At 56.8% G+C, this 57,671-nt stretch carries 46 protein-coding genes and 4 pseudogenes (1 of these 50 running past the window's edge); 24 read left to right on the top strand and 26 right to left on the bottom strand.

Annotated elements, in window-relative coordinates; translation table 11 throughout:
• On the top strand, positions 1-389 hold the 3' end of the coding sequence (locus CTATCC11996_RS06910; protein WP_236024180.1) for a serine hydrolase domain-containing protein. The gene continues 796 nt to the left of window position 1, outside the view; the window shows 389 of its 1,185 coding nt (coding positions 797-1,185); its start codon lies beyond the left edge, outside the window; it ends in the stop codon at positions 387-389.
• Between the two features lie 310 nt (positions 390-699).
• Positions 700-2,559: an ATP-dependent nuclease gene (locus CTATCC11996_RS06905; protein WP_003074470.1), complete on the top strand. Its 1,860-nt coding sequence runs from the start codon at positions 700-702 to the stop codon at positions 2,557-2,559.
• 88 nt (positions 2,560-2,647) lie between these two features.
• On the opposite strand, the gene CTATCC11996_RS06900 is transcribed toward CTATCC11996_RS06905, so the two are convergent.
• From CTATCC11996_RS06900 to CTATCC11996_RS26130, 3 genes and pseudogenes are all read right to left on the bottom strand, one after another.
• Positions 2,648-4,945: an nSTAND3 domain-containing NTPase gene (locus CTATCC11996_RS06900; protein ID WP_115597211.1), complete on the bottom strand. Its 2,298-nt coding sequence runs from the start codon at positions 4,943-4,945 to the stop codon at positions 2,648-2,650.
• 121 nt (positions 4,946-5,066) lie between these two features.
• The gene (locus CTATCC11996_RS06895; protein ID WP_003074466.1) at positions 5,067-5,648 is read right to left on the bottom strand and encodes a hypothetical protein; all 582 of its coding nucleotides are present in this window, start codon (positions 5,646-5,648) and stop codon (positions 5,067-5,069) included.
• Between the two features lie 326 nt (positions 5,649-5,974).
• Positions 5,975-6,205: pseudogene (locus tag CTATCC11996_RS26130) on the bottom strand (transposase); the annotation flags it as partial.
• Positions 6,206-6,368: 163 nt separating this feature from the next.
• Here CTATCC11996_RS26130 and CTATCC11996_RS06885 point away from each other — a divergent pair.
• The gene (locus CTATCC11996_RS06885) at positions 6,369-7,061 is read left to right on the top strand and encodes a hypothetical protein (protein ID WP_003074462.1); all 693 of its coding nucleotides are present in this window, start codon (positions 6,369-6,371) and stop codon (positions 7,059-7,061) included.
• A 10-nt stretch (positions 7,062-7,071) separates the two neighbouring features.
• On the top strand, positions 7,072-7,629 hold the full coding sequence (locus CTATCC11996_RS06880; protein WP_003074459.1) for a hypothetical protein: 558 nt from the start codon (positions 7,072-7,074) through the stop codon (positions 7,627-7,629).
• Between the two features lie 528 nt (positions 7,630-8,157).
• On the opposite strand, the gene CTATCC11996_RS06875 is transcribed toward CTATCC11996_RS06880, so the two are convergent.
• A complete protein-coding gene (locus CTATCC11996_RS06875; RefSeq protein WP_003074457.1) occupies positions 8,158-8,475 on the bottom strand; it encodes a DUF1153 domain-containing protein in 318 nt (105 codons plus the stop codon).
• Positions 8,476-8,939: 464 nt separating this feature from the next.
• On the opposite strand from CTATCC11996_RS06875, the gene CTATCC11996_RS06870 reads away from it, so the two are divergent.
• From CTATCC11996_RS06870 to CTATCC11996_RS06845, 6 genes are read left to right on the top strand one after another with little or no spacing between them, the layout of a single operon-like run.
• Positions 8,940-9,902, top strand: coding sequence for a chromate resistance protein ChrB domain-containing protein (locus CTATCC11996_RS06870; RefSeq protein WP_003074454.1), 963 nt, complete (start codon positions 8,940-8,942; stop codon positions 9,900-9,902).
• A gap of 24 nt (positions 9,903-9,926) precedes the next feature.
• Positions 9,927-11,129: a chromate transporter gene (locus CTATCC11996_RS06865; RefSeq protein WP_003074452.1), complete on the top strand. Its 1,203-nt coding sequence runs from the start codon at positions 9,927-9,929 to the stop codon at positions 11,127-11,129.
• Between the two features lie 12 nt (positions 11,130-11,141).
• Positions 11,142-11,762 carry a hypothetical protein gene (locus CTATCC11996_RS06860; RefSeq protein WP_003074450.1) on the top strand — a complete coding sequence of 207 codons (621 nt, stop codon included), beginning with the start codon at positions 11,142-11,144 and terminating at the stop codon, positions 11,760-11,762.
• Between the two features lie 25 nt (positions 11,763-11,787).
• Positions 11,788-12,696 carry a Fe-Mn family superoxide dismutase gene (locus tag CTATCC11996_RS06855; protein WP_003074448.1) on the top strand — a complete coding sequence of 303 codons (909 nt, stop codon included), beginning with the start codon at positions 11,788-11,790 and terminating at the stop codon, positions 12,694-12,696.
• A gap of 3 nt (positions 12,697-12,699) precedes the next feature.
• Positions 12,700-13,158, top strand: a complete 459-nt coding sequence (locus tag CTATCC11996_RS06850) for a chromate resistance protein ChrB domain-containing protein (RefSeq protein WP_003074445.1) — start codon at positions 12,700-12,702, stop codon at positions 13,156-13,158.
• A gap of 23 nt (positions 13,159-13,181) precedes the next feature.
• Positions 13,182-13,598 (top strand): hypothetical protein, encoded by a 417-nt coding sequence (locus CTATCC11996_RS06845; protein ID WP_003074443.1) that lies wholly within the window; start codon positions 13,182-13,184, stop codon positions 13,596-13,598.
• 662 nt (positions 13,599-14,260) lie between these two features.
• Here the strand turns inward: CTATCC11996_RS06845 and CTATCC11996_RS24840 are convergent.
• The 3 genes and pseudogenes from CTATCC11996_RS24840 to CTATCC11996_RS25460 all read right to left on the bottom strand — a co-directional run.
• Positions 14,261-14,785, bottom strand: a pseudogene (locus CTATCC11996_RS24840) (IS5 family transposase); the annotation flags it as partial.
• Between the two features lie 276 nt (positions 14,786-15,061).
• Positions 15,062-15,667, bottom strand: a complete 606-nt coding sequence (locus CTATCC11996_RS25465; protein ID WP_138983842.1) for a hypothetical protein — start codon at positions 15,665-15,667, stop codon at positions 15,062-15,064.
• 594 nt (positions 15,668-16,261) lie between these two features.
• A complete protein-coding gene (locus CTATCC11996_RS25460; protein WP_138983841.1) occupies positions 16,262-16,768 on the bottom strand; it encodes a hypothetical protein in 507 nt (168 codons plus the stop codon).
• Positions 16,769-16,862: 94 nt separating this feature from the next.
• Here CTATCC11996_RS25460 and CTATCC11996_RS25690 point away from each other — a divergent pair, with 94 nt between their 5' ends.
• Positions 16,863-17,039, top strand: coding sequence for a hypothetical protein (locus tag CTATCC11996_RS25690; RefSeq protein ID WP_003074437.1), 177 nt, complete (start codon positions 16,863-16,865; stop codon positions 17,037-17,039).
• 399 nt (positions 17,040-17,438) lie between these two features.
• On the opposite strand, the gene CTATCC11996_RS06825 is transcribed toward CTATCC11996_RS25690, so the two are convergent.
• The 11 genes and pseudogenes from CTATCC11996_RS06825 to CTATCC11996_RS06800 all read right to left on the bottom strand — a co-directional run bounded on the left by CTATCC11996_RS06825 (position 17,439) and on the right by CTATCC11996_RS06800 (position 37,901).
• A complete protein-coding gene (locus CTATCC11996_RS06825; protein ID WP_003074435.1) occupies positions 17,439-17,810 on the bottom strand; it encodes a hypothetical protein in 372 nt (123 codons plus the stop codon).
• A 48-nt stretch (positions 17,811-17,858) separates the two neighbouring features.
• Positions 17,859-18,128: a hypothetical protein gene (locus tag CTATCC11996_RS25455; RefSeq protein ID WP_138983840.1), complete on the bottom strand. Its 270-nt coding sequence runs from the start codon at positions 18,126-18,128 to the stop codon at positions 17,859-17,861.
• The gene (locus CTATCC11996_RS26125) at positions 18,128-18,871 is read right to left on the bottom strand and encodes a hypothetical protein (RefSeq protein WP_236597833.1); all 744 of its coding nucleotides are present in this window, start codon (positions 18,869-18,871) and stop codon (positions 18,128-18,130) included. Before CTATCC11996_RS26125 ends, CTATCC11996_RS25455 begins: the two co-directional genes overlap by 1 nt.
• 165 nt (positions 18,872-19,036) lie before the next feature.
• Positions 19,037-19,936, bottom strand: a complete 900-nt coding sequence (locus tag CTATCC11996_RS06815) for a hypothetical protein (protein ID WP_042438385.1) — start codon at positions 19,934-19,936, stop codon at positions 19,037-19,039.
• Positions 19,933-22,899, bottom strand: coding sequence for a hemagglutinin repeat-containing protein (locus tag CTATCC11996_RS24835; RefSeq protein ID WP_080569835.1), 2,967 nt, complete (start codon positions 22,897-22,899; stop codon positions 19,933-19,935). Before CTATCC11996_RS24835 ends, CTATCC11996_RS06815 begins: the two co-directional genes overlap by 4 nt.
• Positions 22,900-22,909: 10 nt before the next feature.
• Positions 22,910-23,113 (bottom strand): annotated as a pseudogene (locus tag CTATCC11996_RS25450) (transposase); the annotation flags it as partial.
• Positions 23,114-23,184: 71 nt separating this feature from the next.
• The gene (locus CTATCC11996_RS25445) at positions 23,185-23,592 is read right to left on the bottom strand and encodes a hypothetical protein (RefSeq protein ID WP_138983839.1); all 408 of its coding nucleotides are present in this window, start codon (positions 23,590-23,592) and stop codon (positions 23,185-23,187) included.
• Between the two features lie 16 nt (positions 23,593-23,608).
• Positions 23,609-24,532, bottom strand: a pseudogene (locus CTATCC11996_RS24825) (IS5 family transposase).
• A 50-nt stretch (positions 24,533-24,582) separates the two neighbouring features.
• Complete coding sequence (locus CTATCC11996_RS24820; protein ID WP_003074422.1) at positions 24,583-24,858, bottom strand: colicin immunity domain-containing protein; 276 nt, start codon at positions 24,856-24,858, stop codon at positions 24,583-24,585.
• A complete protein-coding gene (locus CTATCC11996_RS06805; RefSeq protein WP_003074420.1) occupies positions 24,855-36,170 on the bottom strand; it encodes a hemagglutinin repeat-containing protein in 11,316 nt (3,771 codons plus the stop codon). Before CTATCC11996_RS06805 ends, CTATCC11996_RS24820 begins: the two co-directional genes overlap by 4 nt.
• 9 nt (positions 36,171-36,179) lie before the next feature.
• A complete protein-coding gene (locus tag CTATCC11996_RS06800) occupies positions 36,180-37,901 on the bottom strand; it encodes a ShlB/FhaC/HecB family hemolysin secretion/activation protein (RefSeq protein ID WP_003074418.1) in 1,722 nt (573 codons plus the stop codon).
• A gap of 871 nt (positions 37,902-38,772) precedes the next feature.
• Here CTATCC11996_RS06800 and CTATCC11996_RS06795 point away from each other — a divergent pair.
• Positions 38,773-39,255 carry a methyltransferase family protein gene (locus CTATCC11996_RS06795; protein ID WP_050878826.1) on the top strand — a complete coding sequence of 161 codons (483 nt, stop codon included), beginning with the start codon at positions 38,773-38,775 and terminating at the stop codon, positions 39,253-39,255.
• A 726-nt stretch (positions 39,256-39,981) separates the two neighbouring features.
• Here the strand turns inward: CTATCC11996_RS06795 and CTATCC11996_RS06785 are convergent.
• The gene (locus tag CTATCC11996_RS06785; protein WP_003074408.1) at positions 39,982-40,200 is read right to left on the bottom strand and encodes a DUF7661 family protein; all 219 of its coding nucleotides are present in this window, start codon (positions 40,198-40,200) and stop codon (positions 39,982-39,984) included.
• Between the two features lie 285 nt (positions 40,201-40,485).
• Between CTATCC11996_RS06785 and CTATCC11996_RS06780 the strand changes: the two genes are divergently transcribed.
• Entirely contained in the window at positions 40,486-40,668 is a 183-nt protein-coding gene (locus CTATCC11996_RS06780) for a hypothetical protein (protein ID WP_003074406.1), read from the top strand.
• 201 nt (positions 40,669-40,869) lie between these two features.
• Positions 40,870-41,622, top strand: coding sequence for an SDR family oxidoreductase (locus CTATCC11996_RS06775; protein ID WP_003074403.1), 753 nt, complete (start codon positions 40,870-40,872; stop codon positions 41,620-41,622).
• Positions 41,623-41,914: 292 nt separating this feature from the next.
• On the opposite strand, the gene CTATCC11996_RS06770 is transcribed toward CTATCC11996_RS06775, so the two are convergent.
• The 3 genes from CTATCC11996_RS06770 to CTATCC11996_RS06760 all read right to left on the bottom strand — a co-directional run bounded on the left by CTATCC11996_RS06770 (position 41,915) and on the right by CTATCC11996_RS06760 (position 43,968).
• Positions 41,915-42,094 carry a hypothetical protein gene (locus CTATCC11996_RS06770; protein WP_003074401.1) on the bottom strand — a complete coding sequence of 60 codons (180 nt, stop codon included), beginning with the start codon at positions 42,092-42,094 and terminating at the stop codon, positions 41,915-41,917.
• Positions 42,095-42,567: 473 nt separating this feature from the next.
• On the bottom strand, positions 42,568-42,876 hold the full coding sequence (locus tag CTATCC11996_RS25685; RefSeq protein ID WP_155278090.1) for a hypothetical protein: 309 nt from the start codon (positions 42,874-42,876) through the stop codon (positions 42,568-42,570).
• A gap of 228 nt (positions 42,877-43,104) precedes the next feature.
• On the bottom strand, positions 43,105-43,968 hold the full coding sequence (locus CTATCC11996_RS06760; protein ID WP_003074397.1) for a DMT family transporter: 864 nt from the start codon (positions 43,966-43,968) through the stop codon (positions 43,105-43,107).
• Positions 43,969-44,364: 396 nt separating this feature from the next.
• On the opposite strand from CTATCC11996_RS06760, the gene CTATCC11996_RS06750 reads away from it, so the two are divergent.
• The 4 genes from CTATCC11996_RS06750 to CTATCC11996_RS06730 all read left to right on the top strand — a co-directional run bounded on the left by CTATCC11996_RS06750 (position 44,365) and on the right by CTATCC11996_RS06730 (position 47,381).
• Positions 44,365-44,616 (top strand): hypothetical protein, encoded by a 252-nt coding sequence (locus CTATCC11996_RS06750; RefSeq protein ID WP_034348338.1) that lies wholly within the window; start codon positions 44,365-44,367, stop codon positions 44,614-44,616.
• Positions 44,617-44,955: 339 nt separating this feature from the next.
• Positions 44,956-46,158, top strand: a complete 1,203-nt coding sequence (locus CTATCC11996_RS06745; RefSeq protein WP_003074388.1) for a GGDEF domain-containing protein — start codon at positions 44,956-44,958, stop codon at positions 46,156-46,158.
• A 218-nt stretch (positions 46,159-46,376) separates the two neighbouring features.
• Positions 46,377-46,907, top strand: coding sequence for an NUDIX hydrolase (locus CTATCC11996_RS24815; protein ID WP_080569834.1), 531 nt, complete (start codon positions 46,377-46,379; stop codon positions 46,905-46,907).
• A 60-nt stretch (positions 46,908-46,967) separates the two neighbouring features.
• Positions 46,968-47,381, top strand: a complete 414-nt coding sequence (locus tag CTATCC11996_RS06730; protein ID WP_003074381.1) for a GNAT family N-acetyltransferase — start codon at positions 46,968-46,970, stop codon at positions 47,379-47,381.
• A gap of 163 nt (positions 47,382-47,544) precedes the next feature.
• On the opposite strand, the gene CTATCC11996_RS06725 is transcribed toward CTATCC11996_RS06730, so the two are convergent.
• Entirely contained in the window at positions 47,545-48,282 is a 738-nt protein-coding gene (locus tag CTATCC11996_RS06725; RefSeq protein ID WP_003074378.1) for a siderophore-interacting protein, read from the bottom strand.
• Positions 48,283-48,669: 387 nt separating this feature from the next.
• Between CTATCC11996_RS06725 and CTATCC11996_RS06720 the strand changes: the two genes are divergently transcribed.
• Positions 48,670-49,230 carry a TetR/AcrR family transcriptional regulator gene (locus CTATCC11996_RS06720; protein ID WP_003074371.1) on the top strand — a complete coding sequence of 187 codons (561 nt, stop codon included), beginning with the start codon at positions 48,670-48,672 and terminating at the stop codon, positions 49,228-49,230.
• On the top strand, positions 49,230-49,655 hold the full coding sequence (locus CTATCC11996_RS06715) for an NUDIX hydrolase (protein ID WP_003074368.1): 426 nt from the start codon (positions 49,230-49,232) through the stop codon (positions 49,653-49,655). The genes CTATCC11996_RS06720 and CTATCC11996_RS06715 overlap by 1 nt, the downstream gene beginning before the upstream one ends.
• Before the next feature lie 190 nt (positions 49,656-49,845).
• Here CTATCC11996_RS06715 and CTATCC11996_RS06710 read toward each other — a convergent pair whose 3' ends face one another.
• The 3 genes from CTATCC11996_RS06710 to CTATCC11996_RS24810 form a co-directional block, all read right to left on the bottom strand.
• Entirely contained in the window at positions 49,846-51,363 is a 1,518-nt protein-coding gene (locus CTATCC11996_RS06710; protein WP_003074365.1) for a PepSY domain-containing protein, read from the bottom strand.
• Positions 51,364-51,374: 11 nt separating this feature from the next.
• On the bottom strand, positions 51,375-53,561 hold the full coding sequence (locus tag CTATCC11996_RS06705) for a TonB-dependent receptor (RefSeq protein ID WP_236597830.1): 2,187 nt from the start codon (positions 53,559-53,561) through the stop codon (positions 51,375-51,377).
• Between the two features lie 90 nt (positions 53,562-53,651).
• Entirely contained in the window at positions 53,652-54,011 is a 360-nt protein-coding gene (locus CTATCC11996_RS24810) for a DUF2946 family protein (RefSeq protein ID WP_080569833.1), read from the bottom strand.
• 954 nt (positions 54,012-54,965) lie between these two features.
• Here CTATCC11996_RS24810 and CTATCC11996_RS06700 point away from each other — a divergent pair.
• The 4 genes from CTATCC11996_RS06700 (at position 54,966) to CTATCC11996_RS06695 (ending at position 57,618) form a co-directional block, all read left to right on the top strand.
• A complete protein-coding gene (locus tag CTATCC11996_RS06700) occupies positions 54,966-55,412 on the top strand; it encodes a type II toxin-antitoxin system RatA family toxin (protein WP_034348347.1) in 447 nt (148 codons plus the stop codon).
• A 236-nt stretch (positions 55,413-55,648) separates the two neighbouring features.
• A complete protein-coding gene (locus CTATCC11996_RS24805) occupies positions 55,649-56,035 on the top strand; it encodes a VOC family protein (RefSeq protein WP_003074348.1) in 387 nt (128 codons plus the stop codon).
• 162 nt (positions 56,036-56,197) lie between these two features.
• The gene (locus tag CTATCC11996_RS24800) at positions 56,198-56,614 is read left to right on the top strand and encodes a GNAT family N-acetyltransferase (protein ID WP_080569832.1); all 417 of its coding nucleotides are present in this window, start codon (positions 56,198-56,200) and stop codon (positions 56,612-56,614) included.
• A gap of 92 nt (positions 56,615-56,706) precedes the next feature.
• Entirely contained in the window at positions 56,707-57,618 is a 912-nt protein-coding gene (locus CTATCC11996_RS06695) for a polysaccharide deacetylase family protein (protein ID WP_034348332.1), read from the top strand.
• Positions 57,619-57,671 lie beyond the last annotated feature (53 nt).

Below are 57,671 nucleotides of genomic sequence, written 5' to 3'. Positions count from 1 at the left end.
TCTACGTCCAAGATCGGGCGCAGAACGGTCTTGCAGATTCCGGCATGCGCTTGCGCCTTGAAGACTGGATGCGCTTTGCGGTGTGGGTCAAAGAATCATCCAAGCAGCAAGACTGCTTTGGTGACTTCGTGCGCACAGCCATGAGCAAGCAAATCGCCAATGGCACAACACCGGCCACGCGCAAGAACGGCAAGCTGTTTGCCAGCTACGGCTACCTCACTTGGACCGACAACGACATTGCGCCGAACACGGCATGGGCTGTCGGTTGGGGTGGTCAGCGTATCGGTTGGAACAAGGGTAACGATCGCATGGTGCTGGTTTTTTCCAACGAGGAAGCTTGGCTGGGCGATGCTTATGTACTGGCTAAGAACTGGGGGCAGTTGCAATAAACAATCGTTGCTCTTAGTTGCCGACGCTGCTCATCCTTGACCAGCATTCCGCTCTCACTTGGCTAGTTTGCTTGAGTGGACCGCCGACAGCAGACGAGCCAGTGCCGTTGTTCATCCTCTGGCTGTTGAAGTCTAGTTTGCAGCGGTTGCAGTCTGTCGAAACCTGGTATCGAACGGCGGCGTTGCTTCGTATAGCCGCCGCGCCGGTCCAGTCTTGGAACCTTAAAGTCGATTCTGATTGCAAATGGTTACATCCATGGCAAAGTAGCGACTCCATCAAATGCAGCCCAACCTAAAGCTAGGAAAAAGCATGCGCCTGCGCCGGTTTGAAATCCACAATTTCAAGTGCATAGAGCACGTGACCCTGGAATGGGAAGACCTGCTTGTCCTCATCGGGGAAAACAATGCGGGCAAATCTTCCGTGCTGTCCGCTATTGCCGTGTTCCTCAGTGGCAGTTCTATCAAGGACTCGTCGCTTTTTCGCAGGCACCAGACCGATGACGGAAACGCCATAGAGCTGATCGGGCACTTCGACTGCCTCACGGACGACGAGAAAGCCCAGGTCGCTGTTCGTGGTCGCATGGACGGCGACCGGTGGGTGCTTAAGAAGCGCTACTGGTTCGAACCAGGTGAGGACGGCGAGGCGGGCGGTTGGAAGGAACAGCTGTTCTCCTTCTCTGGCCTTGAGCAGTTCGTAGGCTGGCCTGACCCAGACACAACCTGGGCTGCGTTCCCGGCAGACTATCAGCCGATTATTGACGCGCTGCCCAATAAGGGCGCGCGCCCCAACGTCGGCTCAAGGGAGTCGCTCAAGGCTGTCGTGCGCGAGCAGCGCCCCGATTTGGTCGCGCTTGGTGAGGCTGCCTGGCTCCCCAACCCCGGTGGTGGCGGCAACTGGAAGAGCAACGCAAACTCCATCCTGCCTCGTCCCATTTTCGTGAGGGCAGTCCAGGAGGCAAGCGACGAGACCAATGCGAAGGACGCATCGACGTACGGCAAATTGGTCAACCTCATCGTTGAGCGCAGCTTGGCACGGCGTCCCGAAATGGCAGCGCTCCAAGCCGCCCTGGATGACGTTTTGGCGCTTTTCCGTCCTGACCCCGCCAACCCGCAGCGGCAGGCTCAAGAAGTTCGAGACCTGCAGGACCGCATTAATCAGAGCCTGAACGAGGTCGTCGGAGGCCAAGCGCTGATTCGTACTGAGGCACCGGAGCTGCGGACTATGGTTCTGCCGTCGACCTCGCTCGTCATCCGCGATGCCCAGGCAGGCATCGACACAGAAGTTGGCCATCAGGGCCATGGTCTGCAACGCACGCTGGTCATCACGCTACTCCAGCTTCTCGCTGACGCGCAAGCTCAAGGTTCTCAAGCCGCCGGCGCCGGTCTTCAGCGCGGCACCATCCTGCTGATCGAGGAGCCCGAGCTCTATCTACATCCCCAGATGGAGCGCTTGATGCGGGACGTGCTGCACCGGCTTGCTGCGCAGCCCAATACGCAGGTTGCCTGCTGTACGCACTCGCCGGTCTTCCTAGACATCGCAAACAGGTACCGTGCCATCGTACGGATGTTCAAGACAGCGCAAGGCGATGCTGCCTGCTATCAGGTCACTAAGGACTTGTTTCCCGGGATGGCCCATCAAATAGACAAGCAGCGCCTGCAAACGGTGGCGAGATTTCACCCAACCGTTAACGAACTCTTCTTCGCCAAGAGTGTCGTGCTGCTTGAGGAGGGCAGCGCGATTGCGGCCTTCGAGCGGGGCGCTGACCTGATGGGCCTTTTCCAAAGGCACGTCCGTCTGCGTCGGGAGGTTGCGTTGGTTGACTGCAATGGCAAGAAGAACATTCCGGCCTTCCAGCGCGTGCTAAACGCATTCAGCATTCCCTACCGCGTGGTGCACGACGGAGACACCAACAACCCGCAGGCCTTTGCGGACAACACTCCGATTGCTGCAGCACTTCCTGCGGGGGGGGCCCACCTGATCCACCAAGTGCTGCCCGACGATCTTGAAGGACTGCTGGGCTATACGGCCGCCAAGGGAAGCAGCAAGCCCTACGTCGCTGTTTGTACCGTGGAAAATCTGCACGCTCAGGCGCAGTTGCCTGCAGCTTTCCAACAAGCCGTGTGCATGACTTACTTTGGCCAGCTCGCTGAACCGCAGCCTGTGCCCTGAAGGCCCTTGAGCGAGTCACTCGCCTCAAGAGTATCTGCGCGTGTCCAGGACCAACCGCGCGGTCCAGCATGCATGCTGGACCGCGATGTCATTCGTCGACGTCGCTGAAGATTGAGCGACCACCCTGCTGTTCGCGTTGCGCGGCCGCCCGGGGGACGCTGCTGAAGAAACTGGTTTCCTCTTCGTCGTCGGACTTCTTGGCCTCAACGTCTTTCTTAGCCTGATCTAGGTTGGCGGTCAGCTTGTCGTGCTTCTCTTGGAAGACTGAATTCGCTTCCACCAGGTATCGGATGCTGTCGAGGAAGTCAGCAACCTCCTCGAATTGGCTGTCGATGTCACCGTCTGGGTCCGCCTCCTCCCGACAGGTGGAAATCTTCTCCTGAACTTCCGAGTCCAGTTTGGCCAGCAGGCCGGCGGTCAACTGCATCAGCTCTGAGGGGCGAAACACTGCCAGGATGCTGTCATCCTGGACAAATGAAGCGTCGAAAGAACTGAGGGCGCCTTCTTCGAGCATGGATGTCGTCGCTAAGCGAACTTCATCATCGAGTAGCCCCATTTCATGAGCTGTGGCACGAAGACGAACTACTTGCCGCCAGCGGAGACGGCGCCAAGACAAGCGCTCGCCCTGGCGGCCAAGAAGCTCGGGAGCCCGCCGCAAGACCTTCTGCACCAAATCCCTGGGGAGTCGGCGGTTCAGGAACTCGAACAGCTGTTCGTTCGCGCCTTCCTCATCAGGCGTTTCTAGCAGTCGTACGACGAGCGCATCACTGCTGCTGAGTGGAACCACGACGGCATCGCGAACCGGAGCCGCGCCTTCACAAACCACCTCTGTCAGAAGGGTGTCGAGCCCGGCACCCCGGACATAGACGTCGATCAGGTCCGGGCGCTTACTCAGAATCGCACTGATGGCATCGGCAAATGTCGGGTGCCAGAACGCCCAGTATTCCTTGTCACCGTCACTTCGACGGACGACGAAGGAGCCTGCAAGTTGCATCAATGCCTGAGCCATGTTGGCTTTCGTCACGCCGTAGCTCGTTGCCACCAATGCCGCTTCGGCGTCGGGGAACAGGTGAACCGGCAGTCGGGACCGCGTGAGGAACACCAACGTAAGCGCAGCTTGTTGCTCTGGCGTCAATTCCTTGAACGTCTGAACCAGGAACTCCTGTGGTTGAGCGATGAAACGCAGCAGGTCGTCAGGAAGCTTGGTGACGTTCCCGGTGTAATCCTTGTCTCCTAAGCGCCGCGCGAGCTCAGGCAGCAAACTGCTCTCTTTCGACAATTGAGACAAGTGATCCTTGATCTTCGCTTTCCAGACTGGGGGTTGAGTGCCTGCCTTCAAGTGGTTGTAGAGAATCTGTTCACGCTCCGATTGCGTTAAACCACCGACATTAACCACTGCCGTTCCTGATTCCAGAAGAGGATGGTTCCTAGAGCCCAGGCGCGGCGCGGCATCGTTCCAGATGTGAGTGCGGGACGTGAGGATGAAGTGACAGCCATGGTCAAGTGCCGTCTTGAGCTTCGGCATGAACTCGATCCAGGCATTCACATAATCCGGCATCAGCAGGTTCGCGCCAAAAGCATCATCGATCCAAAACAGCCGCTTGTTGTCGTTAGGATTCCAGTGCTGCTTCAGTTCTATAGGCCCGTCGCACTTGAATACCTGCACGTCGTTCTTGTCGACGGCCATCATGGCAAGGATGGCTGCCAACGTGGACTTTCCTGTTGCCGGAGCTCCAAGAAGTAGTACCAGCTTGTGCTGCGCCAGGATGTCAACTGCATTTCGGTGCGGAGCTGTCGGCACGTACACGTTGAGGGCCTTGCGATGCTCACCCAATAGTGCGAGGGTCTGGGCGGCGCATCGCTCGTCTAGGATGGTTGAGAGATCACCCAGCCCATAGACGCGAGGAACCAGTGCTCGGAGGCGAGGGCTTGCCTTGATCTTGCAAAGCAACCATTCCTTTCCGACGACATGGGGTTCTACAACCCCCTGCGCCAATAGTCGCTCGCGGACTTCTCGCGCGACATCCGCATCCACGCCCATACTGGTGACAAAGTAGTAGACCCTTGCCATTTGCTTGGCAACGAGCTGTTCAACATGCTCAATTTCGCCAGTGATGTCGGACGGCCGCAGGCGTTGGTCGGGCTTGCTGGAGAACTTGCACTGCACTGTGCCCACTGCGGTGAGCCCATCAGGACTTTTCGTAAGGAACACAGCATCCTGCCCACCGTCTTGCGCTTCGCGATAGACCGAGACCGTAGTCTGAAGCTCTTCCTCCATGACCTGTGCACACAAGTCCTGGAAGGCCTTCCAGCCAAGCGTATGCAGAGCGAAATCGGCGTGGTATGCCTGCGTTTCAATGGTGGTCATCTGCGCGGTGTATTTCATTGGCGACTCGCAGATTTTCGTCAGCGCGCAGACGAATTCGGGGGCCAACAGGACTACGAGCTGCGCTCATATGTGCCTGCCAAGCTAAAAGATGCAGCATGGATCCTCGTGCCAGGTAGATTCAGCCGATTCTTCTAACGAACTCGGCGGCCTCGCGCGTTGCAGAGAACTTTCTGGAGCCCTTGCTGGCGAGCTCAACGCGTAACAGCCCAGCGACGACTAGGGAATCAAGATCCTCGTTCATGAACTGCGGCTCATCGTACCGAATCTCGCCGGAAGCAGGACCACCGATGAACAGGAACTCGGGGGGCTGGCCAGTGCTGAGTTTGTGCTCCAGCGCATATTGCGCGCGGGATTCAACAATCTGCCGCAGGATTGATCGGGCCTGCCTTGAGAGTTTGGGCGTGGCATCAAGCACGTCTACAAGCCCCCCAAACCCTTCGATGCTGCTGGCAATCGAAGCGATCTGGTCCTGCAGCGCGTTGAGCCTCGAAACCAGATCTTGGTGGTTGACTGATAGCAGTTTGGCCAACTCGTCGGAGAGCGCCTTATTCCGGACTATGGTCTCCGCAAGGCCAGTGTGATGGCTCTCACGCAACCATTCGATAAATGCGTCCAAGCTCGCAGATGAGCGCTCTGCCTTGAAATTGGACAGCAAGCCAACAACCGTAGCTAACGTACCGGCAAGGGTAAGCGGCTCCAAAATGCATCTCCTTTAAGGCGGCTGAATAGCTCGGAAGCGAAAGCTTAGCAGTCGTTCGGAACTCTAGGTTGAACAGCTGCTTCCAGCCTAGAACCGCCGCTCATAGTGCGGCGCTTGAGTACCGCTTCTGGCCGAGAGCACCATTTCGGTCAAGTCCCCGAAAGCAGTCCATGGTTGGTTTGCTGCGGCCAGTGATTGACAGCTTTGGTGAATTACGACGATCGCGTGCTTCCGGCCAGAAGCAGTCCTTGCAGGCTTTCCCACAGTCGGCTGAGTCAGGCTGGTTGCCTGACGCCGCTGTCGCTCCAGTCAGGGAGTCGCGATTAGCAGGACCTGCCACTGCCGTAGCCGAGAGACTGTGGCAAGTCTTCCTATGAAATGCCGGTGTGCAGCACAAACAAGATGCGATTGAGTGCGGTTTTATTGCTCACGCCGAGCTTGCGTGAGCCGCCTTTGGCGGAAGGAGTGAAGGGCGAAATCAGGGGCTGCAGTTGTCGCCACAGCTCTTTGCCAACGGTTTGTTTGCCATGAGGGAGCGATGCATAAATGCTTCGCATCGGTCTCAAAGGAAAGTGGTGTTAGGTTCTGAAAACATCGCTTTTGCGGCTAACACCATGCGATGGTCAATAAATTTTAATTTTTTATTCTTTTTTGAGGCCGATTTCCTGGACAAATGGACAAGCCAACTTTGAGAATCATGGGCACAGAAAGAGTCCTTTGATGGCCGCATATTATTTTTCCACTCAGCCATCCGAAACTATTGCCGTGCTACTGGCCAGTCCCCGCGCGCAAGCCGCCATGGCAGTGCGTGGTATACAGCTTGCTGCCCAGCAAGCACCTGCCGTTTTCCTGCGCCCTTGCGTCCGCGATGGCGTTGTGGTCTGCGAAAGCATACAAACGCCGCGCACGGCTTACGACCTCCCTGCTCTGGCCCAGCTAACCACCAATTGGCTGCTGTTGACCGACCAACACACCGAGGTGCCGCTGTCTGGGCAAGCGGTAAAAACGGTGCACATCGATGGGATTGCCGATGCCGATATCGCGCAATTTATCGATTTTTTGCTGCGCCACTACAACTTTGACGTGCAGTCCGTGCTGACCGAAGCCGATCTGGACGACTTCTTTGCGCAGTCGCGCATACGCTACGGCTCTGCCGCGATTCGCTGCGACAGCCCTGAGCAGTTCCAGGCCGATATCGACCAGGCTTTTGCAACCATGGCCCCGCTGTTGCGGACGGCAACGAAATATGCCCATATCGTTTTGGAAGGCGAAAAAGCAAAGTTACGACTTTCCATGGGTAGGTATATTCAACAACGGCTGAAGGACTACCCTATCAGCTCCCCCGCATTTTCCAGCACCTACAGCGAACATACGGCTCCCGCCATCCACTGCCATTTTTTACTGTCCCACTGAAACTGCCCCAATGTCTGTCATCACTCCTGCCCACACGGTTCTAGATATTCTGCAGCCTTGGTTTGCACAGAAATCCCACACCTTGCATGCGTTCAGTGCCAGCACGGCATCGTATGAAGAATGGCTGAACTGGGAGCTGTTTGCTGCTTTTCTGCAGCATGGATACCACTGCGAAGGCCGCCCCAGTTACCAACAACTGGGCGATCACTGTCTGAAATCCTTGAAAGGGGATTTGCTCGCCACCCGCCCAGACACACAAGATAAATATCTGATCGAAGTGGCGTTGGTGGGCGCTGGCACGCAAAACAAATGGCGCGAAAAAATACAGCGCGATCATGAAAAATTGCAGCAACTGCAATTGCGCGATGCCAGCCAAAAACTCCACCGCATTCAGCTGGTGTTCCTGGCCTCTTGCGAAGAGCAGGATTTGGTGCACAGCTGGGATGAATGGCTTCAAGGCATCACGTTTTACCGAGACCACCGCGCCCACTGCGCTGCAACCATTGCCCTGAACCACCCCGGTATGGCAACGCAAGGCGAAGCAGCACTGCTGCTGTGGAATGTATAGCGGCTTAAACAGAGAAAACAGCGGTCCTGACCTAACCACCGCGCCTTAGAGACGACTCTAAACCGCTCACGCGGTAGTCCGGTAAGAAGGCCATGAGCGGCAATATACATCGTGCCTCGCCGGACATGGCCATCGTTGAATATCTGCGCAGCTTCCAGCTCTACTTGGTGGATGCTGGCACCTCCCCGATGCCCCAGGGGGGCTATCTCAAGCTGAGGACAGCCATATGGTGTCCAAGATTTATGCCACATCTCTGGTGTGGGGCAGTTTTGCGTGGAAATCAACAGTGCAAAGAGCGCGTGGAATGTATGCAAGCAACCATCAGCACAACCGCGCTGATGGCCGTCCGCTACTCAACGCGGCCTTTACCTGTTGGCAGAAAACTCAAGCCAGGCTTGGGCCAAAGCATCCATCACCGCCTCCGATACCCACTTGCTTTCCAAGTAGCTGCGCGTTTGTCGCAGTGAAGCCTCTATCGGGAAGCCTTTGTCATGTGTGATTGTATTGACCCAGCGGTTTCTGCACAGGTCATTTCTCGTCCTCGTTGCCCAGCAGGGACGCCAGCTTTTTTCTGGCACGCAGCTCCAACATGGCTTCGCCATAGGCCTGCTGAAGTTCGCGCAGTTGCTTCTCGTACTGCTCTTTGACTTCCAAGGGCTTGGTGCGCAGGGCGTTCTCCATGCCACGCTTGCCTTCATCGACCCATTGCTCAACCTCCGAGGGGTTGAGGTCGAAGGCCCGGCTGGCCTCCGAGATCGTGGTCTTGCCCTGGATGATGTCCAGGACAAGGGCCGTCTTACGCTTGGCTGTCCAGCGCTTGATGTCGTCTTCCATCAGGGTGCTCATCGTCGTTTCCTTCAACGTTAACACCTGAGCAGGAATTCACTGGGTCAATACATGATGTCATAGGCCAAATCACCCACAGGGTCATCACGGCTGGCCTGCTTTTCCAGCCAGCGATAAAAGCGGCTGCGGCTTGCTGCACTTGCTTTTTGCTCTGCCACCAGTGCGGCCAGCTCGGCGGCAAATAGGTTGTGTGCACTACGGGGCGGTAACTGCGTCGTGCCGTATCAGCGGGCCACTTGGCATACGCCTGCAGCTTTATTTGTAGCTGCTCGGCGTGGTTGCGTCGCAAAGTGGTCTGGGCTGGCAAAAATATCGCACATTGAGCAGTAGTACAGCGTGCGGTCTTCTTCATAGCAGTCGCCATGCGCATACCATCGTACTGACTTGTTTGATGAAGTTTGGAATGATTTTGTAGAGATCGCTACAGCATTGCAGCATTCATGACGGTGCTCTAAGCTGCTGCCATGACTCTCACTTCGGACTCCTGGCTGGCTCTGATCATCAGCCTCCCCGCCTCAAGCGCTACGCCACGCATGCGGATTTGGCGCGCCGTGAAGGCATTAGGCTGTGCTGCCTTGCGCGACGGTGCCTACCTGCTTCCAGCGCAAGTTGAGCAAGCTGCGCAATTGCAAGCCCTTGCCGACGATGCGCTGCAGGAAGGTGGCCAAGCCTGGCTGCTACAGGTGCGAGCGCGCGATATAGCCGAACAAGCCACTTTCCAGGCGCTCTTCGACCGAACGGTCGACTACACCCCCTGGCTGGAAGAACTGGCCCAAGCGCGTCAGACACTTTCTGGCCTGAGCGCGACCGAGTTGGGCCGTGTGCAGCGCAAGCACGCGCGGGCCTATGAAGCCATCCGCAGGATCGACTTCTTCCCTGCAGAAACCTCGATCCGCGCCGAAGCCCAGTGGCGGGACTTCAACAACGCCATCGAAGCCCTGCAGTCGCCGGGCGAACCACAGGCCACTGCTGGACGCATAGCCCGGCGCGATCGCATGCAATACCAAGGACGTCTCTGGGCGACGCGCCGCAATCTCTGGGTAGATCGCTTGGCCAGTGCCTGGCTCATCCAGCGCTTCATCGACCCGCACGCACGCTTCCAGTGGCTGGAGGCACCGGCCGACTGCCCTGCAGATGCGCTGGGCTTCGACTTCGATGGCGCGACCTTCACTCATGTGGGCGAGCGCGTGACCTTCGAGGTGCTGCTCACGAGCTTTGGCTTGGAAGGTGACAGGGGTCTCTCGCGCCTCGCGGAGATGGTTCATGCGCTCGACGTAGGCGGTGCGACCACGCCCGAGGCCTGCGGCTTCGAGGCTGTTCTGGCCGGAGCGCGCAAGCGCTGGCCGGATGACGACGCGCTGCTGGTCGACATCGGCGGCGTACTCGATTCGCTCCACGCCCATTTCTCCAGCCCGCGCAAGCCGTAGGCATCAACAACTGCAAAGACCCATATGAACGACCTCAACACAACAACGGCGCCCGAAGCCAGCGCCTCAAGTTCCCCCGGCTACACGCTCTGGCAGCTCGTGCGCTACATACTGGCCCTGGGCACCTGGGGCTTTGGCGGTCCCGTGGCCCTGGCGGGCTATATGTACCGCGATCTGGTGGAAAAGCGCCGATGGATCACCGAAGCGGACTACAAGGAGGGCTTGGCCCTCGCCCAACTGATGCCAGGGCCGCTAGCCGCACAGCTGGCCATCTACCTGGGCTATGTCCATTACCGGTTTCTGGGCGCGTCCCTCGTAGGGATCGCCTTTGTCGTCCCGTCCTTCTTCATGGTCGTGGCGCTTGGCGCGGCCTATGTCGCCTACGGCGGCATCGGCTGGATGCAGTCGGTGTTCTATGGCGTGGGCGCCGCAGTGATCGGCATCATCGCCATGAGCGCCTACAAGCTGACGACCAAGAGCATCGGCAAGGACAAGCTGCTGTGGCCTATTTTCCTGATCAGCGCAGCCGTCACGGTGATCACCAAGTCGGAAGAGGTCTGGCTGTTCCTCGGTGCTGGCGTGCTGGTGTGGTTCTGGCGTGCACCCCCTGCATGGCTCAAGCGCGGCGGCAATTTGAACGGCGTGGCGGCCCCACTGGTCGGAATGTTCGCGCTCAGCACCATCGACTGGACCAAGCTCAAGCAGATCGGTCTGTACTTCGCTTATGCCGGCAGCTTCGTTTTCGGCAGCGGCCTTGCGATCGTGCCCTTCCTCTACGGCGGTGTCGTCAAGGAGTACGGCTGGCTGACCGACCAGCAGTTCGTGGATGCAGTGGCGGTGGCCATGATCACGCCGGGCCCGGTGGTGATCACTACGGGCTTCATCGGCTACCTGGTCACAGGCTTCTGGGGCGCCGTGGCAGCGGCAGCCGCCACCTTTGTGCCTTGCTATCTGTTCACGGTGATCCCCGCGCCGTACTTCAAGAAATACGGCAAGCGCCCGGATGTCATCGCCTTTGTCGATGGCGTCACGGCCGCCGCCATCGGCTCCATCGCGGGCGCAGTGATCGTCATCGGTCAGCGCTCCATCTCCGACTGGATCACCGCAGCGCTGGCAATCGCGACCGCAGCCATCTTGTGGCGCTTCAAGAAGCTCCCTGAACCCGTCATCGTGGTTGCGGCAGCCCTCATCGGCCTGGTCGTCCACCCGCTGGTTACGCACGGCTGATTGGAGAGTACCATGCAACGCATCTTGATTGGTATCACCGTGGCTGCGCTGGCTTCCAGTGCGAGTGCGCTGGCTCCAGGCTTCGATGGCACTGTCCTTGGCGCATCTCCTCACTATTGGAGCTGCGGCGTCACTGGCGGAGGTACACCCCATTGGGTCATCACTACCGAGCCCGGCTCCACTCACTCTGACAGGGTGTTGCTGCAGGATGGGCGTGGCACCTATCCCTGGTGCGTGAAAGTCGGAACCTCGATCACCGACGGCTTTGTCGAAACACGGTTCAAGCCCCTGGCGGGCCGGGAAGACCAGGCAGGCGGCGTCGTCTGGCGCTGGAAAAACGCCGACAACTATTACGTCGCCCGCGCCAATGCTCTGGAGAACAACGTCTCGCTGTATTACGTCGAGGGTGGCAGTCGCAAGACCATCAAGTACATCGATGCGCCAGTGGCCCCTGCCTCCTGGCACACCCTGCGAGTCGAATTCTCCGGAACGCATATCGCGGTTGCGCTGGACGGCAAGCTCTACATCGAGTTGGACGACAGCCATATCTCCGGCCCTGGCGCTGCTGGCGTCTGGACCAAGGCCGATAGCGTGACCGCCTTCAGTCGCTTTCACGCGGGTTCAAGCAACTAACGACATCCCCACACAGGAGCATCCCATGGATATGCAACCCCGCCCCCTTGCCCTGAACCCGGCGACCCTCAACGGCCTGTCGGAGAATCTGATCGTCAGTCACCACGCGAACAACTACACCGGGGCCGTCAAGCGCCTGGGCGCCATCCGTCAGCAGTTGACCCAACTGGACTGGCCAAGTGCGCCGGTGTTCACGGTCAATGGACTGAAACGCGAGGAGCTGATCGCCGCCAACTCGGCTTGGCTCCATGAGCTGTACTTCGACTCGTTGGGCGGTGACGGCGCCTTGCCAGATTCGGGCCTGACCGTAGCCTTGGCGCGCGACTTTGGCAGCACCGACCGCTGGCGCGCGGAGTTCACCGCACTGGCCAAGGCCATGGGCGGCGGCTCGGGCTGGGCACTGTTGTCCTGGTCTAACCGAGAGTCACGGCTGATCACCCATTGGGCTGCCGACCACACGCATCTGCTCGCCGGGGCTACGCCGATCCTGGCGCTGGACATGTACGAGCACGCCTACCACATGGACTTCGGTGCCAAAGCGGCCTCCTATGTGGATGCCTTCATGCAGAACATCCGCTGGAAGGAAGTTGCGCGGCGCTACGGTACGGCCGTCGAGGCCGACGCGCTGCCCTGGTCGGTGCCTCCCGAGGCCGTTCGAGGCAGCGTGCAGCTCATCGACGTGCGCAGGGCCGCAGGCTACGCAGGGGCCGCCGACCGCGTGGCTGGGGCCACGTGGCACGACCCCGCCCGGTTGGCCGAATGGAGCGCTGAGCTCGATGTATCCCAACCCGTCCTCGTGTACTGCGTGCACGGCCATGAAGTCAGCCAGTCCGTGGCGCTCGCGCTGCGGGCACGTGGCTTCGATGCGCGCTATGTGGCAGGTGGCATCGAGGCCAGTCGCGCTGCCGGTGTGGCGCTGGATGCGAAGGAGTAAACCATGCAATGGATCACCCGCGAACGGCCAAAGATCGACCGCATCGCCTGCCCCTGGCTGATCGCACGTTTCATCGACAAGGCTCCCGAGTTTCTCTATGTGCCTGCCAGCGAGGTGCTGAGCACCGCCAAGGCCACTGCCGCCATCCCCTACGACATCCCGAATGTCGAGTTGAGCCACGTGGGCGAGTTGTGCAGCTTCGACGCCTTCCTGGCGAAGTACAAGCTTGACGACCCGGCGCTGCTCCAATTGGCTTCCATCGTGCGCGGTGCTGATACATCGCAACTCGACCTGACACCGCAATCCGCAGGGCTCTACGCGCTGTCGCTGGGCCTTTCCCACAACTTCAGCGACGACCACGAAATGCTCCAGCACGGCATGGTGATGTACGACGCGCTCTATGCGTGGTGCCGCTCTTGCCAAGCCGAGACGCACAACTGGCCGCCGACCATGACTGCCTAGTCACCTAGACCGAGACCATCAAAATGTTTGCCTTCTCCCTACAACCCCAGGCCCGTCATCGAGCCTTGGTCTCCCGGCTCGTGCTCGCCGTATGTGTTCAGGCTATAAGCCTGACTGCCGCTTCAGCCGCAGTTGGGCATGGCGAGCTCACCGGCTCGCAAATTCACGCCGCAATCGTCGGCAAGTATGTGACCGATGACCACCATTGGGGGCACAAGTATTTCCCTGATGGGCGCGTTGAGCGGCTTGAGAACGAGCGATTGAAATCAGCTCACTGGTCTATCAAGAACGACCGGCTGTGCTTGCTGCAACCAGAGATCAGCAAGGTCGAACCGATCTGCTACCGAGTGGTGCGTGACGGGAAAGAGTTGCAGTACGTGGATGACAGCAACTATGTGGTTTTCCGAGGCCTGGTGAGGCCCATGCCCAAGCGGGGGTAAGGGACGCGAAGGGGCATACATGCGCTCCATGTCTTCCGCTTCATGAACGGTGACTACAAGCTTTGAGCGGCCACAAGGATCACTGTAGCCCTCTCTTTTCTCTCTCAGTTGAGGCCACAGTCAAACTCAGTGCTCGGAGGACTGCTATAGAGTGGTCTCGTTAGAGGAATCTTGACTGAAGCAAATAGTGCTGATGTTCAAGGTGTATGAGTGGAAGCAGGTGTTCTTGCCCAATAGTTAAGACCAATACAGCAAGTCTGAAAGGGCTAGGTCTCAGCGATAAAAACTGATGACGGTACTTTTGACGGTAAGGCCATTTTTCATAGAAACTCTAGTCAGTCCAGCGTAGCGTATTGAAGTGCGAAGAAGACCGACATGTTGTTTCAATTGACAATTGAGTGGGAATAAAGCGCTGTCGTGAACTGACACGCAAGCTTTAGACTTTTGCTCATGCAAGCCCGCGATATCGCGGGCTTTTTTCATTTGCCATCCGGTGCCGCCTGGAAATGGCAGCTCATGCGAAGTCAGCGGCACTAGAGGTCTGTGTCGCCGCCGGGCTGGAGGGTGAAGCTGTTGCCTGCCGCTATGTGGGTGTTTCAGTTGACGGGGGCGCTGTTGCATAAATCAAGTTTGAGGCGAGCCTCCCCAAACCCCGGCAGTGGCTAGGCCACGGCTGCCGTCTGAGGACGGCCCAACTCAGTGAATCGGTTCAATATGGCTGCCCTGATATGCAGCTCGTTGACTTGGCGCTCAAAGGTGCGAGACATCACTCGTTCACCCAATCGTTTAATGCAGTTCATCTTGGTCTCCACCAAGCTTCGCCGGTGGTAGCCAATCCAGCGCATCCAGATGCTTCGACCCAGCCGCCTGCACGAGTCAATCGCAGCATTGCAATACCCAACACAGCCCCCTGCGGATTCGAGCATTCTTGCGCGCAGGAATGATGGCAATGGCGCCGTGCCTGACGACCGCGTCGTAGGCAGGCTGTGTGTCGTAGGCACCATCGCCAGTAAGGCTCTTGAGCGCTTCATCTGGCGGTAACTGCTCTAGTAAGTCTGATACATCACTAACGTTATTGCTCGTCACGCAGATTGCTCGAATCTGCCATCAATATCTATGTGCAGCTTGCGCCACTGACGGCGGTATTCAGCACCGTGCTTTTTGCACTTCCACTCGCCTTCACCCAGAATCCAGTTCGTGGTTCGATAGCGAGGTTTATTGGGATGACTCATGCCGCAAGCCTACGGCCTGCGGCGCAGCGATTTATGCCACAACGCCCTGTAGATCTGCAGTCTGCTCCTCGTTTCAAGCACAAGCATCTGAATCGTCTTGGCAGACAGGTCAGTCAAAAGTTACTGATCAGCGCTTGCGTTGATGGGAAGTCCCTGTAATGCAACAACGCCCTTAAAAATAATGACTTATTATCAAAATACATATTAAATAGAAAATACACTCACAAATACTCAGATAGGCATCCGAAGATTTCTCCAATAATCATAGCCTTTACGTAAATAACCCTCAGTCTTCGTACCATTAATCAGTCCGAAAGCAACTGAATGAGCAACTCGAACAGGATTAATTGACACAAATCCCTGACCATTCAATACAGGCTGGCCATAATCAGCATATTTTTTACTTCCTAAGCATTGCTCCCATTTAAGTGAAGTATTGTTTTTGAGTGCAACATCTCCATAGTACATGCCAACATAGAGAGCCAATGATTTCGCTTCATCTGTCAAATCCCATGTAGGAAGTTCAATTTTTGAATGTATATCGAATCTATTTCTAATGTTATAAACCTCTTCTGGCGTGTAGTCCCGTTTACTAATCTTTTTAGCAAACCATTCACCAAGGCCATCTAGTGATTCTGGTGAGTCATCTGCTTCCCAACTTTCAAAACCGGGGGTATTTCCGATTAACTGCATCAACTCTTCAATGCAATAAGGTTTGATCTCCATAAACCACTGAAAAAATTCTTTAAGCTTCTTTTTATCCATCGCCAGAAAAATCTCCGAATTGGGAGAATAATTAGTTCCAGGTCGGATGGTGTAATTGTTTGTGTTTTGCATATTTAATGAATTATCACTTTAATACCAGCATTCGTCAATGCTTTAAGCAAATCTACGGACGGCCCCTTACCAGTTAGCAAGTATGCATAGAAATTGCAGAAAACACTATTAACTGGATTGCTAAGCAATAGCCCCGTTTCTTTCGACACCTGAATTTTCGTTTCTGCATCAAGTGACGTGCATCCCACCTTTGATCCATTAGCGATACCGTTTGGAGTAACGCTGTTGCATAAATCTGATGCCAGCATGCGACGACCGCCGCATTGCGGTACACAAAGGCATCGCCTTTGCGTGCACACGCACTCCTTCTCGGGGGATGATGGGTATGCCCTTCCTTAAAACTGAATCGCTGCATCCGAGAACTTCGAACTACGCCCGCGTTTGCCACTGGCTGGAGCAAGCTGTCGCTGGTCAGGGCCGCGACTTGCGCGGGCGGCCGGGGCTACCCTGGGCAACAGCCCCCAGGTTTGGGCCACGGTCACGCCCGCATCCATCAAGGCTTGGTACTGGGCTTCATCGCTGGCATGGCCGTCCAGGAAGCGTTGGCCCGTGAGTAAGGCAACCTGCTCGCAGATCAGCTGTTGGGCATCTAGTTTAACTAGACGGCTGAAGTGACATAACCCATGGTCTATATTCTGGAGTGCCCCATTTTCCCGGGAAATCGGGGAAAAAGACAAAACCAAAGTCAGTACGCTGTCTATAAATGAGAGTATCTACCGTCGAGAATTGCTCTTCTGGGAAAATACTACTCCAAACAATTGACTGAAAAATCTTTAGATTCTTTTTGTAGTCTAAATATTCACATCCTTTTTCTTTGTACAAACTTGTTGGAATATTTATGCCAGGCAGCGATACATCTCCAAAAGGTATATTTAATGTCATGCAAAATTCCATGGCCTCTTTTCTTAAATTCCAGCCAATTTCTGTCCCGATATCTGATTTTGAGTACGGGGCAATCCATTTTTTTATGGCATATAAAGCGTGATCTAATTTTTTTAAGTCGAGAGAATCAAATTCTTCAACATACCCATAATTTTCAGCCTCGCTTGAGGACAATGCCTGCATGACTCTATTTGCATGGCTAAGGCTGATATCAATCATTTGTATATACCCATATTGATGAAGTGTTTGACCAGCACAACAGTGGCAAAGAGGTCGCGGCAGACAAGGCCTACCCAGCTCGCAGCAGCAGGATATGCTAGCCGCGCTGGGACTCAAGGACGGAGTGCAGCGCAAAGCCGTGGCGGGCCATCCGCACAGCGACTGCCAAAAGCGCTGCAACCAGCGCATTGCCAGACAGCGAGCCCGGGTTGAGCATGTGTTCGCCGGTATCCGTCACCTGGACGGCAAATTTGTGTGCACGATTGGCTAAGCCCGAGCAAGTGCGGCCATGACAATGATGGTGGCCTGCTACAACCTCAAGTGTCTGGCGTCGTTTGTTGAGTGAGGTATCAATTCATTCTTCAAACCATCGCCCTCAAAGAACCAGCTGCGTATGCAAGCGGCGAAAACATGAGAGCTGCGTGCCGGAGGGCCAAAAAACGTCTGAAATTTGAGCCTCAAACGCCAGTGGCATGCTCATCAGCACTACCGACAAGCAGGACAATTGGATATTCGAGGGTTTCGAGATACTCCCTCTAGAACTACTAGTCTGTTCCTCGTTTCAAGCACCTGGATCGTCTTGCCAGACAAGTCGGTCGAAAAGCGCTTGCATTGACGGGAAGTCCCTGTAATACAACAACGGCTCATGGATATTGAATAAGCTTCGAATTCAATCGCTAAATTTGTAGAAATCCTTATTCAGCCATTTATCATCGTATGCAGCAAGCACTTTTTCATGGCCCCGACCTGTAGCGATCGCTGCTGGATCGTTGAAAAGCTCAAATTCTAAGGTTCTTTTAATATTTTTCCACCCCAAAATATGCATCAAATATGCCAATGGTTCATCGCTAATCATCCGCTTGAAGTACATTTTTAATAGCAATGCTTCAAATTCACTTTGATATTCTGGTGCCTGCTCAATGATGGATAAACACTCACGATAGTGAGGCTCTGCAAGTTCAAATGAGAACTGAGTATCGAGCACATTTTCAGCTTGTACAAGCTCTACTTGAAGAGCATTGACTAATTCGTTTTCAACCATACGCCTCCATGCGATGCCGCTACATGACAGATTTTCTAACAAGGCCACCTAAGCCGCAACATCCCTTTCAGGAAAAAAAGAATTAAATAACCCATTCCCTGCATCAACATGAATTCGTCCGCATGAAGGACAAAGGTAAACCGCTTTTCTTACCTCATCAATAAGTGCATAAAATTCATCACCGTTAACATTTTCTGATTCATCTAGGCTATCGGCAATTTTCTCAATTCGAGACTCTGGAATAAGAGCCATCTCAAAGCTAGGCGTTCCATTAGAAAGATTCATTAAATATCCGCAGCGACATGCAAATTTAGGCATTATTTAACTTCCTGTGGGTCGATTGAAACGAATAATCTATCCATCTGATTTTCGGAAAATATTATCTGAATATTCCGAGCAGTTAGCTTATCCCATGTTCTCGCAGTAACTGTCGCCATGTCCGCATTTGCCATACCACCAGCGGCGCTGCCCGTACCAAAGGCTAGTACGCTCGTCAACGCGGCCGCTGTGCTTGGCTCAACCCCTTGTCCAATCAGATAGCCTGCCACATGCGGCGCAGCAACACTAGTGAGCCCTGCACCTGCCGCACCGGCCACTCCACCACCCAATCCGCCAAGTAGTGCATGGCCACCAGCGCGGCATGCACCATCCGGACCCCAGCAACGCGCCTCTTCTTCATTTTTGGCATTGGCAAATCGAGTATTGGCATATTCACCCCATGACTTGGCCGACTGCTTGCCAAACTCCGCGGTGATTGCCACCTGCGCATCGATGTCGCGCTGCACCTTGTTCTGATCAAATATCCGCTCGATACCCGTGGCATCGCCCGTGCGCACGCTCTGGTCGCCAGCAATGCCGGAGATCCCCGCCGTGGTGGTGCCTTGGGCACTGCCGCTGTCCTGGCCTACGCCGAATCCCGCGCCCTTGACGCCGAACTTGCCCGCGTCGTTGCCCACGCTGGCATTGACCCCCACGGCCTGGCCTTCGTAGCTAGCTTGGTTGTGCAGGTCGCTGGTGGTGAGTGCGCCTTCAGTATTGAAACGGTTCTTGCCCTGCTCCACCGCCGTCTGGTTGCTGGCGATGACAGCGCCCTTGAGGTCGGTATCGCCAGGCTGGAGCGGATTTTCTTGAAGCGCTGCTCACTCCAGAACCTTCACAAAGCATCAACTGCGTCAGTTCCTGGAGCAACTAATGAGAAGGCATCAGCGACTTCGGGACCTCAATCCTTACTCGCTGATGGATTCCAAAACCTGTCGCCAATTTCCGTCCAATGGCTGACGCAGAATGTATTGCTGTTTGAGGACTGCTAATTCCAGGCGCAGCAGATTGATGCTGCCAAACAGATTAGTGCCATCCTTGTTGTCACTAGGCATGCCTCGTAGTTCTGGATTACGTATTTCATCGAAAAATGCTTGAAATTGCTCGACCGCTTCACTAGACAAAGGACTATCACCCGCAGCCTCAATAGCATTGCACAGTACCTGTAGCCATTGCTGGTGCACGTATGTGTGCTTAAATTTACGACGGATGTTTTTAAGTAAAAACTGTGCTTTATCTACTCGACCAGCCAACAGGCATAAGCGCACGCAACGCAGATACCAGCTTTGCGACATATAGATCCAATTGGCAGTGCCTCCGTGCAATGCGGTTTCCGCAATTTCATCGGCGGCTTGCAGTAGGTCGACGGCATTCAGTTCACTGTCATCGCGTACGGCGCGTGACAGGCAGGCTGCTGCCAGGGTTTCGCCGTGGTTGCCGGGGTAGACCCCTTCTACTTTCCAGCCCCGGCAACCCGAGCCCGGTACGTATTTGGTGGTCCGATCGGCCTCAGGGTCTATGCTGAATCGCTCATCGGCCAATGCACGATCTGCCGCTTCGTTGGCCCAGTTCAGAAATATCTTGCTGTATTCGTGCTCGGGATAAACTACCGCTATAAAAATGAAATTAACAAGATCATCCTCCACAGCATTACTTGGCATAGCCAGCATATGCCAAGTAGAAAATCTTCCGCCTTTCTCCGCCACTGACTTCATAACCCCCGGATATCCAGAAGTTCGCCCCCATTGATTCAAATTTCCCGTTAATTGCTCATCAACTTCTTTTTTCCATCGCTCAAAATACTTCATTTAACTCTTTCAAATGTAACGACACGAGAGACAGTTGTCCCCATTCTTTGCAAAAGGACATCATCCACTCGACCTGCGGTCTTGGCTGCATTATTGACACTAGTGTAGAGCTCCACCTGATAGGTTTTATCTCGTAATTGATCCAAAAGAATTTTCTTTGTATCTGCATCTTTAACCGTATTTTCAATACTATCCCGAATTACATTAAGATTCCTATTCAAAGTTCCCATCTTACTCTCCCCCAGCGCCGTTAGTGCACTGTCACCCGCCTTGGCTTCGCCAATCACCAGTTGCGGCTGACCATTCACCATCTTTGCATAGGCGATGTCAATGCCATTATTATTGCCAGTTTTGGAACTCAGGATTCCGATAAAATCCTTTCCTGCCTCGTCCTTTACAAACTGTGCGGCAGAGTTTTCTAGATTAGCACCTGTTGCACTTATATTCCCTTCGACCTTGTAACCATACTGAGGAGCGGCCTCAAATACCTTTACCGCTTTACCTTCAAAATCAGAAACAACACCCAACGGTTTGGAATAGATAGTAGCTGTTTCAGCTGTTAGGCGACCATACAATGCAACCACGCCCTTAAAAGCACTACTTATAATTTTATTGCCCAAAAGTATCTCTTCGAACATCGTGTCAGGCTTGACACTGTTACGGATCGCATAGAACTGGTTGAGCTCTTGGATGCTGGCCTTTTCATCTGCCGTGCAATAGCGTGGCGGCGAGCAGGCTGTATTCAACTCGGCAAGCACGGATTTGAGCGATTCTTTGTCAAAAACGCTCCGGCATTGGTCGTTGACCAAGCACATACCCGCCTCTTTGCGCTGCGTTTCATCAAGCTGCTTGTACTCCTGGGCAATTTGCTTGCGCTCTTCATCCGTTTTGGCATTAGCTAGCTTTCTGTCTTTTTCTCGAGCTTGATTGTGAGTGAGGTAGTTATTGGTAACTTCATTACCCGCAGCAGCTGCTCCACTGGTTCCGCCCACCACAGCACCTGCAGCCGTACTGGCTGCTGCAGTGAGTACATCAGCCAAGGTGCCAGTAATGCCGGCGTCACTGAGTGCATGCGCCACTGCGGGTGCCGTGAGAGTACCGACCGCAGCCCCCGCTGCTCCACCAACACCGCCCGTCAGTCCGCCGATCACCGTGTGCGCAGCCAGGCGCAGGCTGCCGTTGTCTCCCCAGGCATCTTCCAACTTCTTGGCTTGGGTCTCCAGTTCTGAGCGACGCTGTGGGTCGCTTTCCGCTCTGGCCTGTTCTCTCAGTCGGCGGGCCTCTTCTGTCTGCGCTTGGGCATAGTCCCCCACGGCCTTGCTGGCCTGCTTGCCAAACTCCGCCGTGATCGCCACCTGCGCATCGATCTCGCGCTGCACCTTGTTCTGATCAAAGATCCGCTCGATGCCCGTGGCGTCACCCGTGCGCACGCTTTGGTCGCCGGCGATGCCGGAGATACCCGCCGTGGTGGTGCCTTGGGCACTGCCGCTGTCCTGGCCTACACCAGCTCCCACGCCCTTGACGCCGAACTTGCCCGCGTCGTTGCCCACGCTGGCATTGACCCCCACGGCCTGACCTTCATAGTGGGCGCTGTTGTGCAGGTCGCTGGTGGTGAGTGCGCCTTCGGTATTGAAACGGTTCTTGCCCTGCTCCACCGCCGTCTGGTTGCTGGCGATGACAGCGCCCTTGAGGTCGGTGTCGCCCTTGACGTTGACCTGGAAGCCCCCATCCCCTGCCTGTATGCCGCTTTGCTCGGTAACGCTTTGGTAGTTGCTGTTGACCTTGCTCTGGCCCGCATTCAATCCGCCGCCAATGGGCACGCCTGCGGGGCTGATGGTGAGGCTGCCGCCCACCGTCTGGTTGCGGCTGGCGTAGCTGCTGCTGCCCTGCAGGCTTTCGAGTTTGAGGTCGCCACCGACTTCGGCCACCACCTGTTTGCCGCTGACCACGGCCCCCTTGAGCGTGGTGTCGCCACCGGACTGGAGGGTGACGCTGTTGCCTGCGGCTATATGGGTGTTGGTGTGGGTGAGATCGTCACCGGCCTGGTTGCCACGGCCTTTGCTGGCACTGATGGTAATGCCGGTTTGCCCTCCCACGCTCACGCCGATGCTGCCGGAGCTGGAGCTGCTGCGGCCGCTGAGGCTGGCCGTATTCTGAGCCGCCTGCAGACGAATATCGCCTTCTGCGGCCAAGTTGGCGTCCTGGCCGGCAGTGATATCCGAGCCGCGAACCAGGATGGAGCTGTCCGCCCCCGCCCCTTGGGCAACGATGTTGACATGACCGCCGGCTTTGACGGTGCTGCCACGTGCGCTGTCGCTGGTTTGTGCCGTGTTGCTCTGGCTTTTGCTGGAGCCCAGGCTGACGGAGATGGAGGCGGCCTTGGAGGGGTCGCCGCCGGCCAGCGCCTTGGCAGCGCCCTGCAGTTCGCCCACGGAGTTCTTGACGTTCAACGCCGTCGCCGCTGCTGCCAGGGCCTGCATGCGGCCTCTGCTGGTGTTGCGGGCGGCATCCGCCATGTTGTCGGCTGTCTGTATGGCGCTGATGACGGGGCTGCCGATGCTGACGCTCAAGCCACTTTGCTTGAAGCGTTGCTCGGTGGCGGAGCTGCCGGTTTCGCGGGCCTCGACGATCTGAACCTCTTTGGCCACGACATTGACATCGCCCTTGGGGGCCATGACGTCGCTGCCGACCTGCTGGTAAGCATTGCCCGCAATGATGTTGACATCGCCGCCCACGCTGCCGACCGTAGATGCAGCGGCCGTGGTGTGAGTGCCCGTCTGATCGGCACTTTGCATGCGGCTGCCGATGGTAAAGCCAATGCCTCCGCCGCCGCCAAAGATGCCGCTCTTGGTTTCCTTGCGGTAGTGCTGTTCGCTGGAGGTTTCCTGGGCAGCGGCGATGGTGACGTCTCGGCCTGCCTGCAAGGTGGTTCCGGTGTCTGAGACGACATGGCTTGCCGTCACGGCCGGCCGGCAAGGCCATGCCGCTGTCTAAAAAAAGATTCTTAATGCTCAGACAAAACTGGATGACCGCATCCGAGAACCTCGGGCTGCGCCCGCATTTACCGCTGCTAGCAGCAAACCATGACACACCTTCTCCCGGCCAGATTTTCAGGGCGCCTCGGACTCTAAGTACAGCGTTGTACTGTTTCCAGTTGGTGGTGCGACAACGGGGTTTGCCATGTGAACGCTAAGTCCGTGCCCGACCTATCTGACGCCACGTGACAATTCATACAACTACGCCTCAATTTAGTTGAAAACTATTTCACATGCACTTAAATGGAAAAAAATCCCATTGCTTAATTTTATATTTTCGCCATCAATTTTAGCCAAAATAGAACCATTTGCAGATGCTCCCTCATCAATATCTTTTTCCCATCCTTCTAAATCTCCACTATAATTTAATGCGTAAAAAAATGTACCATCAGGTATTCTTATAAAACAACCACTCTCGCTAACACCTCCAAATTTTGCAAATGGAGGATTCGTGTGATTTGTAATTTTTCGAAATTGCTTTTTATGATCATCTTTCTTTTCAACGGAAAAATAAATCACACCGGAACCTTCTTTTTTTATGATTCCAGGAACCACAAGGTCACTGATCCGCTCTACTTTTCCACCCAAAATATCTTCCAGACTTTTATTTAAATTTGTCATAATAAAATCTATTTTACTAAGCAGCGACTGCCGTCTGAGGACGGCCCAGCTCAGTGAATCGGTTCAATATGGCTGCCCTGATATGCAGCTCGTTGACTTGGCGCTCAAAGGTGCGAGACATCACTCGTTCACCCAATCGTTTAATGCAGTTCATCTTGGTCTCCACCAAGCTTCGCCGGTGGTAGCCAATCCAGCGCATCCAGATGCTTCGACCCAGCCGCCTGCACGAGTCAATCGCAGCATTGCAATACCCAACACAGCCCCCTGCGGATTCGAGCATTCTTGCGCGCAGGAATGATGGCAATGGCGCCGTGCCTGACGACCGCTTCGTAGGCAGGCTGTGTGTCGTAGGCGCCATCGCCTGTAAGGCTGTTGAGCGCTTCATCTGGCGGTAACTGCTCTAGTAAGCCTGATAGCACCGAAGCATCACTGACGTTATGGCTCGTCACGCAGATTGCTCGAATCTGCAAGATGTCGGCATCAATATCTATGTGCAGCTTGCGCCACTGACGGCGGTATTCAGCACCGTGCTTTTTGCACTTCCACTCGCCTTCACCCAGAACTTGATGCCCGTGGAATGAGCCAGCAGGTGCAAGCCTGCTTTGCAGGGGGAGTACGGAATCTGAACATTCAAATCTCGCTGCCGCCTGCACAGGGTGCTGAAGTCAGGAACTGGCCATGCAAGGCCGCACAGTTGTAGCACCGACTCCACCAAGCCGGTGGTTTGTCTGAGAGCTAGCCCGAACAGGTTCTTGAGCGTCAAGCAAAATTGAATGGCAACATCAGAGAACTTCGGGCTTCGCCCGCGTTTGCCGCTGGCAGCGGCAAACCAGACCATCCGCTTGTCCATCCAAATTGACAGAGAGCCTCGAACCTTGAGAGCCGTGTTGTATTGCTTCCAGTTCGTTGTTCGATAGCGAGGTTTGTTGGGATGACTCATGCCGCAAGCCTACGGCCTGCGGCGCAGCGATTGATGCAACAACGCCCCAACTAGTCGGACAGATACTTCTTCAATATGGTAGAAACTTCATACTTTAATTGTTCTTCATCAAATTCATAAACTTCTCGCAGCTCATCGTCAGCACAATACATATCGGCTGCACAAAATATACTAGATAAACATTCACTTAATCGGGACTCGTCTTTCTGAAGAATACCATTATCTCTTTCAATTCTCCAGAGGTCGATATATGAATCTGAGAAAGATGTAGCAGAAATTTTTCCTGCTACAAAGGATGTAGCGATTTCAAAGAGAGAGGAACTCAACGTAAAACTCCATTTTTCATATAATTTTCGTACTGAGGCGTGCCAGGGGATAATTTGAATCCAGTCACAAAAATTCCTTTTCCATCCAAAATTACGGCATTATTTGTTTGCGGATCGAAAAAGACTTTTGAATCCTTTACAAAACCATAAGTGCCATGTGCAATAGTACTTGGTGATTTCATATGAGATTCAATAGCTGCGCCAAATTGATTGAGTGTATCAGGATTTTTTTTAGTAGTTATCACACCAAAATCTGAGGCGTGCTTGAATTTTTTATCTAGTTGCTGCTGAGAAATATTCTTCAACTCGCCAGATACTCCCACGCCATCTTCAGAATCATTTTTTTCACTAAAAACTGGCCCTATCCCAGGCAACGGCTCTGCAGGCTTTCCGGGCAGGATACTATCCCCCGGCTTCTGAGGATCCAGTGGTTTGCCACCCACAACCCCGCTCTCTTTCGGCCCCTCCGCTGGATATGTCGTCGACGTCCCCCCTGGTATGGGGTTTGTGGTCTTGTCATTGCCCGTGTGGCTCGGCCCCGGCTTCGGTCCGTAGCCACCACCGTAGCCAGGTATCTGATCCGCCAGACTCGGTTGTTTCGCCTCAAACTCCTGGGTCAACTGTGCAGCCAACCATGCCGCCGCTGCCGCCGGCAGCAGATTCATGCACACGCTACTGCTCGCGCACGTGCGCAATAGCGCTTGGCCGGCCTGGTCCAACAACCTCAGCCCTCCCGGTCCAAGGCGTTGTGCCTGCTGAACGGTGCCATTCACGACGTTGTTTATAAAAACTAGGTTGTTCTGCGCAGCCTCATTGAGCGCACCGGCTCCTGCTGCCGCACCACCAGCGGCGCTGCCAGCCCCCAGAGCTAGCAAGCCCGTCAGCGCGGCCGCTGTGCTTGGCTCGACCCCTTGCCCAATCAGATAGCCTGCGACATGCGGCGCAGCAACACTAGTGAGCCCTGCACCTGCCGCACCGGCCACTCCACCACCTAATCCGCCAAGTAGTGCATGGCCACCAGCGCGGCATGCGCCATCCGGCCCCCAGCAACGTGCCTCTTCTTCATTTTTGGAATTGGCAAATCGAGTATTGGCATATTCACCCCATGACTTGGCCGCCTGCTTGCCAAACTCCGCCGTGATTGCCACCTGCGCATCGATGTCGCGCTGCACCTTGTTCTGATCAAATATCCGCTCAATACCCGTGGCATCGCCCGTGCGCACGCTCTGGTCGCCAGCAATGCCGGAGATACCCGCCGTGGTGGTGCCCTGGGCGCTGCCGCTGTCCTGGCCTACGCCGGCTCCCACGCCCTTGACGCCGAACTTGCCCGCATCGTTGCCCACGCTGGCATTGACCCCCACGGCCTGGCCTTCGTAGCGGGCGCTGTTGTGCAGGTCGCTGGTGGTGAGTGCGCCTTCGGTGCTGAAACGGTTCTTGTCCTGATCTATCGCCGTCTGGTTGCTGGCGATGACACCGCCCTTGAGGTCGGTGTCGCCCTTGACGCTGACCTGGAAGCCGCCGTCCCCTGCCTGTATGCCGCTTTGCTCGGTGACGCTTTGGTAGTTGCTGTTGACCTTGCTCTGGCCGGCATTCAATCCGCCGCCAATGGGCACGCCTGCGGGGCTGATGGTGAGGCTGCCGCCCACCGTCTGGTTGCGGCTGGCGTAGCTGCTGCTGTCCTGCAGGCTTTCGAGTTTGAGATCGCCACCCACTTCGGCCACCACCTGTTTGCCGCTGACCACGGCCCCCTTGAGGTCGGTGTCGCCACCGGACTGGAGAGTGACGCTGTTGCCTGCGGCTATATGGGTGTTGGTGTGGGTGAGATCGTCACCGGCCTGATTGCCACGGCCTTTGCTGGCACTGACGGTAATGCCAGTCTGCTGCCCCACGCTCACGCCGATACTGCCGGAGCTGGAGCTGCTGTTGCCGCTGAGGCTTGCCGTATTCTGTGCCGCCTGCAAGCGGATATCGCCTTCTGCGGCCAAGGTGGCGTCCTGGCCGGCAGTGATATCCGAGCCGCGCACCAGGATGGAGCTGTCCGCCCCCGCCCCTTGGGCAACGATGTTGACGTTACCGCCGGCCTTGACGGTGCTGCCACGTGCGCCGTCGCTGGTTTGTGCCGTGTTGCTCTGGCTTTTGCTGGAGCCCAGACTGACGGAGATGGAGGCGGCCTTGGAGGGGTCTCCGCCGGCCAGCGCCTTGGCAGCGCCCTGCAACTCGCCCACGGAGTTCTTGACGTTCAACGCCGTCGCCGCTGCTGCCAGGGCCTGCATGCGGCCGCTGCTGGTGTTGCGGGCGGCATCCGCCATGTTGTCGGCTGTCTGTATGGCGCTGATGATGGGGCTGCCGATGCTGACGCTCAAGCCGCTTTGCTTGAAGCGTTGCTCGGTGGCGGAGCTGCCGGTTTCGCGGGCCTCGACGATCTGAACCTCTTTGGCCACGACATTGACGTCGCCCTTGGGGGCCATGACATCGCTGCCGACCTGCTGGTAAGCATTGCCCGCAATGATGTTGACATCGCCGCCCACGCTGCCGACCGTAGATGCTGCGGCCGTGGTGTGGGTGCCCGTCTGATCGGCACTTTGCATACGGCTGCCGATGGTAAAGCCAATGCCTCCGCCGCCGCCAAAGATGCCGCTCTTGGTTTCCTTGCGGTAGTGCTGTTCGCTGGAGGTTTCCTGGGCGGCGGCGATGGTGACGTCTCGGCCCGCCTGCAAGGTGGTTCCGGTGTCGGAGACCACATGGCTGCCGGTAACCGCGATATCGCGGCCGGCGTTGATGGCCACCGTATCTCCGCCCAGATTGCTTCCAACCGCTGTGGTGCTGTGCAGTTGCTCCCGCGTGGTGACGGTCTTGCTGGAGAGAAAGCCTTTGGTGGTGTGCTGATGCGCCTCGTCCAGGCTTTGGCTGGCCTGGCCGGCACTGATCTGGATATCGTTGCCGGCGGACAGGCTCAAGGCCTTGCCTGCATCGATGGTGGCTGCCTTGGCATTGATATCCTGACCTGCACTGAGGTTCACGCGGCCTGCGCCGGTGATCTGCGTGCCCACATCCAGCGTGCTCGACTGGCGCAAGTAGTTCTTGCTGTCCCAGTTGATATCCTGGCTGCTGCCGACCGCAACCGTGTTGAGGTTCAGGTTGTTGCCAGCGGTGAGCACGGTGGCTCCGGTGCCCGCATTCTGTATCTGCGCAGCCGTGAGATTGAGGTTGTTGCCCGCACTGGCGACCAGCACGCCGGCCGGCCCGGATACATAGATGCCCGCGACACGATCGATCCCTGTCTGGGTAAAGCGGTTGCCGCCTGCCTGGTTGGCACTGCTTTGCGTGGTGGTTGTGAGGTTCAGGTCACGCCCTGCGGACACGGTGGCCGAGTCCACGCCCTTGATGATGCCTGCGAGGTTGTCAAAGTCCTGCCGGGCGGCAAGTTTGACGTCGTTGCCGGACATCTGGCCGCCCAGATTCTGGATGTTCTCGGCGGTGATGTTCAAGGTGTTGCGGCCCGCAATGCTGCCGCTGTTGATGGCATTGCCGGAGAGGATCAGATTCACATCCGAGGCTGCCAGCAAGGTGCCTGTGCCGTCCAGATCGCCTGGCTTGACCCTTACATACACTTGCGGAACCAGAACGCTTTGCTTGCTGCCGTCGGCCAATGTCACTTCCTTGGTGACCAGCCAGACGATGTCGCTGGTCAGTTGCGCCACCTGTGCCGCACTGAGCTCCACGCCAGGGCGCAAGCCCTGGGCCTGGGCGAAGGTTGCGCCGTTTTGCAGCAAATCTTTGTATTGCTCGTCGTTGCTGGTGTAGTTGCCCAGGAATCGGCGTCCGGTGAGCTGCCCGATTTGCTGCTGCACCAGTTGCTGCTCATAGAACCCGTCGCCCAGGCGCTTTTGAACGGTGCCGGGGTCCATCTGCAGAGCCTGGAGCATGTAGTCCGAAGACAGCCAGTTTTTATATTGCGTGAACTTGGGGTCTGTCTCCACCAGATAGCGGGAGCCTGCTTCAGGGTGCTGGCGATACAGGGAGGTCCCGGGTATCTGGGTGTTGGGCTGGGCGGTGCGAATATTGACCTGAGAGGACGCCGATTTGGCATTGGAGGCATCCGCAGCCGTACTCTCGGGGGTCGCGGCTGCGCCGACCTTTGCAGAGGCCTGCGCTTGAGCGCTGCCCCCTTGCGCCGCCACTCCCGCTACGGCATTGCTTGTGATCTGCCCCTGGGTCTGCGTTGCGGTGGCTGCACCAGCGGCCGGGCCTGCCTGCGTTCCCTGCACGGCTCCAGGAGCTACGGAATGATTGATGGCATCCACGGCGCCCGCAGCAGATGCCTGTGCCTGCACCGCTGAAATGGCGCTGGCTCCCGGCGCTGCGCCGGTCGAGGGGTTCGCAGCGTGCTCGGTGTATGTGTAGGAGGCCAGTGTTTGCGTCTTGATTGCGCCTACAGGTGCATAGTCCGAGCCGCTGTACTTGCGGTTTGGAGTGCTGGAGCCGCCCTTCCAGGTGCTGTAGACATAGCCTTGATCGACGGATTGGACCTCTACGGCTGTCGCTCGGTTGTCGAGCGAGCCGCCCGTCGCATTGATCGTTCCACCCGCCAGGATGGTGCTGTCCTGATTCAGGAGCTTGCTGGATGGATTCGATCCATTCCAATGCAGATTGCCGCCTGCCACGATTTTTCCGGGGGAGGATTGCGTCACTTGCGCACTTTGCTCAGTGCGGCTGTAGTCGTAGAAGACAAACTCCCCAATCCAGCGATTGCGAATATCTTGGTAGAAGGCATCCAGCTTCGCGTCCAAGGCGGCATCCGCTGCATTGCGGGCGTCCAGCAGGGGTTTGTAGGCGTTGTATTCGTCTACGTTTGCCTGAGTGACCTGGACATACTGGCCCCCGCTATCGGAGCTGTCGATGGCGTGATAGCCTACTTTGCAGCTTTCCAGAGCAGCGCAGGGATTGGTGCCGCTTAAAACAGGTGCAGGCCCGGTATAGGGCTGCACGCCAAAGTCGCTCCAGATTCGGTGGTCGGCTGCGTAATGCGCACCGCTGATCACAATAGGCGTGGCAGCACTGTCCTCTGATGAATAGGTGTATCCAATGATTCGGTTGCCGCTGTACTGCATATAGCCCTGAACCCGCTGGCCGTTGTCATCGACATAGCTGGGGCTGTAGTAAGGCGCATATTTCGCGAACGGATATTGTTCGGAAGGCAACAGCAAGCCTTTGTAGTACTGGTCGAAGGCTGTCGTTTCACCGGTAGTGAATGAGCAGGTTTCTCCGCCCATGCTGCAACGCCAGTCATTGCCGCTGACCACGAAGCTGATGTCCTGCGGCCCAGAGCCACCAACCTTGCCATTGGAGATCAGCAGAACGTCGCTGCCCTTGTAGCGCTGGCCGTTAGGTGCTTGAAATTCAATAATCTTTTGAGGCTGGCCGTCGACCAATGTCCACTGCAGATGCTCATTGGTATTGCGAACCTGGTCATGCCCCAGCACCATGCTGCCGGCAGACTCCAGCGTGGCGCTGTTGTTGTTGAGCGTCTGCCCCGCGCCTGTGGCATGCCAATTTGAATCGAGCGCCCCACCCGTGAAGAGATTTCCTGCGCTATAGATCAGTGCGTTTTCTCGGTTGGTGATGTTTTGAACACCCAGGTCCATGCGCTCTCGCGCAGCAATCGTGGCAGCCTGGGTGATGCCTGCAACCGTTTCTTCCTGATTGGTCAGCGCGTTGGCCGCAATCGCTACCCGGTCACCATAGATGCGGCCGGTGCCAACGTTGTTGATATTGCCGGCCTTAATGCGGGTGTCGGCACCGTCGATCAGCCCGCGGTTGGTCAAGGTGTCGGAGATGGTGAGCTGCGTTGTCTGTCCACTCAGCAGTTCACCCGTGGCCTGGTTGTCCAGGTTGCTGGCGTTGACGGTCAGGTTCTTTCCGGCTTGGACGGTGACCGGGTTTGTCAATGTGCCCGTGGCTTGCAGCTGCAGGTTGCCGCCAGCCTGCAAGGTGCCCGCCAGGGTATGGTCGCCTTGCAAATTCAGACTGACGTCACCGCGCGAGGCAATCTCTCCGGCGCCGTTCAGGCTGCCTGTGCGAATGTCCACATTCTGATCGGCAACGATTTGACCCGCGTTGTTGCTGATGTTCAGTGTGGGAGTGGCGGCCTGGTCGGCGGCAATCTTCAGCAGCTTGCCGGCACTGAGCTCGCCACGATCATTGATCAGTTGGCCATCGCTCAGAATCGTCAAGTCCTGGCCTGCACGCACAGCCCCCTGGCTGTTGTCCAGCTTGGCAGCGGTCACGGAAATCGTGCTGGCTTCCAGGCCCAGCGCTTGTGCGCTCCCATCGCTGTTCAAAGCCAGGGTGTTCTGGTTATCGATACTTCCGGCCTGGACCGTCAATGCCTGCCCTACCCGGATCAGCCCTGCCTGATTGGTCAGAGTGCCGCCACCGAGGTTGATGCCTGCTGCCTGCACCGCAAGAATCTGGCTGCCCGTGTTGTCGATGCCTGTTGCTTGCAGATTGAGATGTGCACCGCTGTAAATTTGCGCCGCCTGCGCACTCTTCTCGGTGCTGTTGATCGCGCCGCTGCTCGTGATGTTCAGGTCGGTCTGGGCACTGATCAGACCGCCCTGGTTGTTCAACGTGCCACTGTGAATGTCCAGTTGTGCGCCGGCGACCAAGCCCAGAGAACCTGTGCTGCTGCGGCTTGCCTGGTTGCTCAGGGCTTGCTCGTGGGTGTCAATGCTGAGATTGCGACCTGCAGCCACCAGGCCTGCATCGTTGTCCATCTGGCCGGTCGAGAAGATGGCGTCTCGTCCCGAGACGATCTTGCCTTGAGCGTTTTGCAGTTGATTGCCTGCACCGTCCAGTGTGAGACGAATATCGTTGTCTGCCTGGATCAGGCCTGCAGCGTTTTTGACGGCATTCGTTGTGGTGTGAAGATTGAGGTCGCCTTGAACTGCAACCAGGGTGCCCTGGGTGTTGTCCCAACCCGTCGCTGTGGCCGTCACGCTTTGCTGGCCTGCAACCATGCCGCCGGTGTTGTCGACATCCGCAGAGCTGGTGAGCGTGGTTGCCCCGTTGCCGATGATTTTGCCGCGTGTGTTGTGGAGTCCAGCCGTATCCACGCGAAGCTGGCCGGAGCCAGCATGACCGATCATCCCGTCCGTGTTGTCAAGCAGCCCGCCGGAGACCAAGGTGAAGTCCTGCGCATTGGCAACGATGCGTCCCGCGCTATTGTTGATGGCGCCAGCACTGTGAATGCCTGCAACGGGGTTGGCGGCTGCGGAAGCCGTATCCGTCTGCTGGATGACACCTTCGGTATTGTTGATCTCGCCGACATCGATGCTGAGCTGCCCACCACTGAGCTGCGCCTTGGAGCTGTCGAGTTTTTGTCCGGCGGTGCTGGAAATGCTCAGCAATCCGGGTGTGCTGATCCTGGCCTGAGCAGCGTGAATGTCTCCCGTCGTCGCGCTCAGCGTCACGTCTGCGCCAGTGCTTCCGGTGGTGCTGCCTTGAAGATCGAGGCTTGCGGCTTTCAGGTTCAATGCGCCTGTCGCCAGTGCCTGCCCATTGGTTTGCAGGCTGCCGGAGGTCACTGCCGTCAATGCACCGCTGCCCGTCAGCTGTCCATTGGCGGCCATGCCGGCTGCCAGAACATTGGCAGCACCGCCAGCAAAGCTGCCTGCGGTGAGCGACAGATTTTTGGCCGCAGCAATGGTGCCTTGATTGCTGAGCGCACCGGCCACATCCAGGGTCTGTTCACCAGCTGCGTACAGCGTTGCGCTGTTGTCCAAGCTGGTGGCAGTGGTTTTGAGATCCTTGGCAGCATAGAGGTTGCTGCTGTTGGTGATGGCTTGGGCATTGACCGTGAGGCTGCCGCCTTGGCTTTGAATGCCTGTGGCATTTCCTGAAGCGGCCGTACGGGTGTTGCCCAGGTCTGCGCTTGTCAGTTGCAGGTCGCCATTTGAGGAGATCAGTCCGTCGCTGTTGGTGACATTGCCGCTGCTGGCCAAAGACAGGGTTCCGTTGCCAACGATCTGTCCGCGGGTGTTGTCAAGGCTGGATGTCTGCAATGCGCCGTGCCTTGAGCCGGCATGACTGATCAGCCCATCTGTATTGTCCAGCGCACCGGATTGAAGCTTCAGATTTGCAGCGTTAACAACAATGCGCCCGGCGTTGTTGTTCAGTGCGCCGCCCCCCAGATTGATATCCAGATCAGCGCCCCCGGACTGCTCAATGCTTCCCTGATGGTTGTTTAACTGCCCGACCTGGATTTGCAGTTGCTGGCCGGCCAGGCGGCCTGCGGTGTTGTCCAGCGTTTGACCTGCAACCGTGCTGGCAGTAATCGACAGCTTGCCTGGTGTGCTGACTTTTGATCCCGCCGTGACAATGTTGCCCTGGGCGGCACTCAGATTCACATCTGCATTGGCACTGCCTACCGTTGCACTTCCCAGATCCAGGCTGCCGCCGCCGAGGTTGACGTTGTTTGCAGCCAATGCCTGGCCGGCTGTCTGCAATCCAGCCGAAGTGGTGACGTTCAGAGTCCCGGGATTGGCGAGTTTTCCATCGGCAGCCATGCCTGCGGCCAGCACATTGCTGCCAGTGCCTGCAAACGAGGCGGCTGTCAGGTTCAGGTCCTGGGCAGCGGCAATGGTTCCGCTGTTCGTTACTACACCTGCGGCATTCAGTGTCTGCTCGCCTCCTGCGTAGAAGGTGCCGCTGTTGCCCAGGCTGGAAGTGGTCGTAGCCAGGTTCTTCGCAGCCTGGATGGTCCCGCTGTTATCGAGCTGCTGAACGTTCAGATGAACATCACCCGTCTGGCTTTGAATGCCTTTGGCGGTGCTGGCCGCAGGGGTGATGCCGTTGATCAATTGAGCACTGGTAATGTCGAGCTGATCGACCGCAGAGATCAATCCGTCGGTGTTGTCGAGCTTGCCCGCGTTGATGCTGAGCTGCGTTGCACTGATCTGTCCGAGGGTGTTGTCCAGGCGCTGGCTGCTCGAGCCGTCGGCTCGGATGGCCAAAAGAGCTGCGCTGCTGATGCGGGCGCCACCCGTCTGGATGTCGCCGCTTTGTGCCGTCAGGCTCATATTGCCTGCGGTGCTTGCTGCGCTGCCTTGCCTGAGATCCAGACTTGCGGCATCGAGGCTGACATTGCCTGCTGCCAGAATTTGTCCGGCGCTTTGCAGATTTCCTGATGCAGTTGCAGTCAGGACACCCGCTGCGGCAAGCTTGCCATCAGCAGCCATGCCCGCAGCCAGGACATGGGTGGCGGCGCCATTGAAACTCCCTGTTTGCACCGTCAGGTTCTGGGCTGCGCCAATCGTTCCGGTATTGGTCGTGCTGCCATCAACGGTCAGTGCCTGGCTGCCTGCCGAATACATGACTCCGCTGTTGCCAAGAGTCGATGCATGTGTCTCCAGTGCCTGCGCCGCATGGACGCTGCCGCTGTTGCTCAAGGCCTGGGCTTGTGCGCGCAGGGAGCCATTGCTCACAATACGTGCACCATCCGCTACGGCGGGTTGGCTGCTACTTTGGGTGTTGTTGAGCAGTTGGCCTTGGCTACTCAGGTTGAAGCTTCCGCCACCGGCATGCAGCAGCTGGCCTGCCGTGTTATCGATGTTCCCGGCAGCAATATCCAGCCTACCCGCTGCGGTTTGAATCACGCCAGCTCTGTTGTCCAGACTCCCCTGCAAGGCGATTGTCTGGTCGCTGCTGCCGCTTTGGACGATCTGTCCGCCGACATTGCTCAGAGCGTTGGCTTGAACACTGAGGGTGGATGCCTGTACTCGCGCACTATCTGTCGTGAGTGTCCGGCCCGTTTGCAGATCCATTTTCTCGGTTGCCAACAACTGACTGCCTTTGGCTTGCAAGTCACCTGTTGTGGCTTGCAGTTGCAAGGTTTTAGCCTGCTGACGGGACGAAGACAGGTCAAGGCTTGCACCTCGCATCTGCACATTGCGGGTGGCCAGCGCCTGGCCTGAGGTTTGCAGCTGTGCATCTGCATGCACGCTCAGATTTCTATCCCCGAGCAACTGGCCATCCGTTTGCAGGCCAGCCGCCCAGACTGTGGCATCTCGGGCTTGAATCTGCGCTCCAGCCCCTGCAGCCTGAATAGAGACATCACCCGAGGCAGCCACCGTGCCACTGTGTGTCTGGCTCGCCTGCGAACTCAACTGGACGTTGCCGCCGCCATAGATGGCACCGCTTTGCTCTACCGCACCACGCGTGTTCACGACAACATCGGAGCTGCTGGATTGAATGGAGCCGCTGTTGTTGAGCCAGCCTTCACTGTTCAAGGTGAGGCTTGCACCACTGGCCTGGAGCAGGCCGGCGTTTCGAACACCCAGGCCAGACTCGGTGCCGACGATAAAGATCTTGCCCGCATACATGCCGCCCAATTGAGCGACGTCCAGGGCGAACTGAGGTTTCGCAGGCTCTGCGCCTGTCGCACCGGGGTTGCTTTGCTGGACATTGCCGTCGGTGGCAATCTGGTTGACGCCTGTGACCACACGCAAATCCTGGGCCCACAGCCCGGCGTTCAGCGAGATGGCTCTTGCAAGGATGTTGGCGTAATCTGCCTTGGTGGCATCAAGCCCATTGCCCTGGATGCTGATGAGACCGCCTTGCACATTCAAACCATCAACAGCTCCGTTGGCTCCGTACAGCGGTCTGCCCGTCGTCAGGGTCACGCCTGCAGCATTGATGAAGGACAGGCCATCGACCACCAGACCCGAAGGGTTGGCAATGATGACGTCCGCTCGCTGGCCTGCGACTTCCAGCGGCCCCATCAGGCGCGATTGCGCCGCTGAGTTGACTTCATTGACGATGACTCTGGCGCCGCCATTGGCAAGCCATGGGTTGCCTTGCACCCAGCCACCAATCTGGGTTTGCACATTAGTGCGGCTGTTGTTGAGGATGGCGCCCTTTTGCCCGATGTCGAACTGCTGATAGGTGTTGCGGCTGACGCCACCTGCAGAAGGGGTCTGGATGTTGACCGTGGGCGTGCCGTTGGCTGATTCCAGAACCGTGGGGCGCTGGCGATTGGGGGCCGAGGGGTCGGCAATGATTTGCGCAAAACCGGCAGGCCCCCCCAGAGCCAGGGCCAGCATGCCTGCTGTCTTGGCTGCAGCAGAGAGCGGGAAATCGCTCAGGAAGGACTTGGCAGTGCGCAAACTGCCCACCGACAAGGCGCCTGAATCACAAGCGCCTGTCTGTGTGCTGCCATTGCTGGCCTTGCCTTCGCTGGAAGCTGTTTCCTGCACCACCATCCGGATGCCACGCGCTTTGTTGAAGATAACGCGATGAAGATTCTTGTTCATGACGATGCCTCAGAAACTGTAGGCCAGGCTCAGAGCCAGGTTGGTGTGGGAGGTTCGGAAGTGCTCCGGCTTTTTGACAGGCGTTGCCACAAAGACTTCATAGGAGAAGTTGCGCCAGGCACCGCGCAGGCCGATGGCCGCGCCGGTCAATGACCGGCCCACCAGGTACTTCGCAGAAGGCCCGCTGACATGGCCGGTGTCCAGACCCACAAAGGCCTCGGCATTGCCCGCAGCGCCCAGATTCAAGGGGGTGCTGAGCTCGTTGCGCCAGTACCAGCCACGCTCTGCCAGCAAGGTGCTCTCTCCATCGAAGCCCCGTACGGTGTAACGGCCGCCAATGCCAATGCGGTCTTGTGGCGTCAACGCGGTCTTGTTCCACTGGCCATGCCAGTTGCTGCTGAGTCTGAGCTTGGTGCCGCCCAGCTCGAAGGGCTTGGACAATGCCAGATCGGCGATGAAGAGCTTCATGCGCGAAGTGCCTTCACCAAAGGGCTCCTCTGGCGCGTGCAAGGCCGCAAAAGCACCTGTGCCTCGCTTGTAGGCCAGGTTGGCATCCAGGATGGCATTGCCCAGATAGCTGCGCTGGTTCAGGCTCAGCTCAAAACCCGAGGTGCGCCTGCGCTGTACATCGATTTCTACATCGTCGATGTAGTTGTTGGAGGTCCGCTGGAATGCCTTGATGGCGACCGTTGTCTTCGAGGAGGCATTGCGAAACACGACGCGGCTTAGCTTGAGATCCAGGTTGCTGGATTCGCCGCTGTAGGTGTAGTTCTGATAGGCGCCGGCCACGCCTTGGTGGTATTTGTTATAGGAGCCGGACAGGGCTGCCAGCCAGTACCCAAAAGGCACGGAATACTGCGCTGCACGGGTCTCGGTGCCACGGTTGCCACCATTGCCCATACCCCCGCCGAAGCTGAAATACATCAGATCATTCAGGCCCAGCGGGTTGTCCCAGGACACAGTACCCGTGCCTTGGACTTTGCCTGTAGATCTGGTGCCGCCATTATCCAGGGCGACGTTAAAGCGCAGCGGGTTTAATTTCTTATAGGTAATCATCAAATCACTTTGACCGGGTTCGGCATCCGGGCCTTCGGCGGGAGTGATTTGAATATCGGCATCTGCCGTTGGAACACGCTTGAGGTTTTCCAAGCCTTGCTCAATATCACGCAGTTGCAGCAGCTCGCCAGGTTTGGACGGCAGCGCTGCAATAAGCGAAGTGTCTCCTGTGCTGTCCGGGGTAAATCGGATGGAGCGGAGAACGCCGGGAATAAAAGCAACGGTCAAGACACCGCCCTGGAGGTTCTGCGGCACCACCATGACCCGGGAGGTCACGTAGCCATGCTCAAGCACTGCCTGCTGCATCCGGGCCAATATGACCTCTACACCCTTGGCCCCAACGCAAGGCCTGGCACTCAGATCAATACCCGCTGACGCCTTGAGCCACGGGACTTGATCAAGTTTTTCTCCTGTCAATTCAAGGGTATGCAGCGCAAAGCAGGGAGTCTCGCTCTTGGGCATCTCCAGCTCAACGGCCTTGGTGCGCGGCTGCAAGGTATCTGCATTGGGTGCCATGCGCTCACGCAGCTCCCGTTCACGCTCTTGCTGTCGTTGCAACTGCTGCTGTTCAATGGCAGCACCGGATAGCTGCGCCAAGGCAGGAGCTGCAAAGCTCAGTACGGCAGCAAATAGTGCCGACAATTGAAAACGCTTGCCAGGCGCTGTCTCCCTCATATAAGACCTACTTATTCTTTGTGTCATCATTTTTCGCATGAAAACAGCCACGTTTATGGCCGCGGGCAATCATACAAAAGTTACTAATGCAAAATATTTAACGGATAACAAATTTCCTGCAGTGTTTTACCTCCGATGCAGTAGAAAGAGCTTTCACTGCTTTGCGCGATCAGTTCATGTGTTAAATCAAATTTCCCCCGTAAATTTCTGAGTTGATCGAGACGTAGCTTCGCCAACGGCAAAACCTGGATTTCCCCGCCTGCCGCCAAACTCCTTGAAAACCAGGGGGCCGGACTGAGGCACTCAGCGGCCGCGATGCCCTCCCCCGCCAACGACGTCATGCAAGTCAATGCACTCTTGCACGGATACGAAAACGGGGTTTTCACCGCTTCCCGGCTATCAAGGCACGAAAATCAGAAGGCGCTCTCGGCGATCACCGACGGAATATGACGATGGGCCCTAGAAAGCATCAGACGACGGACAGCATGCTAATCAAAGCAGTCAATGATGGGGATAAGAAAATTCTTATTTTTCGGAGCCGGAAACTCAGCTACATCGTTCATATGCCACGAAAAGCTGCATGCCAGGTGCGAAGCATTCGCGCTTATCGCCCTGACCTGCCAGCATCTCGATAATTCCAGCGGGACAAGAAACCAATCCCCTCAAGAAGGTTGACAGCAGGTTTGACGTCATGGGCACATTTACGCTGTCTCTTCGCATCATCCAAGCTGATGCAATGACCGCGCTGGCATTCAACGGCGTGGCATACCGCAAGTTCATACAGCTAGTTCATACAGCCAGTTCATACAGCGTGGGCATGCAGTCGCACATGATTGACCATGAAGTCACTTAAAGCTTTAGGCTTGCATGCATGACTTCTCAATCCCCACCGCAGAACAAATCCTCTTTACTCATGCTGCGGGTGCCGCCGGTGGCGCTGTTCGCTGTGTTTGCCGTGGCAATGTGGCTTCTGCCCGATATCCTGCCGGTCAGATTCACTGCTTCATGGATGGCGGCGCTCATGCTCGCTGCACTGGGCGCAGCGTTCTGCCTCGCCGGTGTTCGGGCATTTCAGCGTGCCCGGACCACGGTGAACCCCATCAACCCGGCAGCATCGACAACGCTGGTGGTCAGCGGGATCTATCGGGTGACACGCAATCCGATGTATCTGGGCTTTGCGCTTTTATTGCTGGCACTCGCCATGTATTTGGGCAAGCTATCAGGATTGCTCCTTGTGCCGCTGTTCATGGCCTACCTTCAGCACTTCCAGATACGACCGGAGGAAAGAGCGCTGCAGGCGCGATTTGGTGCTTTGTTCGTGGCCTATTGCCGGCGGGTACGACGCTGGCTATAGAAGGGTTTGAGCCGGCCCGGGCCACGCCGGCTGGTGTTGACTGCGCACTCGGTGCCATGCACTGCTGCCTTGCAGGCAGATAGACAAAATCAGGCACGCCTCAGGCAAACCCCTTGGCTGTATCGATGTTGGCGCGGCCCAAACCTCCATTCAGGCCGGCTATCCAGAGATTGCAGGGCGTCCATGCCTGCCGCGGACAGATCAGCGGGGGCGCATAGGCCACTTGCCCACCTGACGCTTTGCGCTCGATCACCAGCAAGAGACATGATAGAGCGGCCCAGGCTTGCTGCAGCCAGGTTTTTACGTCCAATCGTCTCTGACTTCGTAAATGACCCAGGCCACCAGCAAGACGACCAGTTGCAGACCAATCAGTTGAATCATGAGAGTAGACATCGTCGCTCTCCTTGAGTGCTTCGATGCAGTCATGGTCCCACTTCGGATGCTCGCCAGCAAATGAAGACAGCTTGCACTTCGCGGGCTTTAGCAGCTATACATTGGGCTGCTCTATCGGATCGCCCGGCAGCTCTGCAGGCGGTTGATCATTGGGCGGATCAATCGGATCCGGCTTGGGCTCCGGCTCTTTGAGCGGGTTCTTGTGAGGGGTCATGGCTGCCATCTCCTTGCAGTGATGAAGTCGGTGCCAAACAGATTGGCGAATGAGTCCTAGACACAATGGGTGGCAGCACCATCGATCCCTGACAAGCAGCGGGTCTCATTCGGTGAGACTCAGGATATCTCGAAGATGTCGCCATCCGACAATGCCGCACTCTCGTGGTAGATGTCGTAGAGGTATTGAGGCAGCTCCTCATAAGTGATCTCAGGAGGGACGGCCAGATCCACCGGGCCAAGCTTTCCATCGAGTCCAACCGCAAAGCAGCGCCATCCCGAGTTGCTGCGCTCTATGGCCAGGATGTCGCCAAACACATTGAATCGGTACTTTTCCATAGCTGCTCCACTGTTGAGCCTTGCATGCTAGCCGCATCTGCTCGCCAGTCTCGGACAATCTGTGGCTCCTGAATTGCCGAACCTGTGCGTCAAGAGCCATCAGCCAGAAGCCTTGTCAGAGCCGATGGGAAGGTGGCATCGCAGTTTTTCGTAGCACTCGCACCCGTCCAGTCCATGCACCAAAGCTGACGTTTTACTTATTGGATAAGGCTTCAAGGTTATTAAAAAGAGTACTGTGGCTCTTGGCGATCAATCTTGATTCGTCATCCAGGACTGGAGGTCTATATGCCGGATAGCCGTATTCCCCCGCCAATCCAGAAGTTCTGGGAAACCACCAAGGAGCTGTTCTCCATGGAAAAGGATTTCCCTGCACCGCCTCAACTAGATCCGCAAGAGCCCACAGACATTGAAAAGAAGCAGGAGGAAGAGAGACTGCTGCGCATGCGCCACAACTACCGATATTGGTAGCCCCGTCTCTTGAGTCCAGCCTTGCGATTGGTTTTCAACCACCTCGACAGGTGGTTTTTTGTTGCCTTGAGATACAAAAGCATGGGCACCGGGCCGGATCAAGCCTAGGGCGAAGTGAAAGAGCAGCGATAAGATGCATCGAGAACCGTGAAGCTGGGGACGAGACTCGCAGCAGAATCAAATGGATCACCCAGGAGTCCCATGAAAAACAAAGTTGTGCTCATCACCGGAGGCAGCCGAGGCATTGGTGCGGCCACCGCCCTGCAAGCAGCAGCAGCAGGCTGGGATGTACTGCTCAGCTTCCATACAGACCAGACGGCAGCCGATGCGGTCGTCTTGCAAATAACGGAAATGGGCAGGCACGCCATGGCCATTCAGGCGGATATGGGCTGCGAAGAGCAGATTCGCCGTCTTTTTGCCGTAGCAGATGTGCAGTTCGGGCGCCTGGACGCCTTGGTCAACAACGCAGGTATTGTGGACACCGCACAGACGCTGGCCGAGTTCAGTTCGCAGCGCCTTGAGCGAATGTTTCGGATCAACACCATAGGCGCTTTTCTCTGCGCTCGCGAAGCGGTGCTTCGCATGAGCACTGCCAATGGCGGCCACGGTGGAGCCATCGTGAATGTGTCCAGCATTGCTGCAAGACTTGGCGCGCCACGCCAGTACGTCGACTACGCGGCATCAAAGGGGGCAGTGGATGTGATGACTCTGGGGCTGGCCAAGGAAGTGGCTGCGGAAGGCATCCGCGTCAACGCTGTCCGCCCCGGTCTCATTGAGACGGATATTCATGCCAGCGGGGGGCAGCCGGACCGGGTTCAGCGCCTGGCGGCTGGCGTTCCCATGAAGCGCGGAGGAACGGCTCTTGAGGTTGCCAATGCAATCGTATGGCTCATCTCGGACGAGTCCCCATACACCACAGGCAGCCTGATCGAGATTTCGGGCGGCAACCTCTGACCAGGCAGCCGCCCAAGCACAGCCAGCCCTCTGGTGCGGGCTTTCATATGTTCTTGCGCTTGAGGCGCACGCGGCAGCGGCCGCCCGCGCTGGCCCCTCTGTGCGGGAATGGTCCTGAGCTGGCAGCAGTGAACGAGTGGATGTGGAGTTCGTGTCGTGGGCGCATGCAGTCGCACCAGGTGGCGCGGCATTTTGCGTCAGCCCGGACGTGCCGGCTCGCTGCCCCCTGATCTGGCAAACCGCGGCGTTATCTGGTTCTCAGCCTTCGCTCTAGCGCGCCAGTCGAGGCCTGTCATTCAGCGATGGCCGTGCCCATGACCGCCACCCGGGCGATGGCCTCCATGCGGTGGACGGTGATTTCCATGCCCTCCGTGGCCTGGATGCGGCCTGTAATGCGGTGGACGGTGCGCGTGATGATGGTGGTAGTACCCAGGCCTATATGCAGGACGCCCGTAGTAATAGGAGCCGCCATAAGGCTGATAAATGTAGGTATCGCTATACCCGTAGCTGTATCCAGGGCCTGCCGCGTAGCAGCCCGACAAAAGCAAGACGAGCGCAGAGACTCCAAACAGTTTCTTCATGTGCGAAGTCTAGACGTACCAACGTCGTTCGGGTTTTCAATGTGTAAGCACGGTTTTTTGCAGACAACTGCCAGCATCTCGAGGAGTTTTCCTTTGACCTGCTCCACAACGTCCGCCACCTGGCGAAGGTGCGCCGGCTGCATCCGAGGAATGCAAGCAGATGGTCAAATGGCCGCTTGACGGCAAGCTGGCCTGCTTTTGCAGCTTCTGCCTGGTCTGCACCGCTATGGAGGATGGCAGCTGTGCCCCGCCCCAGCAAAGGCACTGCGCAATGGGTTCACCCGCCCAGGCATGCGTGCCCGGTTGCCGAATTACCGCACGGCCGCACTGCAGCACGGCGTAATGTTTGACGCGTGACGCTGCGCTAATAGCCCCAGCTTTGGCCTCCCGGATAGGTGCGCCCGCCGCTCAATCCGGAGCCCGGCCATGGCCACAGGCTGCCTTGATTTTCATGACCCTCGTTTCCGCGATCACGAAAGTGTTCCCGGTCCCAGTCGTTGTCAAAATCGATCGAGCGATCTCGCTGTTGAATATCGTTGTTTCGAAGATCCTGATCCGCATTCTTCTCGACCGGGCGGGAACCTGGATCCACTCCTTGCTCATTGACCGGCCTCTGCATCACGCATCCGGTCAACATCAAGGCAAACGCAGTCAGTGCAACTAGCTCTTTCATGGCAGCCCTTTCTACAAGTGGCTCTGACAGCCTATTCCTGCCGACGGATACCCGTGTAAAGCGATGTTCTTCGGCACAGCTGCAGGCTCGCGCATAGGTGCCTGTGCATTGAGCAACTCCTGCATCGACCAGCTCCTGCATTCAAACTCGTAACATTCTCAGCAGTGCAAAGATGCTGAAAGCTCTTTTCCCCCGCCCCTGAAACGCGCTCGGAAAAAGACTGCGCAACTACTCTTTTGCCACAGCAGGCCTGCCGCCAGACCAGGTCAGCACAACCAATGAAATACCGCCCAGTATGGCGGCACCAGCCAGAGTCAGCCGCATGGTCCAGGGCTCTCCCAACAGGGAAACGGCACCGATGGCGGCCAGCAAGGGAACGCTCAGCTGTATGGATGCAGCAGCACCCGCCTTCAGCTGAGGTAGCGCCGCATACCATGCGACGTAGCCCAATCCGGAAGTCAGCATCCCGGAGCACAGCGCATACATCAATCCTGCCGTGCTCAATGAGGCTTGCCCCTGCACCATCACGAGCATCAGCAGCGAAAGCGGTACCGTCCGTAAAAAATTGCCTGCCGTCACGCCAACGGGATCGGTTGCGCCCTTGCCGAGCAAGGAATACAGCCCCCACGCAACCCCTGCCAGGAGCATGAGTAAAGCTGCCCCCAGGGGCGGTGCCGAGAGTCCAGGTCGCAGCAACACCACCAGGCCGCCGAAAGCCAGTGCCAATCCGCCCCATTGCCGGGGTGCAAGTATCTCGCCGCGACAAAGGCCCACTCCCACCATCGTTGCCTGCACCGCGCCGAAAAGCAGCAAGGCACCGACACCGGCCGACAAACTCCCATAGGCGAAGGAAAACAACGCCGCATAAGCGAACAGCAAGCCCGCCGACGTCCAGTTGCCAACGCCAGTAGAGGGTGCGCGTTTCAGGCTCACAACCAGCGCCAGCATTGCCGCGCCCGAAGCCAGGCGCACTGCCGTAAAGCTCGCAGCATCAATCGAGTGGGATTGGAGCGCAAGGCGGCACAGCAGCGAGTTGCCGGCAAAGGCCAGCATCGCCAGACCAGTCAACACAGTGGTGTGAAACAAGGGCATCACAACCTCGTAGATAGACCAACCCGGTATTTTTCCATGTCATCCGCCCGTGACCAAGCAACTGCTGTCTTGATGGAGATAGCCCCCGCCTTGCTGTCGGCGCCAGCCCTGTGCCAGCGGATCGGAGATTCAGCCCGGCAGACTGGAAGAGCGCAGCTGGCCGCAGCAGGCGCCATCAGCTTCACGAGGTGTCTTGAAGAGCAAAGCCCCGATCTCCAAAGCAACCTGCCTGACGTTCGGATTCAGGAATCAAGCCACACCATGACTCTGTGCATCAATTGCACACTTAAGGGCACTTTCTGTGGCTCTGAGAACGAGGGAGGTGAAATTTCCGCGACAGCTAGAGTCACCATAATTCCTCAAACTTGACATGCATCATGCAAGAGGAAGGATTGGATGGAGTTCCTAGGTAATCAAAGCGCTCAGCTGAGGATGATGAAATGCCAGATCATGGCGCAAGAGGCACTTCTCATTGCCATGATCGATACGCTGGATGACAACAAAAAAAGCAATCTGCAGCACAACTTCAGCCAACGCGCCGAAGAAATCAAGGCGGAGGTCTTGAACTCGATGGCGACAGATGAGCTCTACGAGCGTCTGCTGGAGCACCTGGACAGATATTCAAAGACCGTCAACTTGCGCCCTTGACTTGCTGCACAACAGAGACCTGCCCGCCATGACGCGGGCTTTTTCTTTGGCGGCTTGCAAGATGCCGGCTTGGTGGATCACCGGGCCAAGCCATCTTCCCAAGCCCGATGGCAGCCGACGATTCCAAGGACAGGTGCTCGAACACTGGCATCGCCTGAGCGAACTTGCCGGTTTGCTCACATGCGAAGCTGGGTGACGTAGATCAGACACAAGGCATGGCAAGGACTTGTGAGATCACACGCCAGGATGTATGAATGCTGACTGCTGGTTGTCGCTTTGCAATCCAGGAACAGGCAATGCTGCTCCGTTTCGATCTTTGATCGAGGAGGCTCTGGTCAGATGTTCTCGAACAATGACTTCATCTTGGTTCTGACGCCGTCGATGGCGATACTGGTTCTGGCTGCCATATTGATCGTTGCCTGGCTTGTCCAACGATCACAGCGCTTTCTGCTTTGGCAAGCTTGCGCCTATTCACTCACAGCACTGCCTCTCGGAGCGCAAAGCCTGCTCCCTCTCGAAGAACTCAACCGCTACGCCCTGCTCATCGGCTGCTTCTACCTGCTGAGTGCCTGGTGTCTTGCCAGAAGCTGGGCAGAGCGCTGGCGTGTATCCACCCAACCGCATGCAGCATTGATTATCGCCATAGTCACCCTGACCGCTCTCTACCAATTCAGCCGGGTCGAGCCGAATGTCTGGGCGCGGGTAAGTTCTTTCAGTGTTGGTTCCGGCCTAGTTTTACTGCTCCCCATCTTGCAGATCCGCTCGAAGAAATACTCATTTGACTGGCTCGATCAATCGCTGCTCTGGCTGAGCATCCTCTTCACCGCCTACACCTTCACTCGACCCGCCCTGATCTGGTTGCTGGGATATTCAGATCTCCGTTCCCTGCCAAGCTCACCCTATTGGATCCTGACGCTGCTGAGCATTCTGAACTTCTCGCTGCTCTTCACCGTGGTGATGACCGCGATTGCCGTGAAGGAAACGGTTGTCAAGCTGCACATGGAACGTGACTTTGATGCTTTGACGCAGATACTGAATCGCCGCTCCTTTCAGGAATATGCTCAGAAGCGTCTTGACGAGCTGAGGCTCTATCCCATGGCTGTGCTGGCCTGCGACATAGATCACTTCAAACGTATCAACGACACCTGGGGCCACGAGCGTGGCGACAAGGTCCTGCAGCTTGTCTCGGCGATTTTGCAAAGCAATATGCGAGAAAACGACCTTGTCGCCCGATTTGGCGGTGAAGAGTTTGTGATTTTGCTGACGAACATTGCCCTGAAGGATGCCGAAGCCATTGCCCGGCAAATCCAGCTTGACATCGGCTCAAGCAATGACATTCTTCCGTCCGGCTCCAGAATGACCATGAGCTTTGGGCTTTCATCGATCACCCAGGCTTTTCAATTTGAGCGGGCCCTGAAGGAAGCGGATCAGCTCCTCTACCAGGCAAAGAATGCCGGGCGCGATCGGGTATATGTGTCTGGAGTGGACTATCCGGATATACCGATCGAAAGCCCCCGGCAGTCGGACAAAATTGCGGCTTGATCCGCTGCGGCGATTCCTGATCTCCCTAAAAAGGGGTTCTCACTGGGCCCTCGGCAATCGCCTTATGCCGCGGCCCGCATCGCTCTCCAACCCTTTGCAGGCAGCCGCGTATTCCATTTGAATCGACCACCGGTGCCGGTAGCTGCCGGCCAGAAGCATTACTTCGTTCAGGCATGCACAATGCACGCAATCAGATTCGGCCTATTCAGAGACAAAGCATGTACACAACCAGGTGGCGGCCTGCCGCTTCCATAAAAGTCAAGGCTCTTGGACTTCACTGGCGAGAAGGCAAGTTGTTGGCTGTCGAGGTATTGGATGACCAGGGCCATCTGAAAGGTGTCCGCCCCCTGGGAGGCAGTATCGAATTCGGCGAGCACTGGCAATCAGCGCTGATACGTGAGTTCAATGAGGAGCTGGGCGTTGACGTTGAAATAATAGGTGCTCCGCTCGTCATGGAGAACATCTATACCCATGAAGGGGAACCCGGCCACGAAGTGCTGTTCATTTGCGAGGTGCTGTTCAGCCTCGCGAATTTTGAAAACCAAAGCAGTATTGAGTTTCATGAAGACAGTGGAACGCAATGCACCGCCAGATGGTTTGACCTGGCCGAACTCGACCTGCCTGAGGGACCAGCGCTGTTCCCTGTGGGACTGAAGAAAGCGCTTCAAGGCAAGCATCATTGCCAGGCAGATACTGCCGCTCGCAGTCCTGTTTGCGCTGAAGGTCTTGCACTGTCGCTGAATGTCTGAAATAGACCATGCTCCGGCTCTGCTGCGCTCCAGAATTCTCCCTTGAAGGAATGCTCCAGCATGGAAGTCAACACATCACATATTCGCAGCTATTCAACTGCCGATCTGGGCAGCGCATTTCAGCTTCTGACAACCAATGGATGGTCTCACCGCATCCCGGACCGCCAATTTCTTGAGCGCCTTGTCTCAGCATCTCAACGAGTGGTCGTGGCCGTCTCCCAGGACCAGGTGGTCGGGTTTGCGCGTGCAATCACTGACGGACTGTCCAATGGCTATCTATCGATGGTTGTGGTGGCTGCGGAATGGAGAGGCAAGGGAATTGGCACAAGCCTGGTCGAAGAGATGGTGAGCGACGACGAAGGCATCACCTCGATGCTGCGAGCCTCTCGCTCGCAAGCGCCAGCGTTTTTCTCGAAACTTGGATTTACGCCATCTGGCGATGCGATGGAGCGGGCCCGGAAACGCATAGGCTAGCAATACCGCCAATGGCCTGTGTGGGTCGCCTGCAAGCGACAGCCTTCGGCGCCAGCAGCAGACAACCGACAGACAGTATTCGCAGGCCCTCGGATACGCATCTAGGATGCGCGCGCGGCCACCTTTCATCAGCCCAGCTGACAGCAGGTACTCGAGAAACGCATCATGCTTCCCGGTGATCGGCCGCCCCAAACTTCCAGTATCCCTTCGCGCTCACGACGTGCCTGGGCAGTTCTCGCTCTTGAAAGTAATGATGCTTCAGGCTACGGATGGCCGCAGACTCTCCCGCAATCCAGATGTAGCCAGGCCCTGTCGGCAAGGGACGGTGCAGCAGTGCCTGGCACAGGCTCAGGCCTGGCTCCGGCTGGGCATTGATCCATTGGACGCGCAGCTTGGCCAGGCTGTCGATAGGCTGATGCTCACTTGGCGAAAGCACTTCCGCATAGACCTTGGCATTGATGTCGGCGGGCAAACGGCTGGCAATGCTCTGGATGCCGGGTAAAGCGGTTGCATCGCCTGCCAGCAGGACCCATTGTGTATTGCCGGGGAGCAGGAAACCGCCGCTGCGAGGCCCTGCGATTCCGATGTGTTCGCCAATCAAAGCCCGAGATGCCCACTCAGAGGCCGGACCGGAGCCGGATCCTGCTCCATGCAGAACAAAGTCCAGATCCAGCGTTCCGGCCTTGAAGTCGACACTTCTTATTGTGTAGGCACGCCCTTGCCCGGAGGGAAGAAAGACTTTGACCCAGGCGGCAGGTTCATCGACTCCTTGCACTTGAAGAAATTCTGCGATCTCGTCACCGCCCACAGTGATTCGTCGCATATGCGGTGTGATGGAATGAACTGCCTGCACGACTCCCAGGGCTTTTGCCGTGCGAGGCTTGTGGTCGATTTCATGCATGGCGCACTCCTTGGGGGAGGAAGACCTGCGGGGATGAGGCAACAAAGATGCCGGGCCATTCAGAAGACCGCAAGGCCGCCGCTGACTGCGCCCCGATGATCGGCAATCCGGTGAACACTGCCTGTGTGACTGGCAGCAGCTTGATTGATGCATTGACGGCGGGCGGCTGACAGGCCGCCGCAGCCACCGCCCCATGAGAACGAATGGACATCTATCACTCCAAATATGAGCATTTGCTCGATATGTGAAAGAATATGAGCCATTGCTCACATTGAAAACTCGCGTTCGGACAGACCTATGCCGACCCTGCCTCAGCCACGACGAATCCCTCGCCAGAACCGCTCACGGGCCTTGGTCGATGCAATTCTTGAAGCTACGGCTCGCGTTTTGAGCGAGCGCGGCTATGCAGGAACCAATACCAATCTGGTTGCCGAGCGCGCCGGGGTCAGCGTCGGCTCCGTCTACCAGTACTTTCCCAACAAGGATTCCCTGATCACGGCCCTGCATGAACGGCACGCGGTAGAAATGCACGCAGCCATGGAAACCGTCCTGGCGGGCACCACGTCGCCAGGATTGCTGCAGCGGCTGGCAGCCATCGTGCATGCATGGCTGGCGGCGCATCAGGTTGCTCCCGAGTTGCACCAGGTGCTGGAGAAAGAGTTTCCGTTCTTTGATGCACCATCGGATCAGAGCGCGGCCGATCAAAGCATTCATTGCCGCATTCGTCAGCTGCTGGAGGAACACCGGGATGAGGTCGTCCAGGAAGACCTGAATCTCGCCACCTGGATGGTGTTACGGACCATGGAGTCATTGATTCATGCCGCGGTCATTCCCCCCGGAACGCCACACTCGATCCAGAAGACCGAGCAGGCCATCGTGGAGATGCTGATGGGCTATCTCTGTGGCGGCTCGCGGAGCAGCCAAGGCCTTGGCATGAAAATAGTTTGATGAAATCGGAAACTCCATTGCGCCCAAGCAAGGCCTGTCCAGTGGTCATTCGGAACCGAGGCGCCATCGAAATATTGGCATTTGAGCACCCGCTGGCAGGTCTGCAACTTGTCAAAGGCACGATTGAACCGGGCGAAAGCTCCAGAGAAGCGGCATTGCGCGAATTGCGCGAAGAAAGTGGACTTGAAGCATCTGAAGTCTTGCTGGATCTGGGAGTATGGGCATCTGGCTACGAGGACCAAATCTGGGCATTCCATCTGTGTGCCGTGGGAAGTTCACCCGAATCCTGGACATATCGGACCGGCGATGATGGCGGTCATGACTTCAAGCTCTTCTGGCATCCGCTTGCACAGCCGCCAGATGAGCGATGGCACCAGGTGTTTCAAGGTGCGCTGAAATACATCGCAAGCAAGTTATCCGCGTGACGTAGTTGGCTGCTCCGAGCTGGACTTTTCCCGCCGTCGGCCTCATTGCAGACTGCGAGACAAGGCATCGGATGAAAGCCGGATGAGGCAAATTCCTGCCTGGCTTGCGTCCGAAGCTCCATGAGGCAAGCACGCTCGGGTCTTGCCGCAGGCCGTAAAGCGACGCTCTTCGACCGCACCGTCCCCAAGATCAAGATCGGCGCCTGGGCCCGATGAACAGCTTCAGTCTCCTGTAGCCCAGCACGATGCCGGTCAGTGCCAGAGCCAAGGTACCGATGCTCAGCATAACGAGGATGGCATCACGCGGCCAAGCGTGGCGCAGCATCCACGGCAGGTCCCAACTGTGCAGGAAATTGAACAGCCACCGCCCTGTACGCTGCCTTTGGTCCAGGCTCAGCACAACATCACCGGAGTCCGGGCTGATGTAAACGATAGTGTTTCCCGGATCTCCAAACTGCATCCGAAGCACAGGCAGACCACGCGCCGCTGCTGAATACATCGAGGCTTCACCCCGGCGGTAATAGTAGGCGTCGTACTCGTTCAGCAACGTGGTCGAGCGAATGGCAAAAGGAAACAGCTTCTTCGCCGCCTGCTCTAGTCTCGAGCGGTCAAGTGCCCTCTCTACCTGCGGTGCAGCAAGATTCTCGGAAAGGACGCGGGTCTGCCCCACTCCATTGAAGGCCAGCAGGTAGGGCTTCCCATCCAGTACTTTCCATTCGACCTCGCGCGTATCAAACCCCTCGGCACCGAGCAGTGTCAGCGCTTGGTGCGTGGTGAGCCTGAAGGGATTGCTTCCTGGACTTGCATGCTGGTAGGCATGCAGATCGGGACGAGGTCCCTGCGGGCTGAAGATCCCCAGCGGATTCATGGACATCAGGCCGCTGAAGATCCAGCAGATCATCATCACTCCAAATACGAGGCCGGTGATGTGATGCCAGCGCATCTGGAACTCACGGTATGGCGTCTTGGCTCCAGATTTGTAGCGACCGTTGAAGCGCCATCGCCAGATGCCCACCAAGGCACCGGCAATGGCAGAGACGGTTCCCAATGCCGAGAGTCCGATGACCAGCCAGCTCCACACAGCGTCCTTGGAACCTTCACGCAACATATACACCCAGTGAAGCCAGGCTCCCACGTAGTTCCAGTAGCGTTGATGACGCGGTACATCCATGACCACCTCGGCGGTAGTCGACGAGATGTACAGCAGGCTTGATGCGGAATCGTCCATCAGGACCTTGATGAGAGGCCGATGGGGATCGAGCGAGGCGGAATGCGTCCAGCGGTCGTCTTGCGTGTGACCTTGCAGCACTCCATTTGCTCCGGGCAGGAACACCTGGGCACTGCGCAAGGCTGTTGCGTCGTCGGGCAGCGGCACAACAACGCCCGTGCCGGCATCAACCACACGCAGCGTGCCGTCCGCCTCCTTGAGCCGGTAGCTGGGGCGGCCCGCAATAGTGGTGAGTATGATCTGCTGCACCTTGTCAGCAGACTGGCTTTGCTTCAGAGCTGCCTCAACAGGCAGGTAGCTCTGGCCAGAGCTCAGGGAAGGCAATGCCTGCAGGCGCTCGGTCGGCAGCAGTTTGGGGTAGCCGACAAAGAGCATCACCACCCCGCTGAAGAGCCAGAGCGCCATCAGCACACATGCAGCCACCCCGGTCCATCGATGCACCAGAAACACAAGCCGTTTGGCATGGGCGGAAGTCCACATCGGCGGCCCGCTCAGAAACGATGGTTCAGTGTCAGCTCAACACGCCGCCCTTCCCCGACGAGCCACTGTGTGTTGGTGTAGTAGGAGGTCGTGAAGTAGTGCTTGTCGAAGATGTTGAAGCCGCGCAGCGTGAACGTGGTGGCCTTGGTAGCCTTCCATTGCAGCGCCAGGTCTGCCGTGGTGTAGGCAGGCAGCTTCAAAGTGTTCGCATTGTCTGAATAGCGCTTTCCCACATGGCGAAGGCCGCCGGACAGCGTCCAGTCTGGCACGACGTTCCAGCTCACCCAGACATTGGCAACACGCTCGGGCACGTCGGTTGGAATATTGCCATTGCGTGAAAAAGCGATGCCGCCCACGGACTCGCTGAAATCGTCATAGCGAGCCTTGAGCAGTGCAAAGTTGGCATCAATCTGCACGGCCTTGCTCACTTGCATCGATAGGGTGCCCTCGATGCCCTTGGAGGAGCGTTGGCCAACCTGTATGCGCAGAGCGGGGTTTGCAGGGTCTCGCGTCAATAAGTTGTTTTTGGTGATGGAGTACGCTGCAAGCGTCCAGTCACCCTTGCCTTCCCAGAAGGATTGCTTGATACCGACCTCAAACTGTTTGCCGCTCGATACGTCGAAGACGGCATTAGCGGCCGACAACATCAGCAGGCCACTCACTGGATCGGCGGCCTTGGATGCCTGCGCATACAGGGACAGTTGAGGACTTAGCTTGTAGACAGAACCAAGTCGCCAACCGGTGTTGGAGTAGCTGCGTTTGAAAGCCTGAGTGCCAGCCACCAGGTCCTGGCGCGATAGATCCGCGTGGTCGAAGCGCGTGCCTGCCACGATAGACCAGCGATCCGTCAGTTCAAACCGGTCCTCAGCAAACAGCGCATATTGCTCGGCCTTGTTTTGATAGCGGGGAATGAAGGGTACGGAGCTGCTGTAGTAACCCGGGACGGGGTTAAAGGGGTCTACCGGACCGGAGCTGCCGGTGTAGGTGTTATTGGTGTGCTGAAACGATGCTCGGTTAACGTCGAAGCCCACGGAGAGCTGGTTTGGACGTCCGAGCAAGCTGCCGTTGAAGGTCACATCCGTGGTGTTGCCTGTCTGCGTCTGGTCGTGACCGATCTCGGTGTTGTCCGAGCGGTCGATCAATCCTGTAGCAGCGTTGTACCGGTACGCTTCAGCATTGCGCCAATAGCGGTCGCTGCCAATGTGGTAGAGCTTGCTTCGTACGACGATATTGCTGCCGGGTGCCCACTGAGCAGACAGTTCGGTCCAGCGATCCCTGAACTGGATGCGGCTGTCGGCAACGTTGTAGTTGCGCTCTCGGATCGCCGGGTCTTGTACTCCGTTGATCAGCGGTGTACCGAAGTAGCGCATCGGCTTTTGCCGGCCCTGCGCGTGCGAGAGTTGCAAATTGAGGTCAGGTGTCACATCCCAGCGCAGAGCGCCGGAGATCGTTCGATTGCTGAAATCGCCACGATCCACCCACCCATCCGACTGGTCGCCGCTGACATCCAGGCGATAGGACCATTGCTCATTGATCGCGCCTGCGCTGCCAAAGGCCAATGCACGTTTGCCTTTGGTTCCCACCGTGGCCTGGACTTCATTTTGAACAGGCCCGCGCGTGGGCTTTTTGGGGATCACGTTGACCACGCCACCAATAGCGCCGTCACCGTAGATCACGGATGCGGGTCCGCGCAGCACTTCGATGCGGTCGATCGACCAGGTGTCGAAGGGAAAACTCACACCGACGCCGCCGTATTGGCGCGTACCGTCGTATAGACGCATGACCGAGGTGGAGTCCGTGAAACCTCGTGCCGAGAGTGCGCTGCCACTGTTGCCCGGATGTCCCAGACTGGTGATGCCGGTAGATCGCGTGATTGCGTCAACCAGGGAAGCGTCGCCGCGAGCTTCCAGTTGCCCGCGCGTGGTCACCTCGACACTGGCTGGAGTGTCGCGTGCACTGAGGTCGAGTCGGCTGCCGGTGCCCACTGAACGCTCCAAAGGGGTGTCCCCCGATGAACGTACGGTAACCGTGTCCAGAGTGACGTCGGCTTGCGCCCAGCTGGCAGAGCTCGCTACTACAAGAGGAACAGCCAATGACAGATGGGCCACAGCCAGGGCCACGCTGTTGCGTTGAAATAAGGCGAGCGAAAGAAAACTCGCGTTGCCATTGGGCATCGCGCCATAAAAGGGATGGGTCATGAACTATCAGCGTGCAAGTGAAATCGGCCGGGCAGGACTGAGCCCGACGGCGATAGGCTGTGTCCGCCATCGAGTGGCGGCACAGTGGACTTACACGAGCGTTGGCGGCCCTCGCGGGGGCAAAGGTGCCCCCACCAGCGCGGCAATGCGCGCTGAAACTACTGGCTGTAGCGCCAAGCCGAGCGGCTGTGGCTGATCAAGATGCGGTGATGAATAGCTCGGTGGTGTCGTGATGGTCAGACACAAGGGGCAGTCCAACGAATGATGCAGCCCTGGCGCGGCCTGGCCGTCCTCATCAAGCATGATCACCTGCATGCTGCCACTTGAGGTACAGACCACCTCGATGGCTTTTGGATGCACTATGGGCGAAGCCATTGCAATACTCAACGTCAGCATGAACCACGCCAGAACCAGGCGGGTCAGTGACAGGGAGTTACGCAGCGCTTGCATGGTTGCGCATTATGAGGCCTCCGACGAAGGCCGAGAGTTGTCGATTTCTCGTTACTTCGCGCCATCGAGGAGATGCAGCCGTGTGCGGCCGCATCCCCGAAAGTCCTCGCAACAGAAAAAAAGCAGTCTTGAGCGATAGTGACTGTTGCAAAACCACTGTTCTTCCAGGCAGTCGACCGTGTCCGAATCCGGGAGCCAGATATTCACGGGCTGAGCTTTGCAGGGTGACCACGCAGGCGTGTCCGTGACATGCGAACGGGCGAGCCGCACTGCCTGAACAAATGTCGAACTCAGCGCAGCTTCTGGGTGCCGGTTACTTGACGGAATAAATCATCGTTTGCGTCGACCATTGGCGACAGCGCAACCTGCCAGTTGCGGACACTCGGACATAGCGCAGAATACAGCTACGACGGTCTTCTTCGGAACTCCATTTACCCAGCTGCACACTCTTCTCACGCAACTACCATTGTGTTTTGCCCAAACTGCTCCGCTGAACTCAGAGTTCAAGAACATTCTGAATGCTGGAATTGTCAGGCGAGCTTTGCGAACGGTAGTGTGTGGAAACCAGTAGCTGCACCTACTGTAGATTTCCGACCATTCCGAAAGCATCCTCCCAAAGAGGTTACCAAAGTGCCCCCCGTTGATTCCAAGGGAGAAAAAATCGCGAATGGAATCGGCCTGACCATATTTGGAATATTCTTAGGTGCTATAGGGCTTGTGGTTCTGGCGACTATTTTTCTCGTCAGCTTGAATCCGTGCCTTATATGCAGGTAGCAGCGTTCTCAAACATTGAGAATTCCCGAAAAGCCTGAGCCCCTGCCAATAGTCAAACAACGCCAGTGGCAGATCGGGCAGAAGCAGCCGTTAGGACCAAATTCCAAGATCAATGCCACTCAAATATTGGGAGGCATCGCTAGCGACAGCTGTCGCCTGAATCTAGTTGAGCCTCAAAATATGCGCGTCTCCGCTTCCTCCATCATTGCAAAGCCAGCTGATATGCTCTTCTGGCTTTCTCAGGACTACACACGCAGACTCGAATGGGATAAATATCTTTGCGAGGCATACCTCCTTGGGGGTCATGAAGCTGCGGCCGTTGGCATCGAGTCTCATTGCAAGAATCGACGTGGCTCAGTCCTTGTATCAAAGTACATATCGTTTTCTCCCCCTACGCACGCAGCAGTTCAAATGACCAAGGGGCCATGGATCCTTCGCAATTTCAGTGGAACGTGGCGCTTTAAACCGCTGCCGGACGGAAAGACAGAAGTTCTGTTTATCTACAACTTTAAGGCCCGTCCTGCTCTTCTAGGATGGCTCGTCGAACCATTGATCGCTGCGTTCTACCGAAGAGATATACGGCGTCGCTTGGATGCTCTCAGGGAGTGGACCCAAGCTATAAAATAGCCCTCATTTGACGTCATCCAGTACTTCACGTCACTTGTATTCGGAGCCCAACCTCAATGACTGCTCTGGGGCCTTCTGAGCTTCGGTGTAGTAAATCCGCGGTCTTTGCTTCTGCCAACACGCCATCCGCCAGAGGCAGTCATTGTGTTGCATTGACCAGTTGAATCCACAGCCAGAAGCGAACATAGCCTAGCTATAGAAAGCCAATAATTTTATAGCTTCATGAGGATGCTTAGATGCTCAATCACATAGGAATTAATGTTTCAGACCTGAGCCGGAGCCGCCACTTTTATGATGCAGTTCTTGCCGAACTAGGGTGTATCGGCAAGACGGCCTCCAGCACTTTCGCAAGCTATGGCGTACCGACGATTGACCAACACGATGACCCTTGTGGTGATTTCTGGATTTCAGAAGGCGAACCATCAGTTCCGAGAGTGCATATTGCATTCACTGCATTGAGCATTGAATCTGTGGAAAGGTTCTACCGCACCGCTATAACTTTAGGCGCGGCCTGCAATGGCGAGCCTGGATACCGGCCCAAGTATCACTCCAAGTATTACGCGGCTTTTGTTCTTGACCTTGATGGCTACAACATTGAAGCCGTATGCCATAGCGGTATGTAATTGAGGCATCCTACCGACTGCTCAGGGTCACGGCTCTCGACCATAAGCAGTCCACGTGTTTCAAGCGAGAATGTGCCCTCGCCTTTGGACTGCCAGAAATCGGAGACAGCAGTGAGAACACCCTACTGCCCTAGCACCGTGGATCAGATATCTATCCGACCAATGAGCATTGGGGACTACGACAGCGTCACCACAATGATGAAGAAAACAGATGGGGTTACTTTTCGGGATGCAGATTCACGGGAAGCTACCCAGCGCTACCTGTTGCGCAACCCAGGTTTGAGCTTCGTTGCGTTAGAAGGCGAGCATATCGTTGGATGCATCATGTCAGGCCACGATGGTCGTCGCGGCTACTTGCAGCACCTTGTAGTCCTGCCTACACACCGAAGACGCGGCATTGCTTCGCGCTTGGTCGAGGGCTGCTTGGATGGACTTGAAAGACTCGGCATTCATAAGAGTCACATTGATGTTCTCCACGAGAACCATTCTGCCCACACCTATTGGGAAGGCAGAGGATGGAAGTTGAGGACGGACATTCGCCGGTATTCTTTTGTGCGCTCTGACAGCAATAACGCCTAGGGGCAACCGGCAGACATCCTCGGACGTCTGCAATGGGTCGATTCACAGTCAACGACTTGCAGGTTCACTGCACGCGTGCTTCATACGCTCTCATGCCAACCATTCTTCGCGCTATTGCATCGCTGGCCGTTCTGCTTTTTTCATCCCTGGGCTTTGCCCAGACGTTGAGTTTGACCTTTGACGATGGTCTGAACCCCGGCAAGCAGGTCAAGGCGCCAGTTTGGAATCAGCAGATCATTAGCAGCCTCAAAGACTCTGGCATCACAGCGATGGTACTGCCCTCGCTCATTCGAATAGGCGGTGATCGAGGGATGGGGCTCATCATGGATTGGGCCAAGGCAGGTCATGCAGTAGGCAACCATACGGCGACACACCGCAGTCTTGCATCCACCGAGACGACATTGAACGAATTCATAGCGGACGTGAAAAAGGCCGATGCAACTCTGCGTCACATTCCGACTTGGGTGCCGATGCTTCGTTTTCCGTACCTGAAAGAAGGCGACACGGTGGAAAAGCGTGACGGTATCCGGTCCTGGATGACATCAAATGGATACAGACCGGCTCCAGTCTCCATTGATGCCAGCGATTGGTACTACAACCAGATCTATTCCTCGCTTCTACGAGCTGGTTCACACGACAAGGCTGTCCGGGTCAAGTTGGCCTACATTGAACACTTGCTTGACCGGGCTACTTACTATGAAGGCCTGGCCAGGCAGGTACTTGGCCGAAGCCCTGCGCATGTGATGCTGCTGCACACCAATGAGATCAATGCAGCAACCTTGCCTGATATCGTTTCGGCCTTTCGCAGGCAAGGCTGGACGTTCGTACCAGCAACGACCGCCTTCAAAGATCCTGTCTATTCTTCGCAACCTGACACATTGCCTGCTGGCGAAAGCGTCGTATGGGCAAGCGCAAAAGCGCGTGGCATTTCAGGCCTGCGCTATCCCGCCGAGGACTCGGTCTATGAAGAACCCAAGCTCCGCTTGGAGTCGCTAATACCTTAGCAGTCCTCCTAGGGTCGTTCCGAGTCCGGATTGTTTGCTGGTGAGGCCGCTCA

It is taken from the genome of Comamonas testosteroni ATCC 11996, assembly GCF_000241525.1.
Taxonomy (GTDB): Bacteria; Pseudomonadota; Gammaproteobacteria; order Burkholderiales; family Burkholderiaceae_C; genus Comamonas; species Comamonas testosteroni.
The sequence above is the reverse complement of the archived record's forward strand: the minus strand, read 5'-3'. Positions and strand labels throughout refer to the sequence as shown.

Excerpts from the sequence above, each read along its gene's own strand:
- CTATCC11996_RS06905 (WP_003074470.1), top strand. The coding sequence starts at position 700 with ATGCGCCTGCGCCGGTTTGAAATCCACAATTTCAAGTGCATAGAGCAC.
- CTATCC11996_RS06900 (WP_115597211.1), bottom strand. The coding sequence starts at position 4,945 with ATGAAATACACCGCGCAGATGACCACCATTGAAACGCAGGCATACCAC.
- CTATCC11996_RS06885 (WP_003074462.1), top strand. The coding sequence starts at position 6,369 with ATGGCCGCATATTATTTTTCCACTCAGCCATCCGAAACTATTGCCGTG.
- CTATCC11996_RS06880 (WP_003074459.1), top strand. The coding sequence starts at position 7,072 with ATGTCTGTCATCACTCCTGCCCACACGGTTCTAGATATTCTGCAGCCT.
- CTATCC11996_RS06875 (WP_003074457.1), bottom strand. The coding sequence starts at position 8,475 with ATGAGCACCCTGATGGAAGACGACATCAAGCGCTGGACAGCCAAGCGT.
- CTATCC11996_RS06870 (WP_003074454.1), top strand. The coding sequence starts at position 8,940 with ATGACTCTCACTTCGGACTCCTGGCTGGCTCTGATCATCAGCCTCCCC.
- CTATCC11996_RS06865 (WP_003074452.1), top strand. The coding sequence starts at position 9,927 with ATGAACGACCTCAACACAACAACGGCGCCCGAAGCCAGCGCCTCAAGT.
- CTATCC11996_RS06860 (WP_003074450.1), top strand. The coding sequence starts at position 11,142 with ATGCAACGCATCTTGATTGGTATCACCGTGGCTGCGCTGGCTTCCAGT.
- CTATCC11996_RS06855 (WP_003074448.1), top strand. The coding sequence starts at position 11,788 with ATGGATATGCAACCCCGCCCCCTTGCCCTGAACCCGGCGACCCTCAAC.
- CTATCC11996_RS06850 (WP_003074445.1), top strand. The coding sequence starts at position 12,700 with ATGCAATGGATCACCCGCGAACGGCCAAAGATCGACCGCATCGCCTGC.
- CTATCC11996_RS06845 (WP_003074443.1), top strand. The coding sequence starts at position 13,182 with ATGTTTGCCTTCTCCCTACAACCCCAGGCCCGTCATCGAGCCTTGGTC.
- CTATCC11996_RS25465 (WP_138983842.1), bottom strand. The coding sequence starts at position 15,667 with ATGCAAAACACAAACAATTACACCATCCGACCTGGAACTAATTATTCT.
- CTATCC11996_RS25460 (WP_138983841.1), bottom strand. The coding sequence starts at position 16,768 with ATGATTGATATCAGCCTTAGCCATGCAAATAGAGTCATGCAGGCATTG.
- CTATCC11996_RS25690 (WP_003074437.1), top strand. The coding sequence starts at position 16,863 with ATGCTAGCCGCGCTGGGACTCAAGGACGGAGTGCAGCGCAAAGCCGTG.
- CTATCC11996_RS06825 (WP_003074435.1), bottom strand. The coding sequence starts at position 17,810 with ATGGTTGAAAACGAATTAGTCAATGCTCTTCAAGTAGAGCTTGTACAA.
- CTATCC11996_RS25455 (WP_138983840.1), bottom strand. The coding sequence starts at position 18,128 with ATGCCTAAATTTGCATGTCGCTGCGGATATTTAATGAATCTTTCTAAT.
- CTATCC11996_RS06815 (WP_042438385.1), bottom strand. The coding sequence starts at position 19,936 with ATGAAGTATTTTGAGCGATGGAAAAAAGAAGTTGATGAGCAATTAACG.
- CTATCC11996_RS25445 (WP_138983839.1), bottom strand. The coding sequence starts at position 23,592 with ATGACAAATTTAAATAAAAGTCTGGAAGATATTTTGGGTGGAAAAGTA.
- CTATCC11996_RS06805 (WP_003074420.1), bottom strand. The coding sequence starts at position 36,170 with ATGAACAAGAATCTTCATCGCGTTATCTTCAACAAAGCGCGTGGCATC.
- CTATCC11996_RS06800 (WP_003074418.1), bottom strand. The coding sequence starts at position 37,901 with ATGAGGGAGACAGCGCCTGGCAAGCGTTTTCAATTGTCGGCACTATTT.
- CTATCC11996_RS06795 (WP_050878826.1), top strand. The coding sequence starts at position 38,773 with ATGACTTCTCAATCCCCACCGCAGAACAAATCCTCTTTACTCATGCTG.
- CTATCC11996_RS06785 (WP_003074408.1), bottom strand. The coding sequence starts at position 40,200 with ATGGAAAAGTACCGATTCAATGTGTTTGGCGACATCCTGGCCATAGAG.
- CTATCC11996_RS06780 (WP_003074406.1), top strand. The coding sequence starts at position 40,486 with ATGCCGGATAGCCGTATTCCCCCGCCAATCCAGAAGTTCTGGGAAACC.
- CTATCC11996_RS06775 (WP_003074403.1), top strand. The coding sequence starts at position 40,870 with ATGAAAAACAAAGTTGTGCTCATCACCGGAGGCAGCCGAGGCATTGGT.
- CTATCC11996_RS06770 (WP_003074401.1), bottom strand. The coding sequence starts at position 42,094 with ATGGCGGCTCCTATTACTACGGGCGTCCTGCATATAGGCCTGGGTACT.
- CTATCC11996_RS25685 (WP_155278090.1), bottom strand. The coding sequence starts at position 42,876 with ATGAAAGAGCTAGTTGCACTGACTGCGTTTGCCTTGATGTTGACCGGA.
- CTATCC11996_RS06760 (WP_003074397.1), bottom strand. The coding sequence starts at position 43,968 with ATGCCCTTGTTTCACACCACTGTGTTGACTGGTCTGGCGATGCTGGCC.
- CTATCC11996_RS06750 (WP_034348338.1), top strand. The coding sequence starts at position 44,365 with ATGGAGTTCCTAGGTAATCAAAGCGCTCAGCTGAGGATGATGAAATGC.
- CTATCC11996_RS06745 (WP_003074388.1), top strand. The coding sequence starts at position 44,956 with ATGTTCTCGAACAATGACTTCATCTTGGTTCTGACGCCGTCGATGGCG.
- CTATCC11996_RS24815 (WP_080569834.1), top strand. The coding sequence starts at position 46,377 with ATGTACACAACCAGGTGGCGGCCTGCCGCTTCCATAAAAGTCAAGGCT.
- CTATCC11996_RS06730 (WP_003074381.1), top strand. The coding sequence starts at position 46,968 with ATGGAAGTCAACACATCACATATTCGCAGCTATTCAACTGCCGATCTG.
- CTATCC11996_RS06725 (WP_003074378.1), bottom strand. The coding sequence starts at position 48,282 with ATGCATGAAATCGACCACAAGCCTCGCACGGCAAAAGCCCTGGGAGTC.
- CTATCC11996_RS06715 (WP_003074368.1), top strand. The coding sequence starts at position 49,230 with ATGAAATCGGAAACTCCATTGCGCCCAAGCAAGGCCTGTCCAGTGGTC.
- CTATCC11996_RS06710 (WP_003074365.1), bottom strand. The coding sequence starts at position 51,363 with ATGTGGACTTCCGCCCATGCCAAACGGCTTGTGTTTCTGGTGCATCGA.
- CTATCC11996_RS06705 (WP_236597830.1), bottom strand. The coding sequence starts at position 53,561 with ATGACCCATCCCTTTTATGGCGCGATGCCCAATGGCAACGCGAGTTTT.
- CTATCC11996_RS24810 (WP_080569833.1), bottom strand. The coding sequence starts at position 54,011 with ATGCAAGCGCTGCGTAACTCCCTGTCACTGACCCGCCTGGTTCTGGCG.
- CTATCC11996_RS06700 (WP_034348347.1), top strand. The coding sequence starts at position 54,966 with ATGCGCGTCTCCGCTTCCTCCATCATTGCAAAGCCAGCTGATATGCTC.
- CTATCC11996_RS24805 (WP_003074348.1), top strand. The coding sequence starts at position 55,649 with ATGCTCAATCACATAGGAATTAATGTTTCAGACCTGAGCCGGAGCCGC.
- CTATCC11996_RS24800 (WP_080569832.1), top strand. The coding sequence starts at position 56,198 with ATGAGCATTGGGGACTACGACAGCGTCACCACAATGATGAAGAAAACA.
- CTATCC11996_RS06695 (WP_034348332.1), top strand. The coding sequence starts at position 56,707 with ATGCCAACCATTCTTCGCGCTATTGCATCGCTGGCCGTTCTGCTTTTT.